This is a genomic window from Mesorhizobium sp. M0317, from assembly GCF_040321555.1.
Taxonomy (GTDB): Bacteria; Pseudomonadota; Alphaproteobacteria; order Rhizobiales; family Rhizobiaceae; genus Mesorhizobium.
This window is the reverse complement of sequence record NZ_JAMYRV010000039.1, coordinates 1-56720: the sequence shown is the minus strand read 5'-3', so window position 1 is coordinate 56720 and position 56720 is coordinate 1. Positions and strand designations below refer to the sequence as shown.

Genomic DNA, 56720 nt, shown 5'->3' with positions numbered 1-56720 from the left:
GGACCGCGCGCCTACCTACGGCTATGGGGCTGGACGTTCGACTCCGACCCGCCATCGAGCTGGTACACGTCGATCGTCAATATGGGCATTTTCGGCTTTCTCTACATCGCCATGTGCCTGGCGCTCGGCCTGTTCCTGGCCATCCTGCTCGACCAGAAGATCCGCGGCGAAGGCGTGTTGCGGCCGATCTATCTCTACCCGATGGCGCTGTCCTTCATCGTTACCGGCGTCGCCTGGAAATGGTTTCTCGATCCCGGCCTCGGCCTTGAGCAGACCCTGCATCAATGGGGCTGGACGAGCTTCCATTTTGACTGGATCAAGAACAAGGATTTCGTCATCTACACGGTGGTCATCGCCGGCGTCTGGCAAGCCTCCGGCTTCATCATGGCGATGTTCCTGGCCGGCCTGCGCGGCATCGACGGTGAGATCATGAAAGCGGCGCAGATCGATGGCGCCACTACTTTCCAGCTCTACCGCCGCATCGTCATTCCGCTGCTGCGGCCGATCTTCCTGTCGGCCTTCATCGTGCTCGCCCACCTCGCCATCAAGTCGTACGATCTGGTGGTGGCGCTGACCAGCGGCGGCCCCGGTGGCTCGGCCTGGCTGCCGTCCAACTTCATGTATGAGTACACGTTCAAGCGCAACGAAATGGCTGTCGGCTCGGCGAGTGCCGTGATCATGCTGATGACCATCGTCGCCATCATCGTGCCCTATCTCTATTCGGAACTGCGGGAGAAGCCGCAATGAGCGCCGTTGCCACCCCTGCCCGCCAGGCCTCTAGCGGCATGAGCACCAAGACCCTCAACCGCATCGTCATCTACGGACTGCTGGCGCTGTTTGCGTTGTTCTACCTGATGCCGCTGTTCGTCATGCTGGTGACCTCGTTCAAGACCATGGAGGAGATCCAGAACGGCAACATGCTGGCGCTGCCCCAGGCGCCGACCTTCGACCCATGGATAAAGGCGTGGAGCGAAGTTTGCTCGGGCCTGACCTGCGTCGGCATGAAGGGCTATTTCTGGAACTCGATCAAGATGGTGGTTCCGGCAGTCATCATCTCGACCCTGCTCGGCGCGCTCAACGGCTATGTGCTGACCAAATGGCGCTTTCGCGGGGCGACGCTGGTGTTCGGGCTGATGCTGTTTGCCTGTTTCATCCCGTTCCAGTCGGTACTGCTGCCGATGGCAACGATCCTCGGCAGCTTGGGCCGGTTCGGCGTCAAGCTGCAGAACGCGACCGGTTTCACCTTCGGCTTTGGCAATCCGACCGTGAACCTGGTGTTCGTTCACGTCGTCTACGGCATCGGTTTCACCACCCTCTTCTTCCGCAATTACTACGAAGCGTTTCCGAACGAGCTGGTGAAGGCGGCGCAGATCGACGGGGCAAGCTTCTTCCAGATCTTCCGGCGCATCATGCTGCCCAACTCGCTGCCGATCATCGTGGTGACGGTGATCTACCAGTTCACCAACATCTGGAACGACTTCCTGTTCGCCTCCGCCTATGCCGGCTCCGGCGACGTGATGCCGATGACGGTGGCGCTCAACAACGTCGTCAACACCTCGACAGGCGTCGTCGAATACAACGTCAACATGGCTGCGGCGATGATCGCAGCCCTGCCCACCCTTCTCGTCTATGTGGTCGCCGGCCGCTACTTCGTGCGTGGCCTGATGGCGGGCGCGGTCAAAGGATAATCTGATGGCTTTTCTGGAAATTGATGGGCTGAAGAAGCGCTTCGGGAATGTCGAGATCCTGAAGGGCATCGATGTCGAGCTCGAAAAGGGCGGCTTCCTGGTGCTGGTCGGCCCGTCCGGCTGCGGCAAGTCCACCTTGCTCAACACGATTGCCGGCCTAGAGCAGATCACCGAGGGCGAAATCCGCGTCGACGGCCGCGCCATCAACGATCTGCACCCATCCAAGCGCGACATCGCCATGGTGTTCCAGAGCTATGCGCTCTATCCGAACATGACGGTGGCCGGAAACATCTCCTTCGGCATGGAGATGCGCGGCGTGCCGGCCGACGAACGCCAAAAGGCGATCGACAAGGTGGCCAAGGTCCTGCAGATCGGCCACCTCCTGCAGCGCAAGCCGAGCCAGCTTTCCGGCGGCCAGCGCCAGCGCGTCGCCATGGGCCGGGCGCTGGTGCGCGACCCTAAGCTGTTCCTGTTCGACGAGCCTTTGTCCAACCTCGACGCCAAATTGCGCGTTGACATGCGCATCGAGATCAAGCGCCTGCATGCCACCACCGGCACAACCATCGTCTACGTCACCCACGACCAGATCGAGGCGATGACGCTGGCTACCAAGATCGCCGTCATGCGCGACGGCGAGGTGCAGCAGTTCGGCACCCCGGCCGAGATCTACAACAACCCGACCAATTTGTTCGTCGCCGACTTCATGGGTTCGCCGGCGATGAACCTGATCCCGGCGACCATTGCCACGTCGGGCAATGCGCTGTCCGTCGTGTTGGAGCGCGAGGCGCGCGAGCCCATTACGCTGCCGATGGCCAATGCGCCGGCGGGCCTGTCGGCGTTCCAGGGCAAGCCGATCATCTTCGGCGTGCGCCCGGAAGCGCTGACCGATCCGGAAGGTGCGGAACGCAACGCCTCCAACATTGCCACTGCCGACCTGCACATCGAAGTGGTCGAGCCGGCAGGGTCCGACACTTTCGCGGTGACCAACCTCGGCGGCAAGGGCGTGGTGGCGCGGTTGCGGGCCGACGCCAACATCCAGCCGGGCACCAGCACGCCGCTCGCCTTCAACCTGACCAAGGCCGTGTTCTTCGATCCGGCGACCGAACACCGCATCCGCTGATCGAGATGGTCAGCCCCGATATCGTCATCATCGGCTCCGGCATCGGCGGCGCTACGATCGCTTCCGGCCTGGCCGGCAGCGGCGCCTCGGTCCTGATGCTGGAGCGCGGCGAGCCCTTGCCGGCAACGCCGCATGCCCGCGACACGCGCTCGATCTTCGTCGATGGCCACTACCGTCCGAAGGAGATGTGGCGCGAGGCCGGCGGCGGCGCCTTCAACCCCGGCAATTACTACTATGTCGGCGGCAATTCGAAATTCTACGGCGCGGTGCTGATCCGCTACCGCAAAGAGGATTTCGCCGCCATGGAGCACTTCGGTGGCGTCTCGCCGGCATGGCCGTTTTCCTACGATGAATTCGAGCCCTGGTATTCGAAAGCCGAGCAGCTGTTTCGCGTCCGCGGCTCACTCGGCGAGGACCCGACCGAACCGTTCCACTCGATCCCCTATGCTTTCAAGCCGGTGCCCGACGAAGCGCCGATTGCGCGCGCCCGCGCCGAGCTGAAGGGACTGGGCCTGCACCCCGCCTCGCTGCCGCTCGGCGTCGACATCGACACCTGGCTGAAAGAGGGCAAGACCGGCTGGGACGCATTCCCCAACACCGCCCAGGGCAAGGTTGATGCGCAGACCGGACCGCTGACGGCTGCACTTAAGGACAGCAATATCCGACTCGAAACCGGCTGCCATGTCGAATATCTCGAAGCGTCGTCCGACGGCAAAAGCATCGCTGCCGTTCACTACCGTCAGAATGGCGAGCTGAAGAAAGTCGCGCCGAAGCTGGTCATCCTGTCCGCCGGCGCGGTCAATTCCGCCGTCATCCTGCTGCGCTCGCCTTCACCAGATGGCAAAGGCCTCGCCAACCGCTCCGACCAGGTCGGCCGCAATTTCATGAACCATAATTCGAGCGCCATGCTGGCGATCGATCCGCGCCGCAGGAACGACAGCGTCTACCAGAAGACGCTGATGCTGAATGACTACTATCTCTCCGACGGCAAAGGCGGCAAGCCGCTCGGCAACGTCCAGCTGCTCGGCAAGATCGACGGCAACATGTTGAAGGCCAACGTCAAACGCGTGCCGAAATTCGCGCTCGATTACATGGCCGGTCACGCCGTTGACTGGTATCTGATGTGCGAGGATCTACCCGATCCGGAAAGCCGCATCATGGTCGACGGCAAGGACATCGTCATGCAATGGCGGCGCTCCAACATGCAGTCGCTGGACGGGCTGACCAGGGTGATGCGTGAGAACTTCCGCGCCTGCGGTTATCCCATCGTGCTGTCGCGTCCCTTCGACAAGCGCACGCCCTCTCACCAGTGCGGCACGGTGAAAATGGGCGACCATCCGGCGACGTCGCCGCTCGACCCTTTCTGCCGCGCCTTCGACCACCCGAACCTGTTCGTTGTCGACGCCAGTTTTTTGCCGAACTCGGCCGCCGTGAATCCGGCGCTGTCGATTGCGGCACAGGCGCTGCGCGTGGCCGAGCATATTCGCCGAACGGACCTCGCGGCATGACCCGCCCCGCAGCAATCGTCACCGGCGGTGCGCGCGGCATTGGGCTCGCCTGCGCCGAGGCGCTGGCCGGGGACGGCTTCGACATTTTGATCGCCGACCTTGCCGAACAAGCGCCGGACGAACTGGCCGCCAACATCACCGCACGGGGTGCGGAGTTCGCCTATGTCCGTTGTGATATCGCCAACCTCGAGGATCACACGGCCCTCGTCGACGCCGCCATACGTGCCTTCAGCCGCATCGACTGCCTCGTCAACAATGCCGGCATCGGCGCCGTGGTGCGCGGCGATCTGCTGGAGCTGAAGCCCGAGAATTTCGACCGTGCGCTGGACGTCAATCTGCGCGGCACCGTATTCCTTAGTCAGGCCGTCGCCAAGGCGATGCTGGCGGCTCCCAGCAATCATCCGCGCTCGATCATCACCATCACCTCGGTCAGCGCCGATATGGCCTCGCCGGAACGCGCCGACTACTGCATCTCGAAAGCCGGCCTTTCGATGTGGGTGAAGAACCTGGCGCTACGGCTTGCGCCGGAAAACATCGGCGTGTTCGAACTGCGGCCCGGCATCATTCGCACCGACATGACCGCGAGCGTATCAGCCAAATACGACGCGCTTATCGACAGCGGCCTGGTGCCGGCAAAACGCTGGGGCGAAGCATCGGACATCGGCGCCGTGGTGGCGACGCTTGCCGCCGGCAAGCTCGGCTTTTCCACAGGCTCGATTATCAATGTCGACGGCGCGCTCTCCGTGCCTCGACTGTAGGTGGATAGAGTTATGACCGACTACATCATCGTAGGTGCCGGCCCGGCCGGCTGCGTTCTGGCCAACCGGCTGAGCGAGGATCCAGCGAATTCCGTGCTGCTGCTCGAGGCCGGCGGCAAGGACTGGCACCCCTACATCCACATGCCGGCGGGCTTTGCCAAGATGACCAAGGGCATCGCTTCCTGGGGCTGGTCGACTGTGCCGCAGAGGCACATGCAAGACCGCGTCTTCTGGTATACGCAGGCGAAGGTGGTCGGCGGCGGCTCGTCCATCAATGCCCAGATATACACGCGCGGCAACGCTCGCGACTACGACGCATGGGAGAAGGAAGAGGGCCTCGCGGGCTGGGGCTATCGCGACGTGCTGCCCTATTTCAAGCGCGCCGAGAACAACCAGCGCTTCGCCAACGATTTTCACGGCGACCAGGGGCCGCTCGGCGTGTCGAACCCGATTTCGCCGCTGCCGATTTGCGAGGCCTATTTCCGCGCCGGCCAAGAGATGGGCATCCCCTTCAACCCGGATTTCAACGGCGCTAGCCAGGAAGGCGTCGGCTACTACCAGCTGACCCAGAAGGACGCCCGGCGCTCATCCGCTTCGGTCGCCTATTTGAAGCCCATCCGCGCCCGCAAGAACCTGACAGTCCGAACCGATGTGCTGGTCACCCGCATCGTCGTCGAGAAAGGCCGCGCCATCGGCGTCGAGACCGTCGACAAACCCGGCGGCGAGAAGACCATCATGCGCGCCGAGCGCGAAGTGATCGTCTCGTCGGGCGCCATCGGTTCGCCGAAGCTGTTGATGCAGTCGGGCATCGGCCCGGCTGATCACCTGAAATCGGTCGGCGTGACGCCGGTGCATGATCTGCCCGGTGTCGGCTCCAACATGCAGGACCATCTCGATTTGTTCGTCATCGCCGAATGCACCGGCGACCACACCTATGACAACTACGCCAAGCTGCACCGCACCGCGTGGGCCGGCTTGCAGTATCTGCTGCTGAAGAAAGGGCCGGTCGCCTCCAGCCTGTTCGAGACCGGCGGCTTCTGGTACGCCGATCCGACCGCCGCCTCGCCCGACATCCAGTTCCATCTGGGACTCGGCTCCGGCATCGAGGCCGGCGTCGAGAGGTTGAAGAACCCCGGCGTGACCTTGAACTCGGCCTTCCTGCGCCCGCGCTCGCGCGGCACGGTGCGGCTGAGCAGCGCCGACCCGGCCGACCACCCGCTGATCGATCCCAACTATTGGTCGGACCCTTATGACCGCGCCATGTCGATCAAGGGCCTCAGGCTTGCGCGCGAGATCATGCGGCAGAAGGCGCTTGCACCTTACGTGTTGCGCGAGGTGCTGCCCGGACCATCGCTCGCCAGCGATAACGAGCTGATCGACTATGCCTGCCGCACCGCCAAGACCGACCATCATCCGGTGGGTACCTGCCGCATGGGCCATGACGATATGGCGGTGGTCACACCGGACCTGCGCCTGCGCGGCATCGAGGGCCTGCGTGTCTGCGACGCCTCGGTCATGCCGCGCGTGCCCTCCTCCAACACCAACGCGCCGACCATCATGGTCGGCGAAAAAGGCGCCGACATCATCCTCGGCCGCGAGCCGCTGCCGCCGGCGGTGTTCTCCGGCAATCGGGCCGCATAGCCACTTAGGAGAACGAACCAATGATCAGACACTGCGTCTTCGTACGCCTCCGCAGCGATGTGCCCGCCACGGAGCGCACGGCAATCCACGCCGATCTCGAAGCACTGCGCTCCGTTGTCGACGGCATGGACGCGGTCCACTTCAGCGCCAATGTCAGCCCGGAGCCGTTCGCGCGCGGCTTCAGCCATGCCTTCACCATCGACTTCCGCGATGCCGCCGCCCGCGACGCCTATCTCGTGCATGAAGCGCATCAGCGCGCCGGCGCCCGATTGATCGCAGCGCTCGAAGGCGGCACCGACGGGCTGATGGTGTTCGATCTCGACATTACGAAAAAGTGACCGCGCTTCTTTCGAAAGCCGGCTGACGCCTGTTCTCTTTTGCGCCCCAAGGAACATATCGTTCCCCGGGGGCGTTTAGGAGGAACGTCGTGGCTCTCACCGCGCAGCAGAAGAAAACCGTCCTTGCCTCCTTCCTCGGCTGGACGCTCGACGCTTTTGATTTCTTCCTTCTGACGTTCCTGCTCACCGATATCGCAACCGAATTCAACACTGACGTCCCGCAGTCTCCAAAGCGTTGTTCCTGACGCTGGCGACACGCTTCATCGGCGCCTTCTTCTTCGGCAGGCTGGGCGACAAATATGGCCGCAAGCCCATTCTGATGCTCAACACGGTGAGTTGGATCACCATCGTCGCCAATATCGGCGCCATCGTCGGCGGGTTGGCGTTCGGCGCACTGTCGGAGAAGATCGGCCGCGTCAGCGCGATAACGCTCGCCTGCCTGATTGCCTTGCCCTCGATTCCGCTCTGGGCCTTCAGCTCGACACGTTCATGCTGGCGATCGGCGCCTTCGTCATGCAGGTCGCGGTGCAGGGCGCCTGGGGCGTCATCCCGGTGCATCTTAACGAGCTGTCGCCCGGCGCCGTGCGGGCAACCTTGCCCGGCTTCATCTACCAGGCCGGCAATCTCGCGGCGTCCTATGGCGGTCCCTACCAGGCCGGCATCGCCGAGACGTCTGGAGGCAGCTATGGCTACGCGCTGGCGCTGTTTGCCGGCGTGGTCGCCGTCTGCATCATCGTCGTCATCCGCTTCAGTCCGGAACGGCGCGGACAGGTGATGACGGTGCTCGGCTGAATTATCAGGCTCTCAGCCCAGTCTGAGGGCCACGACACCGGCGACGATGCTGAGCGCGGCGGCGCCGCGCCAGCCTGTCATCTTCTCGCCGAGCGCGAAAACCGAGATCATCATGGCAAACAGGATCGACGTCTCGCGCAACGACGCCACCGAGGCGATCGGCGCCTTGGTCATCGCCCACATGACGATCCAGTAGGCCGCGCCGCTGAGCACGCCGGTGAACAGGCCTGCCTTCCAGTCGCGCGCCAGCACGGATAGCGCCTTGGGTCCGCGAAAGATGAGGCACAGCACCAGCGCGCCAAAGGCATCGCAGATGAACAACCAGGCGGCATAGCTCTGCGCCGTCGCCGCCAGCCGCGCGCCGCTGCCATCCGACAGCGTATAGCTGGCAATGAAGATAGAGGTGCCGAGCGCAAAGCCGACTGCGCGCAGATTGATCCGCTCCAGATGCGCGCCGCCGCGAAACGACATCACCAGTGTGCCGGCCGACAACAAGAGGATGCCGAGGATGGCGAATGGGCCGGGGATCTCCTGCACCACGACAACGCCGCCGAGGGCCGCAAGCAGGGGTGCCGTGCCGCGCGCCAGCGGGTAGGTCTGGGCAAAGTCGCCTGCCTTGTAGGCGCCGATGAGGAAGGTCCGGTAGCCCATGTGAAAGAGCACCGAGGCGATGATGAAGGGCCATACCGCAGCCTTCGGAAACTCGACGAAGGGCAGCACGAACAGCGCGGCAAAACCCATGCCCAGCGTCATCAGCGTGATCGACAGGAAGCGGTCGAGATGCACCTTGACCAGCGCGTTCCAGATCGCGTGCATGGCGGCGGCGGCAAGCACCGCGAAAAAGACGAAAAGCGTCATTGAGGGCTCACCGATCTCCCGAGCTCAAAGGCGTTTCGAGATCGATATCGATCCGGACCGGAAAATGGTCTGAAGCGATCTCGCCTATATCGGCACTGACCGAGCGCACACGGTCCGCGAACATACCGCCGACGAAGCAATGGTCGAGCCGGCGTTTTGCCACTTTCCCGTCGATCGTTTTCACATGGGTGTGGTAATCGGCAGCCGGCTCGCTAGCGACGGCAGCGGCATCAACAAAGCCGTCGAGATAGGCCGCCCCGCGATGATAGGGCGTGCTGCCGACGATGCGGCTGTATTCGGCGCTGCCAGGCTCCATGTTGAAATCGCCCATCCAGATCGCCGCCGTCGGGTTCTCCGGCTAGGCCTCGCCGCGGGTCCAGTTGCGCGAAGGCTCATCGTCCGCGCCGCTCCACGGGCCGCCCTCGGACGGCGCGCGGCGATGCTCGGCCAAGAGATAGTCGATCTGCTCCAGACGCTCCTCCGCCGCGATATGGGCGAGATGCAGCGACAGGACCCTTACCGGTCCGGCCGGCGTGCGGATCATGCATTCGAGCGCGGCGTTGCGCGTGTTGAGCGGCCGCAGCGTGCGGCGCATGGGCAGCGCGTGCAGCCGCGACCAGGCGATCGGCAGCTTCGACAGCAGCATGGTGCCGAACTGGCGGCGGCGGTTGACGACCCGGCCGTCGCGCTGCTCACTGGCGTCCATGTCGAAGGCCGGGCCATAGACCCAGTAATAGCTAGGCAGCAGCTTGGACAGGACCTCCGGCTGGTCGTCCTCATTGGTGCGCTGCCAATGCCGCTCGACCTCCTGCAGCGCGATGATATCGGCGCCGTCGACCAGCTTGGTGCCGCGCGAAAGATCGTAACGGCCATCGCCGCCGAACCCGTACTGGATGTTGTAGCTGACCAGCTTCATTGCTTATCCGGCTCAATTTCGCTTTGGCAGTAGCGGTTCGGCAGATTGGTTGCAATGTACCGGCACGACGGCGGAACTGGGCCAGCGTCTATGATGTGGTCAGCGGCTGGAACCGGCCCGCCGGCGATGCCGCCAGTTCGGCCCAGTCGATCTCTTCCTCCAGCCGGTGGTAGGCTTCGTCGCCGATCGTGCCGTTGCTGCGCAACTCCTCGAGCGTGTCGCGCTGGCGGTTGATGGCATAGAGGCGCAGCCGGTCGTATTCGGTCGCGGCCTGAGCGTCCTCCGGGTTTTCCGCAATCAGGCGCTGCGCTTCATACTGTTCGCGCACGACGGCGGCGGCCGCAGATGTCTTGCGGCTCAGCACGTCCAGTGCTGCCTGCATGATGGCGACGCGCGCCTGCGCCACCTCATTGTCGACGGTTCTATCGGGGTCGAAGTTGATCCAGCGCAGCAGCGGCTTCAGCGTCATGCCTTGCAGCACCAGCGTGCCCAGCACCACCGCGAAGGCGGCAAGCACGATCGGGTCGCGGCCGGGAAAATCGGCCGGCAGCGCAATGGCCACCACCAGCGTCACCAACCCACGCATGCCGCACCAGCCCACAATGACGGCGCCGCCGAATGTCGGCAATTCCCGCCTTGCCTCTTGGCTGCCGAAGCGGGCAAGCCACCGGATGATCGCGACGTAACTCGCCACCCAGACAAGGCGCGCGACGATAACGACGACCAGCACCGTTGCGGCGAAAAGGAATGCTTCGCCTTGCCCGTCGCCGGCCAGCCTGCCAACGATCGTGCGTGCCTGCAGGCCCATCAGCACGAAAGCCAGCACGTTGAGCACGAACACGGCCGACTCCCAGACCGAATAGGTGCTGACGCGGCGTCTCGCCGACGACTGGCGCGGCGCCCTGCGCGCAATGGTCATGGCATAGACGACGATGGTGATGATGGCGGAAAGGCCGAGCCTGTCGGCGATGATCCACACGGCGAAGGTTCCGGCAAACTGCACCACCGTGCTGCTCGCCGCATCCTCGATGCGGCCGAGCGCCAGCAGCGAGACGCGGCCAAACAGATAGCCCGCGATCACACTGCCGATCGTTGCCAGCAGGATCACCGGAACGGCGTTGCTGAGCATGATCGTGCCAAGCGCCGCCGAAACCGCCAGCCGGTAGATCAGCAGCGCCGTGGCATCGTTGAGCAGGCTCTCGCCCTGCAGGATGGCGGTGATGCGGTGCGGTACCTTGAACTGGCTGAGCACGGCGGATGCGGCCACCGCATCCGGTGGCGCGACGATGGCGCCAAGCGCGATTGCCGCCGCGATCGGCAGGCCGGCCATCTTCCAGCCGACCAAGGCAACCACCACGGTGGTGAAGACCACGGCGCCCAGCGCGAGCAACGCGAGCGACAGCCGGTAGCGCTTGAGGTCGCGCAGCGACGTGTCATAGGCGGCGTCGAGAAGCACCGGCGCGATGAACAGGGCAAGCGCCAGCTCCGGATCGATCTCGATCGTCGGCGCACCGGGTACGAAGGCAATCGCGACGCCGGCCAGAGCCAGCAGGGACGGATAGGGAATTTCCAGCCGCCGCGACAGCGCCGTCAGCGCGACGGCAGCCAGAAGCAGGATGAGGGTAAGTTCGAATAGCGCCATGGCCCATCGTAGCGGCGAAGCGGCATCATGGGCAGTGGCTGGATGGCAAGATGCTGTTGATTATCCAGCACTCGGGGTCCGGCAATGATACGGCCGTTCATCGCGCCAGCTCGAATCGACCGCCTCGGTCGCGCCAAAATGCTGCTTGCTAGTGCAGCACCAGCATATCGCTTGATGAGAACGATATGTCGGCCTTCTCGCCGACCGCGGGCGGTGGCGTTGCCGGGCTGTTGAAGGTGTCGAGCGACACCGTGTTGCCGCCGATGCCGACGCGAACGCGAATGACCGAGCCGAGGAAGTGCACTTCGGAGATTTCGCCCGACAGGCTTGAATCGCGCCCGGGTTGGCGTCCGAGCGAAATCGCCTCCGGTCGCAGCGCCAGCGACAGCGTGTCACCGGACTTCGAGCCGTTGAGCTTGCCCATTAGCGAGACTTCCTGCGTGTTGACGCGCACCTTGCCGGACGCGGCATCGGTGACAGTGCCTTCGAGCACGTTCAGCGTGCCGACGAAATTGGCGACGAACTTGGTCGCCGGCCGGTTGTAGATCTCGAACGGCGTGCCGACCTGCTCGGCCTTGCCGCCATACATCACCGCGATGCGGTCGGAGATCGACAGCGCCTCTTCCTGGTCATGTGTGACGAAGATGGTGGTGATGCCGAGCTTCTTCTGGATCGAGCGGATTTCCTCGCGCAACGACACACGTACCTTGGCGTCGAGCGCCGACAGCGGCTCGTCGAGCAGAAGCAGCTTCGGCTTCGGCGCGATGGCACGCGCCAGCGCGATACGCTGCTGCTGGCCGCCCGAGAGCTGATAGGGATAGCGGTCCGCCATCTGCGGCAACTTGATGATGTCGAGCATCTCGGCGACCCGGGAATCGATCTCTGCCCTTGCCATGCCGGCGACCTTCAAGCCGAAGCCGATATTTTGCGCCACGGTCAGGTTCGGGAACAGCGCGTAAGCCTGGAACACCATACCGACATTGCGCTGGTTGGGCTTCAGCCTCGTGATGTCCTTGCCTGCGACGACGATCTTGCCCGCCGACGGCTCTTCGAAACCGGCGACCATGCGCAGCACGGTGGTCTTGCCGCAACCCGATGGCCCAAGGAAGGAAACGAACTCGCCCGGCTCGACATCAAGATTGAAATCTTCGACCACGGTGGTGGCGCCGAAGGATTTTCGCACATGCTGGATGGAGAGGAATGGTTCGGCCATGGCTTTTTCTTTCGATCAGTACTTTGTCGATCAGTTCGGGCGGTTCGCCGATCTCGGCGCGAAACGGGACAGGATCTGGATCAGCGACATACAGCCCCAGGTGATGGCGAAGGCGATGATGGCAAGCGCCGCCGGCTCATAGGCGCGGTTGGCGCCAACGTTTTGCAGATAGGGGCCGAAGGCGGGCCGGTTGAGCAAGCTGGCCATGGTGAATTCGCCAATGACGATGGCGAAGGTAAGGAAGGCGCCCGACAGCACGGCGATCAGCACATTGGGCAGGATCACACGACCAATGATCGTGCCCCAACCGGCGCCAAGGATCTGCGCCGCTTCGGTCAGCGTCCTGACGTCGATGGTGCGCAGTCCGGTATCGACCGCGCGATACATGTAGGGCAGCGCCAGCATTGCATAGCCGATGACCAGCAAGGCATTTGTGCCCATGTCGGTCGCCAGGAACGGCAGCGGCGAATTCGAACCGTACATCCTGATATAGCCGAAGACGATGACGATGGCGGGAATGACCAGCGGCAGCAGCGTGATGAACTCTACGATCGGCCGCAGTTGCGGCAGGCGCAGTCGAATCCAGTAGGCGGCGGGCACCACGATCAACACGCCCAGAATGATGGTGAAGATGGCGGCAAGCACTGAGTAGCCAAAGGTCGCCTGAAAACGAGGGTCGCCAAGCACGATCTGATAGGCGTCGAAGGAATAAGCGCCGCGCCGCATGCGCAAGGAAAATTCCACCGTCGCGATCAGCGGAATGAAGAAATAGGCCGCGCCCAGCCCGAAGACGACCCAGGCCCAGAATTTTCCGGACTTCATTTCAGCCACCTCTCCGAGCGCGTCCGGAACCAAATGTAGAAGACATTGGCCAGCCCGGTGATGACGATCATGCCGAAGGCGATCGCATAGCCGAGATGGGCATTGTGCAGCACGTCACCGCGTATCTGCGCATAGAGCAGGATCGGTACGATGTTGAGTGAAGAGCCGGTCAGCGCATAGGCGGTGGCGATGGCGCCGAAGGCATTGGCGAAGAGCAGGATGACCGTGCCGAGGAAACTCGGCCAGATCACCGGGATGACCACCATGCGCCAGTATTGCGTCTGGGTGGCGCCAAGCGTCGCCGCAGCCTCGCCCCACTCCTTCTTCAAGCCGTCGATCGCCGGCGTGATGATGACCACCATTAGGGGAATCTGGAAATAGACATAGGTCAGCGTCAGGCCCCAGAACGATAGGATGTTGAAGCCGTGCGCATAAATGTTGAGGCCGAACACGGTGTTGAGCAGCACCGTGGCGAGACCGAGGCGTCCGAGCGTGGCGATGAAGGCGAAGGCCAGCGGTACGCCGGCGAAATTGGAAGCCACGCCGGAGAATGTCAGCGTCGCCGAACGTATCCACTCCGGCAGGCCGCCGCGCACGATGGCGATGGCGATGCCGAGACCTGCGAAGGCGCCGATCAGCGACGAGGAAAGGCTGACCTTGAGCGAGATCCAGTAGGCGGCGACAATCGATGGCTGCGCCAGTGCTGCTATGTTTTCGAACGTGAATTCGCCGGCATCGTTCTGGAATGCACCCAGCATCAGATAGAGCGTGGGTAGGATCAGGAACATGATGGCGAAGATGAAGAATGGCGCAACGCCGAGCCATTGCGTCGGCAGTCGCATTGCACGCGCCTCACTGGGGGGCGCGGTCTTCCCGGCAACTGCGTGATCGGAAAGCGAGATATCTGTCATGCGCCGGCTACCGTCTCCGAGGAACACCGGGCGGCCGCGAGGCCGCCCGGTTGGTTTCAAGCCTTACTTGACGTTGGCGCCGACGACGGCATCCCAGTTCTTGGTGACGGCTTCCTTTGCCTTGCCCTGCTCGTCCAGCGTCGGGAACACCGCGGCAGCGTAAGCCTCGGCCGGCGGCAGCTTGGCCATCACGTCGGCCGGGAGCTTGCCGTTCTTGGCAAGATCGTTGAAGCGGATCGGGTGGCAATAGCCCTTCAGCCAGCCGATCTGGCCTTCGTCGGAGTAGAGATACTCAAGCCAGAGCTTGGCAGCGTTCGGATGCGGTGCGAAAGCACTGATCGCCTGCACATAGACGCCGGCAACGACACCGGTCTTGGGCACGACGACGTCGACGGGCGGATTGCCCTTCAGCGTGTCGCGACCGGCAAGTGCATTGTAATCCCAGGTCACCAGGATCGGCGTCTGGCCTTGTGCCAGGGTCGCCGGTTTGCCGATGACCGGCACGAAATTGCCGGCGGCGTTAAGCTTCTTGAAGAAGTCGAGACCAGCAGTGCCAGCAGCTTCGCCGGCAGCCGCACCACCGGAAATGCCGGCCGCGTAGACGGCCTGGATGGCCTGGTTCGAGGCGCGCGGGTCGCCGGCAAGCGCCACGGTGTTGGCGAATTCCGGCTTCAGCAGGTCAGCCCAGTCAGCAGGCGCTTCCTTGACGAGGTCCTTGTTCACCAGGAAGGATAGCACGCCATAGTAGTCGCCGGTCCAGTAACCATCGGCATCCTTGGCGCTGTCGGGGATCGAGTCCCAGGTCGACACTTTGTAGGGCTGGATCAGGCCGTCAGCCTTGGCGGTCGGGCCGAAGGACAGGCCAACGTCGATGACGTCGGGCGCCTGCGGGCCCTTGTTGTCCTTGTTGGCCTTGATCGCCTCGACCTCGTCGCCGGAGCCGGCATCGGGGTTGAGTTCGTTGATGGTGATCTCAGGATACTTTGCCTTGAAGCCGTCGATGACGGCGCCGTAGCCGCACCAGTCATGCGGCAGCGCGATGGTCGTGAGCTGGCCTTCCTTCTTCGCAGCGGCAACCAGTTCATCCATGGACTGGGCCGACGAGATAGCAGAGGTCGCCATGAGGGCGACGGCCGAAAGGGAAAGCACTTTCCCTGTGAACTTGAACATGTGTTCTCTCCGTTGAACTGGCGTCCTGGACGCCTGCGATGCGGTATCGGTTTCATATGACAGCCAGATGAAAGCTTTTTGAAACTGGCCCCCGGCGGTACGAAAAGTTAACTCTTTTTAACCGGCTGTAGCAATTAGCCTCGACTTAATTTCCCGGCTAATGGTTTATAGCCTTGTCTCTTGCCCCTTTGCCCTTTCCTTTCCCCTCGTTTCCAGATCAATTCCGGCACAGGAAACCGCCTCAGACCGTACCGGCGATAGAGTTTTCGAGCAGCGTCAGCGCTGCTTTCTTGGTCAGCTTGACCGGGTTGCCGCCGGCTGTCGGATCGACCACCGCCATGTCGGCGATCAGCCCCTTGCGCTTCTTGTCCATGTCGAGCCCCTTGATCAGGCCGGGCAGTGCATGCGGCACCTTCAATTCCTTGCGCAGCTTGACGATCGCTTTGGCAAAACCGTTGAACCCGCCCTTGATTCCGCAATAGGCGGCAAGCCGGGCGATGCGTTCTTCGATCGAGTCCCGGTTAAAGGCCAGCACGTAGGGCATGAACACCGCATTCGTCATGCCGTGATGGGTGTCGTAGAGCGCGCCGATCGGATGCGACAGCGAGTGGATGGCGCCAAGACCCTTCTGGAAGGCGGCAGCACCCATCGCGGCCGCACTCATCATGTGGGCGCGCGCGACAAGGTCCTTGCCGTTGGCGTAGGCCTTGGGCAGGTTCTCGAACACCAGGCGCACACCTTCGACGGCAATGCCGTCGGCCATCGGGTGATAGCCCGGCGCGCAATAGGCTTCGAGGCAATGTGCCAGCGCATCCATGCCGGTGCCGGCGGTGATGAAGCCGGGCATGCCGACCGACAGTTCCGGATCGGCAATAACGATTGCCGGCAAAAGCTTCGGATGGAAGATGACCTTCTTGGTGTGCGTCGCCTCATTGGTGATGACGCCGGCACGCCCGACTTCCGAGCCTGTGCCGGCAGTGGTCGGCACGGCGATGATCGGCGCGATGGCATCCGAATTGGCGCGCGTCCACCAGTCGCCGACATCCTCAAAGTCCCAGATCGGCCGCGTCTGGCCAGCCTGGAACGCGATCAGCTTGCCGAGATCGAGCGCTGAACCGCCGCCGAAGGCGATGACGCCGTCATGCTTGCCCTTCTTGAACACGGCGATGCCGGCGGTGAGGTTGGAATCGACCGGGTTCGGCTTCACCTCGGAGAACACGCCATAGGATACCTTGGCGTCGTCGAGGATTTTCAGCGTCGAAGCGACGACCGGCAGTTTCGCCAACCCCGGATCGGTGACGAATAGCGGCCGCTTAATGCCGGTGGCAGCGAGCACCTCAGGCAGTTCCTTGATGCGCCCGGCGCCGAAGCGGACGGTGGTCGGGTAGTTCCATTTGGAGATCAGCTTGGACATGTCTTGTCTTTCAAAAAATCAGATGGCTTCGCGCAGATGGAAAGATTTCGGCCGGGTCAGATTGTCGTAGCCGAGCGCCGAAAGGGCGACGCCTTTGCCGGTGTCCTTGACGCCGGTCCAGACCAGCGCCGGATCGAGGTAGTCGCAGCGGTTCATGAACACGGTGCCGGTCTCGACGCGGTCGCCGATCGCCACCGCATGCTCGATATCGCCGGTCCAGATCGAAGCGGTCAGCCCGTAGGGGCTGTCGTTCATCAGCGCGATCGCCTCCTCGTCGTTGCGCACTTTCATGATGCCAACGATCGGGCCAAAACTTTCCTCGCGCATGACGCTCATCTGGTGGTCGACGCCGGTCAGCACTTCCGGCGCCAGATAGGGCGAGCCGGCCTTGTCGTTAGCCACCTTCATATTGATGTGTGCGATTGCACCCTTGCGCAGCGCCTCGGCCTTCTGCTCGCGGATCAGGTCGGCAAAGCGCGCCTGCGCCATCGGCCCCATTGTCGTCGCCTGTTCCAGCGGATTGCCGACCACATAATTCTTCGTCTCGGCGATGAAACCTTCGACGAACTGGTCGTAGACCTTCTCATGCACATAGACGCGCTCGATGCCGCAGCAGCACTGGCCGGAATTGTAGAAGGCGCCGTCGACCAGATTGGACACCGCATGGTCGAGCTTGGCGTCGGGCAGCACAAAGGCCGGATCCTTGCCGCCGAGTTCGAGCCCGAGCGTCATGAAGGTGCCGGCCGCCGCCTTCTCGATGGCGCGGCCGCCGCCGACCGAACCGGTGAAATTGACATGGTCGATCTTGCCCGAGCCGAGCAGCTTCTCAGTCTGGGCATGGTTCAGCACGACATTCTGGAACACGCCCTTGGGCAGCCCAACCTTGTCGAACGCCTGCTGGAACCGTTCGCCGACCAGCAGCGTCTGCGCCGCATGTTTGAGGATAACAGTATTGCCGGCCATCAGTGCCGGCACGATGGTGTTGACGGCGGTCAGATAGGGATAGTTCCACGGCGCGATCACCATGACGACGCCGAGCGGATCCTTCTTCACATAGCGTCGGAAGCCGTCCTTCGGGTTGGATGCCGGCACGGATTTCAGCGCGGCTTCAGCGATCTCGACCATGTAATTGGTGCGTTCCCTGACGCCGCCGAACTCGCCGCCATAGCGCACCGGTCGCCCCATCTGCCAGGCGATCTCCGGCACGATCTCGTCGGTCATCGCGACCAGCGCTTCGAGCATCGCCAGCATAAATTTGCCGCGCTCGACGATCGGCTTCAGCGCCCACTTCTCCTGCGCCGCTTTGGCGCGCTCGACCGCGGCATTGATCGCCTGGTCGGTCGCGATCGGTCGCTCGGCATAGATCGAACCATCGATGGGCGATTTGAGTTTTACGGTTTCCAAAGGATGCTCCAGTTTAGCAGGCTAGCGTACGCAGATGGCCGTTGCGGCCATAGCGAAGGATGGGCTCGTCACGCGTCACCAGAACCATGTCCAACGCTCTCGCACTTGCCATCAGTATCCGATCCATGGGATCACCATGAGGCGGACCGGGCAGGTTGGATGACGCAATCAGAATGGCTGGTGAGATAGCGCTGAGCTTTGCCGACATTCGGTCGATGAAACGCTCCACGAAGTCGAGTGGCGTCAATGGCAGATTGAGCCGGCCCTTGGCTACGCCGATTCCGATCTCCCATGCCGACATCGGCGAAAGATACAGACGGCCGTCATAGGCCGCTTCCGAAATCTCCCGGCTTGCGTGCGGATCGATCAGACTATCGTTGGCGACAAAGATCATCGCACATGTATCCAGAAGCAGGTTTGGCCCTTCGCTCATTTACTCACCGCAAGTTTGCCGTCACGCGCGTCAGCCTCACCGCCCAGATAGCCCCGGTCCCATGGCTCGTCATCGAAAGGTTTGGTGATATCAAATCCGGCCTCGATTGTTATCAGGCCCTTCATGAAACCAAAACCGGGGTGGCGATCCGCGCGCGCCTCCTTTGGCGCGGCAGGCACGCTACCACTGGGCGGCGCCGAAATCGGCACTTTGCGAACGCGGCGAAATACCAGTTTCCCACTCCCTATATTGACGGATTCGGTCTCGAACCCAGCCTCAAGCCACTCCCTTGTCATGGGATTGTTGCTCGGATTGTTGCTCCACCATGCAGGGTATTGCTTCGATGCGGGCAGCGGCAGATTGAGCACTCTCTCGATTTCGGCGAATGACATCGGGACGCGATCGACATTTTGGGCAATGAGAAAATCCTTGAGCGGCGCATATTTGGACATCGCAAACTCCTCAATGTAGCACTGCAGTTTACAGGTACCATATGGTACTAACTTCACCACATTGTCAACATTAAAGCTGTATAAAGTTTTAGTACCGCTCGAACCCTCTGTGCAGTTCCCAATCCGTAATGCGGCGGTCGTATTCGAACTGCTCCCACTTTGCGGTGTGGACATAATGTTCGAGCACATCGTCGCCGAGCGCCTGCTTCAGCATCTTCGACTTGGCCAGCGTCTCGGTGGCGTCACGCAGCGTTTTCGGGATCTCCGGCAGGCGCGAGGCCTGGTAGGCATCGCCGACGAACGGCTTCTGCAGTTCGAGCTTCTCGTCGATGCCGGCAAGGCCGGCGGCGATCAGCGCCGCGAAAGCGAGATAGGGGTTCAGGTCGGCGCCGCCGATGCGGCATTCCATGCGGATGCCCTTGGTGCCCTCACCGCACAGGCGGAAGCCGGCGGTGCGGTTGTCCTCGCTCCACATGATCTTGGTCGGTGCGAAGGTGCCGGCCTGGAAGCGCTTGTAGGAGTTGATGTAGGGCGCCAGGAACCAGGTAAACTCCCTGGCATATTTCAGTTGCCCAGCCGCCCATTGCTGGCCAAGCGTGGACAAAGTCCAGTCCGCCTTCTTGTCGAAGAACAATGGCGTCTTGCCGTCGGCGCTCCACAGCGAATTGTGGATGTGGCTGGAATTACCGGCGAGCCCGTAATTGTATTTCGACATGAAGGAAATCGACTTGCCTTCGGACTCGGCAATCTCCTTGGCGCCGTTCTTCAGGATGACGTGGCGGTCGGCCATGTCGAGCGCTTCGGCATAGCGCACATTGATCTCTTCCTGGCCCGGGCCCCATTCGCCCTTGGAATTCTCGATCGGAATGCCGGCCGCTTCCATCTCGTTGCGAAGCCGGCGCATGACGCCTTCTTCCTTGGTGGTGATGCCGATCTGGTAGTCGCCAATATAGGGCGAAGCGGTATCGAGGCCCTGCCAGTGCTTCTTGCGGGCGGAATCATAGGTCTCGTTGAACAGATAGAATTCGAGCTCCGAGGCGAAGTAGCCGATATAGCCGCGTTCGGTGAGCCGCTTGACCTGCTTTTTCAGCATCGCGCGCGGCGAATGCGGCAGGTCGTCATGGGTGTGGTGGTCGAGCACGTCGCAGATCACCAGCGCCGTCTTTTCCAGCCACGGAATGCGCCGCAGCGTCGCCAGGTCCGGCTTCATGACGAAGTCGCCATAGCCTTTCGACCAGCTTGCCGCCTTGTAGCCCGGCACCGGCTCCATATCGATGTCGGCGGCGAGCAGATAGTTGCAGCCATGCGTCTCGTCATGAGCAGAATCCACAAAGTACTGCGCCAGGAAACGCTTTCCAGCCAGCCGCCCCTGCATGTCGACGATGCAGGCCAGCACCGTGTCGATCTCGCCATTGGAGACCGCTTTCTTCAACTGATCGAACGAGAAATTTCCGGCCATTCCTTTGGCACTCCAGTGCTTGGTCGTTGAGGACGAAACCATAGCCGGCTGCACGCCGGCCATGGCCATGATGGTGACGTCAGTGGCCGGTTTCGCCGACAGCCTGTTCGGCAGCCTTGATCGCTGCCTGACGCGCCGCGATGATATCGCCCAGCGGCGGACCCTGGAAGCGATTACGCTCGAAGGCGAACCAGACAATCGCCGTCAGGATGAAGAAGCCGACGGTGATGTACAGCGCCCAGTCGTTCGGCGGCTGGATGCCGATGATGAAGATCAGGATCATCGACACTATGGAAAGGACCCCGAACAGCATGAAGATGCCACGGCCCAGGTTCCACGGTCCCATCTTGTCCCACTTCGGCGTGCCCCAGGCCAGCATGCCGAGCACGATCGGCACGGTGAAGGACAGGAACAGGAAGATGACGGTGCAGGACACGACGATGGTGTAGGCCGAAGTACCGGCGACCGAAACCAGCGTCGAACCCCAGACGAACAGCACCGACAGGACCGACGCCGTCCAGATCGCCGCCACCGGCGTGCGATAGGTCGGGCTGACCTTGGCCAGTGCCGACGAGCCCGGCAGGCCGCCGTCACGCGAGAAGGCAAAGATCATGCGCGAAGCCGAGGTGACGGTTGCGAGGCCGCACAACAGCTGGGCGATGAACACGACGAGGTAGACGAACTCCTTGAGGCCGGGACTGACGCGCTGGTCGAAGGCCCAGAAGAACACGTTCCAACCCTGCTTGGCGGCGTCGTCCATGTTGGGGATCATCAGCACGAAGGCGGCCAGGAACAAATAGCCGAAGACCGCCGACCAGATAACCGACATCACCATCGCACGCGGCACCGATGAGGCCGCCTTGATGGTTTCCTCGGAAGTGTGTGCCGAAGCATCGTAGCCGGTGATGGTGTAGATCGGCAGCAGAAGGCCGAGAGCGAACACCCAGGCGTTCGAGACGGACGGCCAGACGCTGGCGCCGGCCTCACCCGAGTAGTTGTGGAAGGTGAAGAGCCGGCTGAAATCCCAGGTCTCGGCGGAGAACAGGCAGACGACAGCAATCAGGATCGAGCCGAAGAAGATCAGGTAACCCGAAAAGTCGGTCAACTTCGCAGTCAGCTTGATGCCGAGATGGTTGATCAGCGCCTGGGCGCCAGTGATGATGACCAGGAAGATCATCTGATTGGTCAGCGTACCCTCGATGCCGAGCGTCGGCCCGAAGGCGCCGATGAAGAACGTCCAGGTGCCGACATTGATGGCGCCGAGCACGGTGATCAGGCCGAGCAGGTTGAGCCAGGCCGTCACCCAGCCAGTGCCGCGATTGCCGAGGATCGAACCCCAGTGATAGAGGCCGCCGGCCGTCGGATAGGCCGAGCTGATCTGCGACATGGCGACCGCGAAGGTCAGCGAGACGAAGCAGCCGACCAGCCAGCCGATGCCGATGCCGATGCCACCGGCGCCCGACGTTGCCTGCGCCAGCGAATTGATGCCGCCCGACAGGATGCAGATGATGGAGAAGGAAACGGCGAAGTTGGAGAAGCGGCTTAGCCGCCGCTCAAGTTCCTGGGCGTAGCCCATGGAATGGAGGTGCTTTACGTCTTCCGCCTTGTCTGTGTCTGAATAACCCGGTGCTGCCATTGTAGTCCCCTTTGCGTTCTTAGCTGGCCGGCCCTGCCCCGGTCGGCTTGCGCCGGCCGGAGCATCTAGTCTTTGCTGTTAGCCTGCCGTCTGGCCGACGGCTGCTTCCGCGGCCGCGATCTCGGAAGCGCGGCGAGCAATGTCGGCGCCGATCGGCGGGCCCTTGAAGCGGCGCGATTCGATGCCGAACCACAGCACCACGAGCAGAACGATCAGGCCGATGGCATAGTTGATCAGGATGTCGAAGGGCGGCTGGATGCCGGCATACATCAGCACCAGAACGCCAAGCACCGTGATGACGGCGAACGGCTTGGACCAGATGCCGAGGCGGAACGGGCCGAATTCGGTCCAGCTCTTGCCCTCGGCAAGCAGGCCGGCGGCCACGGGCATGGCGTAGGACACGTAGAGGAACAATGCACAGCCGGCCGCCAGTGCGGCAAAAGCCGGCGAGTACAATGTCGCTGCGACCGCGAGCACCGCTCCGAGCCAGATCGCCGCCACCGGCGTGCGCCATGTCGGGCTGACGGTTTTCCACACCGACGAACCGGGCAGGCCGCCGTCACGCGCGAAGGCAAAGATCATGCGCGAGGTCGACGTCAGTCCGGCGAGAGCGCAGATGAAGTTCGCCAGCACGATTGCGATGGCAATGATGCTCTTCAGCAGGAATGGTGCCGGCAGGTTGTTGAAGAGATTGAACCAGGCATTGGCGCCATCCTTGGCCGTCGCTGCCAGATCGGGGCTGGCCAGTACGAACGAAACGGCCATGACGAAGCCGAACACCAGCGACCACAGGACCGAATGGATCATGCCGCGCGGCACCGCCACGCGGGCATTGTGGGTCTCTTCGGACGTGTGGGCCGAAGCGTCGAAGCCGGTGATGGTGTAGAGTGGGTAGAGCAGGCCGATCAGGAAGGCGACGAGTGCCGTCCGTGCGGTCGGAACGTAGCCTGCGCCTGGATCACCGGTGTTGTTGACGAAGGTGGTGAGCCGCGAGAAATCCCAGCTTGCGCCCCAGATCAGGAACATCGCGGTCAACACGACGGCGACGACCAGAATGAGGTAGCCCGAGAAATCCGTCAGCATGGTGGTGAGCCTGATACCGAAATGGTTGATCAGCGCCTGTGCGACCGTGATGATCACAACGCCGATCACCTGCTCCTGATAGCCCCACGCGGAGACGTCGTTGCCGAACACGCCGGACCAGACAAGGTCCTTGAACAGCGCGTAGACGCCGACATTGACCGAGGCGACGACGAAGACCAGGCCGAGCAAGTTGATCCAGGCCGTGGCCCAGCCCCAGCCGCGCCCGCCGAGAATTGACGACCAGTGGTAGAGACCGCCGGCCGTTGGGTAGGCCGAGCCGATCTGGCCAAGGGACGCGGCAACGACAAGTGCAAAGACGCCGCCGATGACCCAGCCGACAGTCGCCTCGAAGCCGCTGCCGGTCGCCATGGCCAGCGGGAAGGACGTGATGCCGCCCGCCAGAATACAAATGATCGAAAAGGAAATTGCGAAATTCGAGAAGCCGCTCATGCGGCGAGCCAACTCCTGGGCATAGCCCATGCTATGGAGGGTTTTTACATCCTCCGATCTTTCAGCGTCTGATTTGTCCGGTCCTGCCATTTTCGTCCCCTGTTTTTCTAGCTGGCCGATTGAACTGACTTTCCCATTGCGTGTCGCCGGGAACCCTTGGCCTCCTCGGGTTCCAGGTCAGAAAAAATGCCCGTGAGCAGATCCGCCCATTTCCGCTGCCCGGTCTCGCCGGAGATCTCGTCGTTGCGGATTTCGATCATTGCGCAGGCAAGGCCGCGCGAGCGTGCATGGCGCTCCAAAGTGAAATATACGCGGTCGGCCGGCGAATAGGGCTCGTTGATGCCGACAGTGACGCCGGAGAGCCGCTGCAGCGCCGCTATCAGCGGCGACGCCAGCCGGCGGTCGTCATCATGGATGATGCCGATATGCCAGGGCCGCTTCTTGCCCTTGTAGACGGGGGTGAAGGAATGCACCGACACCAGACGGGTCTCCTGCCCACGCGCCTGCCGGTCGTCGATGATCGATGCGATCGTGTCGTGGAACGGCCGCCACGACAAAGCGATGCGCTCGGCGCGCTCACTGTCCGACAGGCCGGCATTGCCCGGAATGGCCGTCGTCTCGCTGACGGGCGGCACCAGGTCCGGTGCGTCGAGCGGACGGTTGCAGTCGATGACCAGGCGCGAGATGCGGGTTTCGACCAGCGTCGCATCGAGCGCTGCCGCCATGCGGCGGGCCACCGGCAGCGCGCCGGGGTCCCAGGCGATGTGGCGGGAGAGGTCCTCGGCCGGCAGGCCAAGCGTGCCGAATTCGGATGGCAGGAAGTTGGAAGCGTGGTCGCAGGTCAGCACGAAAGGGCTGGACCCGCCGGGGTTCGTTACCCCTACGGTATCAGACGATGCAAGGCTGGCGGGCCGTGCTCTCTCCATAGTCTGCCGTCCCCTGGGGAGCGCTGTATCTTATGTTACGTATTTTGCCTCATTGCGTCCCTGTGGATGATTTCATACAGTTTGTCCGGCTTTGTCAAACGCGATTTCGGGGAAGCGGTCCGGACGGGCTCAGGGGTGGGGAAAACGATGATTTCCAGCATTGCCGAACTGATTTCGGACCGCATCGGCACGATGCCGGCCGGCGAGCGCCGCGCCGCGCAGACACTGATTGCGAACTATCCGCTGATCGGGCTGAAGACGGTCGCCGAGTTCTCGGCCGCCGCCGGCGTATCGTCGCCGACCATCCTGCGCTTTGTCTCCAGGCTGGGGTTCCAGAACTATCCCGAATTCCAGTCGGCGCTGCAGGACGAACTGGCGGCGCAATTGCAGTCGCCGGCATCGCGCACGCTCAACCCGGCCTCCCCAAGCGGTGCAGTATCGCCAATGCTGGAGGCGACGCTGGACAATATGCGCGAGACCTTCAGGCATCTCTCCGACAGACAGCTTGCCGACATCGCCGCAAGGCTTGCCGACCGGCGCGGCAAGACATTCCTGATCGGCGGCCGCTTCACCGATCCGTTGGCACGCTACATGGCCGCCCATCTCGCCATCATCCAGCCCGATGTCTATCACCTTGCCGGCCAGGAGAGCATCTGGCGCGACCGGCTGATCGACATGGGCAAGCGCGACGTGCTGGTGATCTTCGACATCAGGCGCTATCAGGACAGTCTGGTCCGCTTTGCCCAGACCGCGCATCAGCGCGGCGTTCAGATCGTGCTGTTCACCGACCAGTGGCTATCGCCGATCGCCCGCTTCGCCCGCCATGTCATTGCCGGACGCACCGCCGTGCCTTCGGCGTGGGACTCTTCCGCCGCTCTGTTCGTTGTCGCCGAGACGCTGATCGGCGCCGTCACGAGGCAGCTCGAGGCCGACAGCGCCAGGCGCATCCGCGACCTCGAAAGCCTGCGCTGACACGTTCAATCCCCGCCGCAGGTGCGCAAAATTACGCAGATTTAATGTGCATGGAAGCGGCAGAATTGCCATAAAGCCATGATATTGCGGCGGCTTGGCACATACCGGGTGCGTCGCTGCGCGTTTTTTTGCTTGGCGAAACCGGTAGACGTTTTGCCAACCGGAGTGTCGATGGTCGCCTGGAAACAGATCGTTTTTGCGCTTGTGATCCTGGTCGCGGCTGTCCTCGCCTGGGCGCGATTCTTCCCGGGCGCGCCGGAGGTTCTGGCACGCTGGGGCATCGACTGGACCTATGCTTCGGCGCCCGCCACAACCGGCGCGGTCGACACGACGAAACAGGCAGGCGGTCGCAACGCTGCCGGCCGGCCGGCAAATGTCGTTGCCTTGCCGGCGGGCACGGCCACCATCAACGATCGCCTGCAGGCGATCGGCACCGGCCGCGCCAACGCGTCGGTGACGGTCAACCCGTACAGCTCCGGCCGGCTGGTTGAATTCCTCGTCCAGTCCGGTACCCGCGTCGACAAGGGGCAGATCATCGCTGTTCTCGATTCCGAGACCGAGGTGATCTCGCAGGATCGTGCCAAGCTCGCCTTGCAGGATGCCCAGGACAAGCTCGAGCGGGTGAAATCATTGAGGGCCTCCAACGCCGCGACCCCGGTCGCCGTCGCCGATGCCCAAGTGGTGCTGGCCGGCGCCAAACTGGCGCTGCAGGATGCCGAACTCGCCTTGCAGCGTCGTTCGATCGTCGCCCCTATCGCCGGCACGGTCGGCATCCTGCCGATATCGGCCGGCAATTACGTCACCAGCCAGTCGGCGATCGCCACGCTTGACGACCGCTCCTCCATCCTGGTCGATTTCCTGGTGCCCGAGCGCTTCGCCGCCGCCGTCAAGGTCGGCGCGCAACTGTCGGCGACGCCGATCGCCAATCCGAGCAAGGCCTATACCGGCACCGTGTCGGCCATCGACAACCACATCGACGAAAAGAGCCGCACCCTGCTGGTCAAGGCTGCAATCGCCAATCCGGCGGATTCGCTGCGCGCCGGCATGTCGTTCGGCATCACCATGCGCTTCCCCGGCGACACCTATCCGGCCGTCAGCCCGCTGGCGATCCTGTGGGGTTCCGACGGCGCCTATGTCTGGCAGGTCGAGGACGGCAAGGCCAGGCGCGTTCCCGTGCGCATCATCCAGCGCAACACCGAGACGGTGCTGATCGACGCCGAGATCGAGGATGGCGACATGGTTGTGACCGAGGGCACCCAGAGCGTCAGCGAAGGCGGCGCGGTCCGCATCGCCGGCCAGGATCAGCGCGCCGCGGACGCGGCCGAAGGCTCATGACCGCGCCTGTCAGCACCGCCAGCGAAACCGGCTTCACCGCTCTTTTCATCCGCAGGCCGGTCATGGCCTTCGTGCTGAACACGCTGATCGCAGTGGCCGGTCTTGCCGCTTTCTACGGCGTCGAAATCCGCGAACTGCCCGATGTCGACCGCGCCGTGGTCACCGTGTCGACGGCTTTCGAGGGTGCCGCCGCCGAAACCGTCGACCGTGAACTGACCGACACCATCGAGGGTGCGGTCGCGCGCGTATCCGGCGTCAAGTCGATCTCGTCGACCTCGTCCTTCGGCCAGAGCCGCGTCACCATCGAGTTCAACGACGGCGTCGATTTGAACGTCGCCGCTTCCGACGTGCGCGACGCGGTCGGCCGTGTCGCCAACATGATACCGGAGACCGCCGATCCGCCGCGCATCGTCAAGGCCGATGCCAATTCCGATGCCGTGATGCGACTGGCCGTCACCTCCGACACCATGTCGGTGCAGGACATGACGGTGATTGTCCAGGACCAGATCGAGGACGAACTGGCTGCCGTGCCTGGCGTCGCCGACGTTCAGGTCTATGGCGACCGCGACAAGATCTTCCGCATCGATGTCGACCAGAACAAGCTCGCCAGCCTCGGCTTCACTGTCGCCGATCTGAGGGCAGCGCTTGCCTCGGTCGCTTTCGATTCACCAGCCGGTTCGATCACCACCACCAACCAGGATCTCATCGTCCGCACCACGGCCGATGTGACGACGCCGGAAGAATTCGAAAACATCATCATCGGCGGCACGACGCGCATCCGCGACGTCGCCACCGTCACGCTCGGTCCCGACATCGGCCAGACCTCGTTGCGCTCCGACGGCAAGACCGGCATTGGCCTTGGCATCATCCGTCAGGCGGAATCGAACACGCTGGATATTTCCACCGGAGTGAAAGCAGCCGTCGCCAAGCTGCAGGAAAACCTGCCCAAGGGCATGTCGATCAAGATCACCAGCGACGACGCAGTCTTCGTCAACGGCGCCGTGCACGAGGTCGAGATCGCGCTCGGCCTGTCGATCTCCATGGTGCTGATCGTCATCTACATCTTCCTGCTCGACTGGCGCGCGACGCTGATCCCTGGTCTGTCAATGCCGGTCGCCATGATCGGCACCATCGCCGCCATCTATCTCGCAGGCTTCTCCATCAACATTCTGACGCTTCTGGCGCTGGTGCTGGCGACCGGCCTTGTCGTCGACGACGCCATCGTCGTTTTGGAAAACATCGTGCGACGGCGCAACGAAGGCATGGGGCCTCGTGCCGCCGCCGTGCTCGGCGCCCAAGAAGTGTTCTTCGCAGTCATCGCCACGACGCTGACGCTCGTTGCCGTTTTCGTGCCGATCTCCTTCCTGCCGGGACAGACCGGCGGCCTGTTTCGCGAATTCGGCTTCGTCCTCGCCATGTCGGTGCTGCTCTCCTGCGTGGTGGCGCTGACGCTGTGCCCGATGCTGGCCTCGCGCATGTTGACCGGCGCATCGCTCCACCATGAAGGCGGTCACGGCATTGGCGCGCGCGTCGGTGGCGGGCTGAACGCGGCCTACAAGCGCGCCTTGCATGCCTGCCTCGGCGCGCCGTGGATCGTGCTGCTGGTTGCGGTGCTGTTTGCGGGCGTCGCCTTCAGCCTGTTCGGCACCATCCGCCAGGAACTGACGCCGAGCGAGGACCGCGCCGTCGTGCTGTTGCGCATCAACGCGCCGCAAGGCGTCAGCCTCGATTACACCACGCAGCAGATGCAGAAGATCGAGCGGCTGATCCAGCCGCTGCGCGATTCCGGCGAGATCGTCTCGACCTTCGAAAACGCCGGCCAGAACGGCGCCTACAATTCCGGCTTCATGGTGATGACGCTGGCGCCGTGGGACGAGCGCACGCGCAGCCAGCAGGAGATCATGGCGCAGATAAGCCAGCTGACCCGGCAGGTGCCATCCGTGCGCATCTTCCCGGTGCAGGCCAATAGCCTCGGCATTCGCGGCGCCGGCAACGGCCTGCAATTCGCGCTGGTCGGCAACGACCGCAAGGCGCTCGGCGACGCGGCGGTGAAGATCATCGCCCGGATGCAGGCCGATCCGCGCTTCCAGACGCCGCGGCTTTCCATCGACCCGACGCAGCCGCAGCTGGCGGTGGCCATAGACCGCGAGCGCGCCTCCGATCTCGGCATCGACATATCAGGGCTCGCCAACACCTTGCAGGCGATGCTCGACGGCAACGATGTCGTCGATGTCTACATCGCCGACCGCAGCTATGGCGTGAAGCTGGTCTCGACCACCAACCCGATCAATGATCCGACCGATCTGGAAAACATCTTCCTGAAGACCGCCGACGGCCGCTTCGTGCCAATGTCGACCATCGCCACGCTGACCGAGCGCGCCGTGCCGCCGTCGCTGACCCGCGAACAGCAGCAGCCTTCGGTGGCGATCACCTCGAACCTGAACGGCAATTTCGCACTGGGTGACGCGCTCGGCGTTGCCGAGCAGATCGCCGCCCCGCTGCTGCCGCCGGGCAGCCGCGTCCTGCCGCTGGCCGAAGCCGCGACGCTCGGCGAGACCAACAGCGCCATGATCACCATTTTCGGCTTCGCGCTGGTCATCATCCTCCTGGTGCTTGCCGCCCAGTTCGAAAGCTTCGTCAGCGCCGTCATCATCATGGCGACGGTCCCGCTCGGCCTTGCCTGCGCAATCTTTGCGCTGCTTTTGTCAGGCACCAGCCTCAATGCCTACAGCCAGATCGGCCTCGTGCTTCTGGTCGGCGTCATGGCCAAGAACGGCATCCTCATCGTCGAATTCGCCAACCAGCTGCGCGACCGCGGCCTCGGCGTGCGCGAGGCGATCGAGCAGGCCTCGATCATCCGCCTGCGGCCGGTGATGATGACGATGATCTGCACCATCCTCGGCGGGGTCCCGCTGGTGCTGGCCGCCGGCGCCGGTGCCGAAGCGCGCATCGCGCTCGGCTGGGTCATCGTCGGCGGGCTGGGTCTCGCCACCGTCTCGACGCTTTTCCTGACCCCGGTCGCCTACCTCCTGCTCGGCCGCTTCGTCACGCCGAAGACGCATGAGGAAGCGAGGCTGAAGCGGGAGCTTGAGGAAGCGGCGTACGCCAATGTCGAGCCGGCGGAGTAGCTCCGCTTACCCTCCCCCTTGTGGGGAGGGTCGGACCGCAGGTCCGGGGTGGGGGTGCAGCGCCAACTAACGTCGGTCCAGCGCTCCCGCGAATAACAGAGGTAGGAGCCAAGACCCCCACCCCGACGAAAGAGCAAAATTGCTCTTCGTCGACCCTCCCCACAAGGGGGAGGGTAGAAAGTCACGGCCTGATAAACACCTTCCCGTTCGGCTTGGCCAGCTCCGCCGGGACCTTCGCCATCGCCTCATCCAGCGGTAGCACCGCCGTCACGTCGGTCGACCAGCGCCCATCCGAAAAGCGCTTCTGTGCTTCCATGATCGCCGGGCCGCGCTTGTCGCGGAAGTGGCGCATCCATTCGACCAGCCAGAAGCCTTCAATGTGCTTGTGTTGGAAGATCATCTGGCCGGGCTCTCGGATGACAGTGGGGTCCGGATCGAGCCGCCCATAGATGATCCAGCGCGAGCGCTTCGGCATGGCGTCGAAGATCGCCGAGGCCAGCGGCCCGGTCACCGCATCGAGTAAGATGCGCGGCTGCTCGGCCTTGACCACATCGCGTAGTGCTGCCTTGAAATCCGGCGCCTTCTCGTTGAGCACATGGGCCGCCCCGATCTCCTTCAACAGCGGAATCTGCTCGTCGCGGCGCACGATGACGATCGGCCGGAACCCAGCCTCCTTGGCGAGACCCGCGATCAGCTTGCAAAGCTGGCTGGCGCCGGCGGTCATAATGAAGGCTTTTTCGCCCGTCTCCTTGACGATGTCGAACATGGCGAGCGCCGTGAGCGGGTTGACGATCATCGCCGCGCCATCCTCGTCGCGGACCGTGTCGAGCAGCGGAATGCAGCCGGCAGCTTCGGCAACTGCATAGTCCGCCCACGCGCCCCAATTGGTGACGCCGGTGGTGAAGGCGATGCGCTTGCCGATCAGGCTTTTCGCATAGGGCTCGTCGCCGCTGGCAACGACCGTGCCGACACCCTCGAAGCCGGCCGGCTGGCCCTTGGCGCGCGGCTGACCGTACTGGCCCTTGATGAACATGACGTCGGACGGGTTGATCGAGGCGAGCCTGACCTTGATCAGAACCTGGCTCGGTCCGGGCGTCGGCACGCCGATGCTGCCAAGCTTGAGATACGGCTCCATCGCCTCCAGCGCACTGCCGGAGGGCGTCCTGGTGTAGCCGTCGCCGGTCAGCAGCAGTGCTTTCATGTCTGAGGGGATCGCCATGGCGGGGCTCCTTACAGTTTGAGGATGAGCTTGCCGGATGCGCCACGGCCAAGCACGCGCGTCACCACGGCGGCGGCATCGGCCAGCGGATAAGTGCCTTCGATGACCGGCCGAACCTTGCCGGGGAGATGCCAGCCGACCAGTTCCTTCAGATTGTCGGCATGGACGAGCTGGTCGAGCGGCGCGAAATCGCGGGCGATAATGGCCTTCATCCGCTCAGACCTTTTCCTGCGTGTATTTCCTGAGCTCCGTACGCGCCACCTGCCGGCGGTGCACGGCGTCCGGCCCGTCGGCGAGGCGCAGGGTTCGCAGATGCGTCCATGAGCGTGCCAGCGGCGTGTCCTGGCTGATGCCTTGCGCCCCGAAGATCTGCACGGCCTCGTCGGTGACCTTGAGCGCGACGCGCGGTGCGATGACCTTGATCTGGCTGATCCAGGGCGCGGCTGCGCGCGCATCGCCCTGGTCGATCATCCACGCCGCCTTGAGGCAGAGCAGCCGCGCCATCTCGATCTCCATGCGGCATTCGGCGATGATGTCGAAATTGGCGCCAAGCTTGGCCAAGGGCTGGCCGAAGGCCTCGCGGCGCACCGAGCGCTGGCACAGCAGCTCCAGCGCCATTTCGGCCTGGCCGATGGCGCGCATGCAATGGTGGATGCGGCCGGGGCCAAGCCGCCCCTGGGCGATCTCGAACCCCCTGCCCTCGCCGAGGATCAGGTTTCCGGCCGGCACCCGCACATTGTCGAAGCGAAGATGCATGTGGCCATGCGGCGCGTCGTCGTTGCCATAGACCTGCATCGGCCGCAGCTTGGTCACGCCCTTGGTGCCGGACGGCACCAGGATCATTGAGTGGCGGCGGTGCTGCGGATCGGCTTCGCCGCCGGTGCGAACCATGACAATGTAGATGGCGCAGCGCGGGTCCCCGGCCCCCGACGCCCACCATTTCTCGCCGTTGAGTAGATAGTCGTCGCCTTGCCTTTCGCAGCGCATGGCGATGTTGGTGGCGTCGGAGGAAGCGACGTCCGGCTCGGTCATCAGATAGGCCGAGCGCATTTTCCCCTCGAGCAGCGGCGCCAGCCATGCCTGCTTGTGATCCTCCGAGCCATAGCGCTCCAGCACCTCCATATTGCCGGTGTCGGGCGCCGAGCAGTTGAAGGTCTCGGCGCCGAGATGCGCCTTGCCCATCTCCTCGGCGAGATAGGCATATTCAACGGTCGAGAGCCCGTAGCCGCGCTCGGACCCGGTCAGCCAGAAATTCCACAGACCGCGCTCCTTGGCCGTCTTCTTCAACCCTTCGAGGATCTCGGTCTGCCGCGCGGTGTAGACCCAGCGGTCGCCGCCCTTGCCGACCTCGCTCAAAAACTCATGATCGAGCGGCATGATCTCATCGCGCACCATGGTGGCGACGCGGGCGTGGATCGGCTTCAGCCGCTCGGTCATGCCGAGATTCATGTCCGCCATCGGTCTCCAACCCTTTCACGCATCTGGGGCACTTTACCCGTGGCAAGGATGACCGTACTTCGGGTAGCCTTGTCAACGCGAGCCCTTTCGCCCCAGACCGTGAGCAGAGAGGCGCGGAGGAATTGCGATGAGCTATCTGGAAGAACTGTTCTCAGTCGCCGGCAAGACAGCGCTGGTGACGGGAGCCGCGACCGGCATCGGCCGCATGGTGGCGACCGCTTTGGTCCAAGCCGGCGCTACCGTGATGATCGCCTCGCGCAAGGGCGAGGATTGCATCAAGGTCGCCGCTGAGTTGAAGGGGCTCGGCGGCTCCGGCAGTGCCGAAGGCTTCGCCGGTGACGTCTCGAGCGAAGCAGGCATTGCCGCGCTGGTCAGCGAGGTCAAGGCGCGCACCGAGAAGCTGCACATCCTCGTCAACAATGCCGGCATATCCTGGGGCGCCTCGCTGGAGGATTTTCCCTATAGCGGCTGGGCCAAGGTGTTCGCCGTCAACGTCACCGCCGTCTTTCATCTGACGCGCGAATTGCTGCCGCTGCTGGAAGCCGCGGCCAGCGATGCCGATCCGGCCCGCGTCATCAATCTGGGCTCGGTGATGGGCACGCAGCCGCTGGCCGACGACGCCTATTCCTATACCGCGTCCAAGGGCGCCGTTCACCACCTGACGCGCACGCTGGCGATCGAACTCGCGGCGCGGCGCATCACCGTCAACGCCTTCGCGCCCGGTCCCTTCCAGAGCCGGATGACCGCCTTTGCCACGGGCACCGACGAAAAGGCCAGACATGTCGGCAGCCATGTCCCCATCGGCCGTATCGGCGTGGCGGATGACATCGGCGGCGCAACGCTCTATTTGTGCAGCCGTGCCGGTTCCTATGTCACCGGCGCCATCCTGCCGATCGACGGCGGGCAGTCGGTGCAGCATGGGCTGACACTGTTCAAGGAATGAGCCGCGGTCGGCGGCGAGGGGAGGACACCGCAGTGGAACCGATCAGTCTCGATGTGCTTCTGGCCAGCGTCGGCAAGGAAGTCGGCGTCTCGCCATGGCGCGAGGTCACACAGACCATGATCGACCAGTTCGCCGACGCCACCGACGACCACCAGTTCATCCATTGCGACCCCGAGCGGGCCAAAAACGAGACGCCGTTCGGCGGCACCATCGCGCATGGCTTCCTGTCGTTGTCGCTGCTCTCGGCGATGACCTTCGAGACCATGCCGCCGCTGGAAAAGGGCAAGATGGGCGTCAACCACGGTTTCGATTCGCTGCGCTTCCTGGCGCCGGTGAAGACCGGCGCGCGCATCCGCACCCGCTTCGTGCTGGCCGACGTCAAGGTCAGGCCGTCGGGCTGGGTGCAGACGGCGCATGACGTGACCATCGAGATCGAAGGCTCGAAGAAGCCGGCGCTGACGGCGCGCTGGCTGACGCTGACGCTGATCGAGCGTGAGCCGGAGACCGCATGAGCGGCGACGCCAACGCGCTGGACCAGACGGCACTAGCGCCCTATCTCGAGGCGCACATCCCGGGTTTTGCCGGGCTTCATTCCATCGAAAAATTCAAATCCGGCCAGTCGAACCCGACCTATCTGCTGACCGCGGCCAGCGGCCGCTATGTCCTGCGCGCCAAGCCGCCGGGCCAGTTGCTGAAATCGGCGCATCAGGTCGACCGCGAATTCACGGTCATGAAGGCGCTGGCCGGCACCGCCGTGCCGGTGCCGGCGATGCTGCATCTGTCGGCGGAGGCGACGCCGATCGGCCGCATGTTCTACGTCATGGATTTTCTCGACGGCCGCATCTTCTGGGATCCGGCAGTGCCGGAGGCCGCTGGCAACGATGAGCGCGCCGCCCTCTACGATGCCATGAACGCCACCCTGGCCGCCCTGCACGACGTCGATGTCGAGGCGGTCGGGCTCGGCGATTTCGGCAAACCCGGCAATTACTTCGAACGCCAGCTGGCACGCTGGACCAGCCAGTACCGCGCCTCGGAGACCGGCACGGTCGCCGACATGGACCTGCTGATCGCGTGGCTGGAGACGCATATGCCGGCCGATGACGGCCGGATATCCCTCGTGCATGGCGACTACCGGCTGGACAACATGATCTTCGCGCCCAGCGAGCCGAAAGTGCTGGCGGTTCTCGACTGGGAACTGTCGACACTCGGCCATCCCTTCGCCGACATCGCCTATCAATGCATGCAATGGCGGCTGCCGCACGCCTCAGGCTTTCGCGGCCTTGGCGGCGTCGACCGCGCTGCCCTCGGCCTGCCCTTGGAGGAAGCCTATGTCGCGGCGTATTGCCGGCGGCGCGGGCTTGTCGGCATCGACAATTGGAGTTTCTTCCTCGCCTTCTCCTTCTTCCGTTTGGCAGCGATCTGCCAAGGCGTCTACAAGCGGGCGCTGGACGGCAACGCCTCCAATCCCGAGAAGGCCAAGACCTATGGCGAGGCGGTGAAACTGCTGTCGCATGTCGCCAGCAAGCTGATCGACAAGCAGGCATAAAGGGGAGGCATGATGGGCCGTTTCGATGGAGCGACCGTGCTGATCACCGGCGCCGCCGGCGGCCTCGGTCGCAGCGCGGCCAAGGGCTTTGCCGCCGAAGGCGCCCGCCTCGTGCTGTCCGACATCGATGACAAGGCGCTGGCCGAGCTCGCCGGCTCTTTGCAGACTGAAACCGCCGTCCGTGCCGGCGACATAGCCGATGAAAAACTGTCCGAGGATCTGGTGAAACTGGCGGCGGAGAAATTCAGCCGGCTGGATATCGCCATCAACAATGCCGGTATTGTCCAGAGTTCCGTGCGCCTGCCGCAAGTGGCCTCCGACGAGGCGCGCCGCGTGCTGGAAATCGACCTGCTCGGCGTCTTCTACGCCATGAAGCACCAGATTCCGCAGATGGAGCGGCAGTTCAAGGCCACGGGCAAGGGCGGCGTCATCGTCAACATCGCCTCGGTTGCCGGCCTGGTCGGCGCGCCGAAACTGTCGGTCTATGCCGCCGCCAAGCATGGCGTGGTCGGACTGACCAAATCGGCGGCCGCCGAATACGCCACCAAGGGCATCCGCATCAATGCCGTGTGCCCGGCGCACACGCGGACCGCCATGGTCGACGGTTTCGTGCGCATGTCCGGCGCGCCGGAAGCCGCAGCGCTGGCCGAACTGACGCGCGGCGTGCCGATGAAGCGGGTGGCGGAAGTGGACGAAGTCGTGACCGCCATCCTGTTTGCCGCCGACCCCTCGAATTCCTTCATGACTGGCCACACACTGGCCGTGGATGGCGGCGTCGGTGCAATTTGATAGCCCCGATTTGGCAACCCCAGATTTGATAACCCCCGATTTGGTAACCATTGCCGGTGGGGAACCTACGGCGCCCTTGTTCGTTTCCGTACAGCGTATATAATTTAGCCAACACCCACCACATGAAGGCAGACTCAAGTGCCGCTGAGCGTCCAGAAACGCCGCGAGAAACAAAAGGCCGAACTGCGTTCCGAACTGCTCGACGCAGCCCACAAGCTCGTCAAGGAAGAGGGCTATGAAGGCCTGACCATCCGCAAGTTGGCCAAGCGGGTCGGCTATGCTCCGATGTCGGTCTATTCCTACTTCGCCGACAAGCAAGACATCCTGTTTGCGCTGGCCGAGGATGCCTTCGAAACACTTGCCCGCCGCATCGAGGAGCATCCTTCCGACGATCCGATCGAGGCCTTGCGTGCGGTGATGACCGAATATGCCGCCTTCGGGCTCGGCAACCCCAACGAATACCGCACCGTGTTCATGACCGAAAAGACCAAGCTGCCGGAAGGCAGAAGCTATGAGGACATGGAAGAGGCCAACCCGGCGATGAAAGCGCTGATATCCAGGGTCGAGGCCTGCGTTGCTGCAGGCAAGCTGCAGGGCGATCCGCGCGCCATCGCCACCATGCTTTGGGCAGTCGGCCACGGCACCATCTCGCTTTTGATCACGTTCCCGTTCTACCCCTTCGGCGACCCGCAGGCTTTCGTGACGCGGATGTGCGATTTCACACTCGCCACGCTCAGCACCCAGAATGTGCCGCCGCTGACCGAGACCCCGGCCGACTGCTGAGCATCCCCGCCCCTCCAATTCAGCGTCCGGCCTGACAGCTTCGGCTGTGTCAGTGCGCCGCAATTTTCGGCATTCAAAAAAATTTGTCGTACGCGTACGTTTTCCGACTTGAAAACCCATCTCGGTGGACGTATGTGTACGTTGTATCGTACATGTACGAAAAAAGTTTAACCGATGGAGACTGACATGAACAAGACCCTTCTCGCCCTCGCCACCGTGCTGGCTCTCTCCGGCTCGGCTTTCGCCGCCAACAACACACACTCGACCAAGCAGGCCCCCGCCGCCACCTGCGTCGACACCACGACCAATGCCAAGCTCGATTGCGCCGTGACCGGCTCGGTCGAAAAGTCCGACGTCAAGGCCAAGAGCCCGCGTCTCGGCATCGAGATCAACCCATGGATCGTGCCGAGCACGTTCTAAGTTGATCGGGCTCGACCACAGCACAACGACTAATTTAAGGGCGGCAGGATAATCCCGGCCGCCCGTTTTTTCCTCAGCGCAAGTCGGCTTTTCCTGAGTTCAAACCTGGCGTAGCCGAACGGGTTATTTCTTGCGCGGTTTGCGACCCGGCACCGTCTTGGCCTTGCCGGGTCTTGCCGGCGCGCCTGGGATGGCGGTCGAGGTGATCGACACCGGATCGCTGGCCGGAAACGTGTCCTCGAGGCCTTCCTCGAGTTCCTCTTCGGCAGTCACCTCGTGATGCTGCTCATGTTCGAGTGAGCGCACGGCGGACGTCTTACCAGCTGACTTCGGCGGCGCTTTCGACGGCATCGTATGTTCTCCCTGATGGGGGAAGCAGAACGGCTTGACCCGTCAAACGTTCCTACGCCGCCGCGTCGCTGGCTGCTTCCGACAGGAAAGTAAAGACATAGTCCGAGAAGGAACGCCAGCACTCGACCCGGAAAGCGTCGGCTGCCGTGCGCAACAGCAGGATTTCGCACTTGCCGAGAATGGTGCGCGACGCCGCGCCCACCGGAAAAGCCTCGAGCGACAAATCCTGCGGGCAGCCTGCATTGATCGCGGCGGCAGCCGCCGGGCCGGTGACGGCGAAGGCGACGTTGCGGTGCGAGATGCCGACCGCCGAATGCAATGCGGCAACCCCAGCACGATCGGCCAGCGGATCCTTGCCAGCCTCATCGATGACCAGCCACTCGTCAGGGCCAAGCCATAGCGCCGTGCGCCCTGTCTTCGACGCCGAAGTTTTCGGCTGCTTCGGCAAGGTCAGGCCGAGCGCCTTCGACAGCGCCGCGACGGAAGCCTCCGGCGCGCGCAGCGACATGCGCTCCGCCGGCGGCAGCACCTCAACCTTGACATCCGTTGCGGAAACGACGCGTCCAGCCAGGGCCGGGCGGCGCTCGATGGACGGCGCTGCAGCTGGGGCCGTCTTCTTTGCAGCAGCCTTAGCCATTGAGGCGCCCTCCCGTCTCGTCGAAGAACACCATGCCGGTAACCTCCACTTCGATCACCCCGTTCGGCATCGGCACATAGAGCGTGTCGCCCATCCGGTCGCGGCCGCCGGCAACCAGCGCCAGCGCGATCGAGCGACCGCAATTTTCCGACCAGTAGCTGGATGTGACGTGACCGATCATCTTCATCGGGATCGCCTGCTTCGGATCAGCGACGATCTGCGCGCCTTCCTCAAGCACCACTTTCGGGTCCTTGGTCTTCAAGCCGACCAGCTGCTTGCGGCCCTTGGCGACCAGATCGGGCCGCGTCAGGCCGCGGATGCCGACGAAGTCGGTCTTCTTCTTGCCGACCGCCCAGTCGAGCCCGGCATCGTTCGGCGTCACCGTGCCGTCCGTGTCCTGGCCGACGATGATGTAGCCCTTTTCGGCGCGCAGCACGTGCATCGCCTCGGTGCCGTAAGCGGCGGCGCCATGCTTTTGGCCTTCGGCCCACAGCGCTTCCCAGACGGCCTGGCCGTGATCGGCCGGCACGTTGACTTCAAAACCGCGCTCGCCGGTGAACGACATGCGAAACAGCCTGGTCGGCACGCCGCAGATCTTGCCTTCGCGCACCGACATATGCGGCAGCGTCTCGTCGGACATGTCGATGCCTTCGACCAAAGGCGCGATGATATCGCGAGATTTCGGCCCTTGCACGGCGATGACCGCCCACTGTTCGGTGATCGAGGTCAGCCAGACGTTCAGATGCGGGAACTCGGTCTGGAGATAATCCTCCATATGGTTCATGACGCGCGGCGCGCCACCCGTCGTCGTCGTCACATGAAAACGGTCCGGCGCCAGCCTGCCGACGACGCCGTCATCATAGATGAAACCATCCTCGCGCAGCATGATGCCATAGCGGCAGCGGCCGGGTTCCAGCTTCTCCCACGGATTGGTGTAGAGCAGTTCCATGAACCTGGCCGCATCCGGTCCTACCACTTCGATCTTGCCCAGCGTCGAGGCGTCGAACAGACCGGCATTGCTGCGCACCGCGACGCATTCGCGGTCGACCGCCTTGTGCATGTCCTCGCCGGGTTTGGGGAAATACCAGGCGCGCTTCCACTGGCCGACATCCTCGAACACGGCGCCTTGCGCTTCGGCCCAGGGATGCATCGCGGTCTTCCGTGTCGGGTCGAACAGCGGACCGCGCGAATGGCTGACGATCGCGCCGAAAGTGACAGGCGTATAGGGCGCGCGGAACGTGGTCAGCCCGACCTCGGGGATCGGCTTGCCAAGCGTCTCGGCGGCAATCGCCAGGCCGTGCATGTTGGACGTCTTGCCCTGGTCGGTCGCCATGCCGTTGGTGGTGAAGCGCTTGACGTGCTCGATCGAGCGCATGCCTTCATGCACCGCCTGGCGGATGTCCTTGGCGGTGACGTCGTTCTGGAAATCGACGAAGGCCTTGACCGTCTTGTCCGGCCCGGCGCCGGGCGCCGCGCCCAGCATGCCGCGCGACCAGCTTTCCGACGCGTCGACCTTCGGCTTAACGCCCTTGGCCACTTTGCCGCCCGCATCCTTCGCCGCCTTGGCGCCGGCCGCATAGGCCTCATCGATCGACGCCGAGAGCCCATCCGTGCCGTTGCAGGCGCCGACCGAAACGCAGTCCTGCGCATAGATGCCCGGCACGAAGCGCTTGGTCTCGTCATTGAAGGCGACCTTGCCGCGCGACTGCGAGAACAAATGCACCGACGGCGTCCAGCCGGCCGACATCAGGATGGCGTCGACCGGAATGGTGCGCTCGCCGCCGCCATTTTTCGGCTGCACCGTCATCGAGGTCACGCGCAACTTGCCGCCGGCGCGGATCACCGCGCGGCCGAAATTGACCTCGATCCCGAGCGCCCTCGCCTCGTCGATCACAGGTCCGGTCGGATGGTCGCGCAGGTCGACGATCGCCGCCACGTTGACGCCGGCCTTCTTCAGGTCGATCGCAGCGGAGTACGCCGAGTCATTGGCGGTGTAGAGGCCGACATTTTTGCCGACCGCGACACCGTACTGGTTGAGATAGATGCGCGCCGCCGAGGCCAGCATGATGCCGGGCCGGTCATTGTCGGCAAACACCATGTGGCGTTCGATGGCGCCGGTCGCCAGCACCACGCGCTTGGCGCGTACCTGCCACAGCCTTTCGCGCGGCAGATCGCGGCCGGGGTTCTGCAGATGGTCGCTGACGCGCTCGACCAGGCCGACGAAATTCTGCGCGTAGTAGCCGAACGCCGTCGTGCGCGACAAAACGCGGACCTTGTCCATGGCGGTGAGCTTGGCCACCGCGCCTTGCGCCCAGGCATAACCGTCCTGGCCGTCGATCTTCGCCCCGCTCTCGAAGCGCAGGCTGCCGCCGAAGCTGGCCTGTTCATCGGCGAGGATGACACGCGCGCCGGTTTCGGCAGCGGCGAGCGCTGCCGCAATGCCGGCCGCACCGCCGCCCAGCACCAGTACGTCGCAATGCGCATAGCGCGACGAATAATGGTCGGGATCTGGCTTGTCAGGCGAAAGGCCGAGGCCGGCCGCGGCGCGGATCTTCGGCTCGTAGAGGCTCTTCCAGGCTGCCTTCGGCCACATGAAGGTCTTGTAGTAGAAGCCGGCCGAAAATAGCGGCGATGCAATGTCGTTGACCGCGCCGACGTCAAAGGCGAGCGACGGCCAGCGGTTTTGCGAGTTGGCAACAAGCCCGTCATAGAGCTCCTGCACCGTGGCGCGGATGTTGGGCGCCTTGCGTGCCGCGTCGCGCTTGACCTCGACTAGCGCGTTGGGCTCTTCCGCTCCGGCCGACAGGAAGCCGCGCGGACGGTGATACTTGAACGAACGTCCCACCAGATGCACGCCATTGGCAAGCAGCGCCGAGGCCAGCGTGTCGCCTTCGATGCCGGTGTAAGACTGGCCGTCGAAAGAGAACCGCGCGGTCTTGGCCTGGCTGAGACGGCCGGCGCTTTGAATGCGGAACGCGCCGCTCATTTGGATGCCACTTCGTTGGAGTTTTTGGGCAGCTTGGACGGCTTCGGCTCGCCGGCTTTGTAAGTCATGACGAACTTGTCGGTGACGGTGTCGCGCACCGCATTGAAGAAGCGTGCGCAGCCATGGATGTGGCGCCAGCGCTCATAGATGATGCCCTTGGGGTTCGAGCGGATGAAGAAGAACTTTTCAAAATCGTCGTCGCTCTCGCCCGCCATGTTGGCCGAGCGCGCAATATGCGCCTCGCCGGCGTTACGGAACTCGAGCTCCGGGCGCTCTTCCTCGCAATAGGGGCAGCGGATGAGAAGCATTATCGTTCGTTCCTACAATTCGCCGTGGCCGACATGCGCGCCGGCCGGTTGGTTGCAAAGCCTCTGGCCCATCGCCGCAAAAGGCGCGACGAGCCGAATGCGCTCCTCCACGCTTGCGGCGGGGCGAAACAGCTCGCGATACGCCATGTTGCCGATCGTGAGCTGAAACGGATCGGTCGTCACGATGACGCTGCGCGGCTCGAATGTGTCGTCCTCGACGAGATCGGAGGGCCTGTTCTCCATGAAGATGACCACCTTCTGGCCACCACTCCACACGCATGCCAAAATGCCGGCGTCGATCGAAAACGGCCAATTGGCTTCGTTGCCGGCGCGGCTGATCGGCTGCGTCCGCACCTCGTCCGGTGACGGAAAATGGAACAGGTCCTGCTCCCCCGCCAGCACCAGCGGCACCGCTACAGCCAACTCCACCATCATCAGTGCGCCACCGCCGCCGCCGCTGCCTCGTCGATGAGCCGGCCGGTACGGAAGCGCTCGATGGTGAAGGGCGCGTTGATAGGATGCGGATCGTCCTTGGCAATCGTGTGGGCAAAGACATGGCCTGAGCCGGGCGTTGCCTTGAAGCCGCCCGTGCCCCAGCCGCAATTGACGTAGAGGCCTGATACCGGCGTCTTGGCCAGGATCGGCGAACGGTCGGGCGTCACGTCGACGATGCCGCCCCACGAGCGCAGCATCTTCATGCGGGTGAAGATCGGGAACATCTCGCAGATGGCGTCCAGCGTATGCTGCAAAATGTGCAGGCCGCCGGTCTGCGAATAGGAGACATACTGGTCGGTGCCGGCGCCGATCACCAGCTCGCCCTTGTCGGACTGCGAGATGTAGGCGTGCACCGTGTTCGACATCACCACGCAAGGTACCACCGGCTTGACCGGCTCCGACACCAGCGCCTGCAGCGGATAGCTTTCCAGCGGCATGCGCACGCCCGCCATGTTCATGATCACCGAGGAGTGGCCTGCAGCCACCACGCCGACCTTCTTGGCGCCGATGAAGCCGCGCGTCGTGTCGACGCCCATGACCGCGCCATTGGCCGCCCGCTTGACGCCGGTGACCTCGCAATTCTGGATGATGTGCACGCCGCGCGCCGAAGCGCCGCGCGCATAGCCCCAGGCCACCGCATCGTGACGCGCCGTGCCGCCTCGCCGCTGCAAGGCGGCGCCGACGACGGGATAGCGCGCCTGCCTGGAAATGTTGAGCGGCGGGCAGAATTCCTTCGCCTGCTCAGGCGTCAGCCATTCATTGTCGATGCCATTGAGACGGTTGGCATGGACATGGCGCTTCAGCACCTGGATGTCGTGCACATTGTGCGCCAGCATCATGACGCCGCGCGCCGAATACATGACGTTGTAGTTGAGTTCCTGGGAGAGCCCATCCCACAGCTTCAGCGCATGGTCGTAAATGCCGGCGCTCTCGTCGTAAAGGTAGTTGGAGCGGATGATGGTGGTGTTGCGCCCGGTGTTGCCGCCGCCTAGCCAGCCCTTTTCCAGCACCGCGACATTGGTGATGCCGTGAACGGTGGCGAGATAGTAGGCGGTGGCCAGGCCATGACCGCCGGCGCCGACGATGATGACGTCATATTCCTTCTTCGGCTCCGGCGAGGACCATTGTTCCTCCCAGCCCTTGTGGCCGCGCATGGCCTCGCGGGCGATGGCGAATACCGAATATTTTTTCAACGTTCCAGCCTCGCAAATGGCGATGGGGTATTTTACGCAGCCCCGGCGCGCGAGGTGTATCACTAGCGAAACGGCGCTTCCACCCTTGCGCTGTTTGCGACGGCGCTTGCCGTTTTGCGCCGCGGTGGAAAAGACCTGCCCGGGCTGGCAGGCATGGCTGCGTTCGGACACACTGGCGATCGCGAGACTCTGGAGGACGAATATGGGCAACGCCTGGTGGAATCTAACCTTGCGTTTCCTGCTGGAACTTGCCGCCTTGCTTGGCCTCGGCTTTGCCGGCTGGAGCCTCTCCGGCGGATGGTGGCGCTGGGTCCTCGCCTTGGCCTTGCCGTTCATTGCAGCTGCGCTGTGGGGAACCTTCGCGGTGCGCGGCGATCCGAGCCGGTCCGGACGCGCGCCGGTTCCTGTACCAGGCGCAGTCAGGCTGGTGCTTGAACTGGCCATCCTGTTTGGCGGTGCAGCCGGATTCTATGCCGCCGGTCACACGACTACGGGCGTTGTCATCACGCTGCTCATCGCCATCAGCTACGCATTTTCGCTCGATCGCCTCGGCTGGCTGCTGAAGCAATAGTCCGGCGCGCGGCGCTTGTGCCGCTGCGAAGCCATTCAGCAAGTCGAGCACGTATCGGGTGGCTAGCACCGTCTCGAACTGCGATCAACATCCCGGTTGCCGGCACAGCCGGCGCGATGAAAGGATGTAAGAAAATGTTCGCACTCGCCAATAAAGCCGCCATCGTCACCGGCGCCAGTTCCGGCATCGGCCGCGCCACCGCAAAACTCTTCGCCGAAGAAGGCGCCAGGGTCGTCATCGCCGCCCGCCGCCAGGCCGAACTCGATGCGCTGGTCGTCGAAATCGAGGACGCCGACGGCACGGCAGTCGCGCTTGCCGGCGATGTCCGCGACGAAGCCTATGCAAAAGCCCTCGTCGATCTCGCCGTCGAAAAATTCGGCGGGCTCGATATCGCCTTCAACAATGTCGGCTCCGTCGGAACGATGGGTCCGATTTCGGAACTGTCGCTGGACGGATGGCGCGAGACGCTCGACGCCAATCTGACCAGCGCCTTTCTCGGCGCGAAATACCAGGTGCCGGCGATGGTCGAACGCGGCGGCGGATCGCTGATCTTCACCTCGACCTTCGTCGGTCACACAGTCGGCATGCCTGGCATGACCAGCTATGCCGCGAGCAAGGCCGGACTGATCGGCCTGACGCAGGTACTGGCCGCCGAATACGGCCCCAGGGGCGTGCGGGTCAACGCGCTGATGCCGGGTGGCACCGACACCCCGTCGGCAACATTCAAGACGCCGGAATCACGCGCTTTCGTGGAAAACCTGCATGCCTTGAAACGTGTCGCTGTGCCTGAAGAGATCGCCCGCGCTGCGCTCTTCCTGGCATCGGATGCGTCGAGCTTCACCACAGGATCGGCGCTGTTTGCCGATGGCGGCGTCTCGATCACCCGGACGTGAAGCATTTCGCGGGTCATCGCCCGCGCCGATCAGCCATAGAACCCGAAACCGGACTTGCTTTTTCCACGCGATTTGGCGATTCGGTTTCGGGTGAGGAGGACGGACATGCTGCTGATCAGGACCTATGTCGCCCAGAGCGCAATCGAAGGCGTCGGCGTGTTCGCCGCCGAGCCGATCAGGAAGGGCGCCTCGATCTGGCGGCTCGATCCGGATTTCGACCGGTTGATCCCGATGGACAAATACGAGGCGGCGCCGCCGCACCTCAAGGAATTGCTCGACCGCTATGCCTATCCGAGCCCCGACCGTCCCGGCTTCATGGTCTATGAAGTCGATAATGGCCGCTTCATGAACCACGCCGAGCGGCCGAACACGGATTTTTCGCAATATGGCGGCGCCACCGCCACTCGAGATATATCAGCCGGCGAGGAAATTACCTGCGATTACGGCGAATTCTTCGAGGATTTCGCACGGCTCCATCTGGCCAGCGCCTAGTTGGCGCCCTATCTCGGGGCTGCCGTGGCAAATTGGCGGTTGTCCTTCATTTCCAGTGTGGACAGCGCGGCCTGATTCTGCTATCAGCCGCCACAATTCGTGGTGTAAAGCGCCGCGGAGGCATGTGGCTATGGCCACTTGCCTGTTGATATCAAACCCGAAAGACAGGATTGCCCGTGCAGGTACTCGTCCGCGACAATAACGTTGATCAGGCGCTTCGCGCTCTCAAGAAGAAGATGCAGCGCGAAGGCATTTTCCGCGAAATGAAGATGCGCGGCCATTACGAGAAGCCTTCCGAGAAGCGCGCCCGTGAAAAGGCCGAAGCCGTTCGCCGCGCCCGCAAGCTGGCCCGCAAGCGCGCCCAGCGCGAAGGCCTGCTGCCGATGACGCCGCGCCCGGTTGCTGCCGGCGCCGCCGGTGGTCCTGGTGGTGCTCCGCGTCCGCCGCGGTTCTGACGCCAATTTTTCGTCCTTTCGAAGGATACTCTGAGGTGGCGCGATGCGGAATCGCCGCCACCTTTTTGTTTGGAGCGCCGCCATTCTGTTGGAGGGCGTTCCCTTGAATGCGCAACGGCGTTCTAGATTTTGTTACGACAATCTGTGACCCGGCCCGGAGGGGGACCTGGACGGCGCGGCTGAAGTGAGGACAGGACAGACATGAACGCAATCGGCGTAGAGCGCAGAACCACAATGCGCGGTTTGGCCCTGGCGGCAGCCCTGATGTCCGGCCTGGTGCTTGCCAGTTGCCAGAGCGTTCCGACCGGCGAATTCAACAGCATCGACAAGGCGCAAGGCTCGAGCGAGAACATCTCCTCGCTGTCGGCGGTGATCCAGCGCAATCCGCAGGATCCGGAAGGCTACAATGTGCGCGGCTCGGCCTATGGCCGTGGCGGCCAGTATCAGGCGGCGCTGAAGGATTTCGACACCGCCATCCAGCTCAACCCGAATTTCTACCAAGCCTATTCGAACCGGGCGCTGATCCAGCGCTTCCTCGGCAACCAGGCGGCCGCCCTTGCCGACTACAACCGCTCGATCCAGATCAATGCAAATTATGACGCCGCCTATATCGGCCGCGGCAACCTTTATCGCAAGGCAGGCCAGACCCAGCAGGCCTTCAACGATTTCCAGAAGGCGATCCAGCTCGACACCACGGATGCCCGCGCCTACCACAATCGCGGCCTGATCTATCAAAGCCAGGGCCAGCACAAGTTTGCCATCGAGGATTTCTCGACCGCCATCTCGCTGGCGCCGGACGCCGCCGAACCCTACAACGGCCGCGGCCTCTCCTATCTCGCCATGAATGACGAGGACAACGCCTTCTCCGACTTCAACATGGCCATCAAGCTCGACGGCAAGAACGCCGAAGCCTGGTCCAACCAGGCGCTGATCTACGAGCGCCGCGGCGACAAGGTCAAGGCCTCGAAGGCCTACCGCGAAGCCGTCCATCTCGACCCGACCTACCAGCCGGCCAAGGACGGCCTGTCGCGCACATCGGGCGCCACCGCCGGCTGAGATGCAGCCGGCGCGCCGCCATCCGCGGCCTTTTATAACAACGTTCCATTCCTGATGCAGTGCCCCGCTTGAGCGGTTTTTCCCCGGGAAAGCGCAGAGCGCTTCCGCTAGGGATGCGTATCCAGAAAACCCCACTATCACCCAATCTTAACCACCGGGGGCAAAGCGTTAACCCCTGCCTTGATCGCGCCAAGTTTTCAGCGGAACGCTCCGGGCCATTCAACCGTTGTTGAAGGCATTTTTCGAAAGGACTGACCCATGATCAAGAAAATCATCTGTGCCGCGGCACTTGCCACGACGCTGCTTGCCGTTCCCGCCAGCGCCGGCAAGCTTCAGCTCGGCACGCTCGATTGCACCATCGACGGCGGCGTCGGTTACGTCATCACGTCGAACAAGGGCGTCGACTGCACGTTCCGTCCTTATCACCATGGGCCGTCCGAGAAATACACGGGGATGATCTCCAAGCTCGGCGTCGATCTCGGCCAGACGCATCAGGGCCAGCTGGTGTGGGCGGTTCTGGCCGCCACCCGCGGCCATGACGAGGGCGACCTTGCCGGCCATTATTACGGCGTCAACGCCGAGGCGAGCGTGGTGACCGGCGGCGGCGCCAATCTGCTGGTCGGCGGGCTGGACGGCGCCTTTGTGCTGGAGCCGCTCAGCGTCCAGGCGCAGACCGGCGTCAATGTAGCGGTCGCCGTGACCTCCCTGGAGCTGATCCACTCGTTCAAATAAGCATCGGCAAATAAGGATCGACTGATCCCTCTACGCGCGGCGCGGAACAGGTTACTGTTTCGCGCCGCATGCTTTTTGGGGGATCCGCCGTGCTGAAACCAGCCATCGCCGCCGCTATCACCATCATCTGTACCGCCCAGGCCCAAGCGCAAGGCCAGGGTATCGAACTCGGTGTGCTCGATTGCGCCATCGGCGGCGGCACCGGCTTCATCTTCGGCTCCAGCAAGGATCTGAGCTGCACCTTCACGCCGGCCGACAAGAGCTTTTCGCCGGAAGCCTATTTCGGCGCCGTCAACAAATACGGGCTCGACATCGGCACCACCAAGCAGACCGTCATGCAATGGCTGGTGCTGACGCCGCTGAGGAACATCTATGCGCCCGGCGCGTTGGCCGGCGACTATATCGGCGCCAGCGCCGAAGTGACCGCGGCGGTCGGCGCCGGCGCCAATCTCCTGGTCGGCGGCTCCTCGCAGGCCTTCACTCTGCAGCCGCTCAGCCTGCAGACGCAGACCGGTATCAACATTGCCATCGGCGTCAGCCAGTTTCAGCTGCGCAGCATTGAGAACTGACCGGCGCATCAAGCGGAGAGGTTTCCGGCCAATCTCGACCGTCTGCACTTCGATAAAAAGCCACTTGAGCTCAACTGCGCTTGAGGTTTTACAACTCGCCTGACTGAAACAGCGCGCATGGCCCCGCCGGAAAGCCCCCACTGGCTTCTGGCGCCATGCGCCGGCATCGAGATATGCAAAGGCAGGGTAAAAGAATGACTGAAATCACCAGCAACAAGGTCGACTGGCGGGCATTGTGGGCAAGCGGCGACCTCGCGCGCTTCTGCTTCATCAGCCTCGGCATCCTGCTGCACGCCACCAACGAGACGATGGTGGCGACGGTCATGCCGGCCATGGTCGGGGACCTCGCCGGTGTGCAGTTCGTCGGCTGGTCGCTGGCCGTCTACGAGCTCGGCGCCATTGTCGCCGGCGCAGCGGCCGGGCGGCTGGTCAGCTATGTCGCTCTACGCTCCAACGTCACGGTCGCCGCCCTGCTCTATGCCGTGGGCGCACTGATCTGCGCCACCGCGCCGTCCATGCCGGTGTTTCTTGGCGGCCGTCTGGTCGAGGGTCTCGGCGGCGGTGCGCTGGTGTCGCTGGCCTTCGTCTCGGTCGAGCGGCTGTTTAACCGCAGCATCTGGCCACAGCTGTTCGGCATCATGTCGGCGATCTGGGGCGTCGCCGCGTTCAGCGGCCCGATGCTCGGCGCGATCATGGTCGAGCTCCTGTCCTGGCGCTGGGCCTTCGGCGTCTTCGTGCTGGGTGGCATTGCCATGGCATCGGCAAGCTTCATCGTCCTGAACACGCCGGAAGCGACGAAGCCGCAAGCCGCCGCCGGCACCTCGCCGCCCTTCCCCTATGCAGCACTTGGCTGCCTCGCCATCGCCGTCGTGCTGATCGCCACCGCAGGCGTCGACGTCGCCTTGCTTCGATCGTCGCTGCTGCTGGTCCTCGGCCTCGCCGGCCTGGCGCTGTTCGTTTTCGTCGACGCCATGAAGCCGCAATCGCGACTGTTCCCGTCGGGCCTGTTCTCATGGCGCTCGCCGGTCGGCAGCGGCATGAGCATGGTTGCCGCCTTCTCGGTGGCGACAGTCTCTTTTTCCATCTACGGGCCGCTTCTGCTTACCACGCTGCACGGCATCCCGATCCTGACCACAGGCTACATCATCGCCGCCGAATCGATCGCCTGGTCAATCCTGTCGATCGCCGTCGCCAATGCGCCGCTGCAGCGCGAACGGCAGATCCTCGTCATCGGCGCGCTGATGATTGCAGCCGGCCTCGCCGGTTTCGCCTATGCCATCCCCGCCGGCTCGATCCCGGTGATCCTGCTCTGCGCTTTGTTGCAAGGCGGTGGCTTCGGCGTGTCATGGCCCTTCCTGACCCGCATCATCGTCGCCTCGGCCCGCGACGGCGAGCAGACGATCGCCTCGGCCGCCGTGCCGACCATGCAGCGCATCGGCTACGCCGTGGGCGCCGCCATGGCCGGCATCATCGCCAATGCCAGCGGCTTTTCGGACGGACTGAACCGCGAGGCAGCAGCGCACGTCGCCGGCTGGCTGTACCTGGCCTTCGTGCCACTCGGCATTGTCGGTTGCCTGGCGGCGTTGAAGATGGCTTTGGAGGCACGCCGGCCGCAACTGGCGCCAGGCTGAGGGCACGGCCGATCGAGAATTTGGCGACAGCATTCCGCCGGCGCTGTCGGCGTCAAATGCCCTCGGCCACAAGGCTGCTTGCAAGACCATGGCCTGCCCGATTGCGGAACCAGCGGCCGCTCAGGCTTGCAAACGCTCGGCGATGAGCGCGGCGAGCCGCGCCGCCACCTCGTCCTTGCCCATCTCAGGCCATTCCTCGACACCGTCCTTCGAGACGATGCGCACCTTGTTGCGGTCGCCGCCCATGACGCCGGTGGGGCCGACGCCGCTTTCATGCGAGACATCGTTGGCGACAATGAAATCGGCGCCCTTCTTCTTCAGCTTGGCCTCGGCATTCGCAATCAGGTCCTGCGTCTCGGCGGCGAAGCCGACAACCAGCCCCGGCCGTTGCCCGTGATGACCGACGCCGGCGAGAATGTCGGGGTTTTCGACCATTTGCAGCGCCGGTGGGCCCTGGCCCGCCACCTTCTTGATCTTCTCGCCGGCCGTGCCAGCGGTGCGCCAGTCGGCGACGGCAGCTACGAAGACCGCGGCGTCCGCCGGCAACAACTGTTCGACGGCCGCTTTCATCTCGGCCGCGGTCTCCACATGCGTCGTCACAACGCCGGCCGGATCGGCAATGCCGACCGGACCGGAGACCAGGCGTACATCCGCGCCCAGTCTTGCCAGCGCTGCCGCAATCGCATGGCCCTGCTTGCCCGAAGAGCGGTTGGCGATGTAGCGCACCGGGTCGATCGGCTCATGCGTCGGCCCCGAGGTGACGATGATCCTGCGGCCGGCCAGCGGCTTCGGCCTGCTGTCGAGCAGTGCCTCGATCACTGCCACGATCTCCAGCGGCTCGGCCATGCGGCCCTCGCCCGCCTCGTTGCTTTCCGCCATCTCGCCCTTGGCCGGGCCGACGAAGGCGATGCCATCCTTGGCGAGCGTCGCCCGGTTGCGGCTCGTCGCGGCATGCGACCACATTTTCGGGTTCATCGCCGGCGCCATCAGCACCTTCTTGTCGGTGGCGAGCAGCACCGTCGAGGCCAGATCGTTGGCATGGCCGTTGGCGAGCTTGGCCATCAGATCGGCAGTGGCCGGCGCCACTACCAGAAGGTCGGCCTCGCGCGACAGGCGGATATGGCCGACATCGTGCTCGTCATTGCGGTCGAACAATTCGCTGAAGACATGGTCGGCCGAAAGCGCGCCGACCGAAAGCGTGGTGACGAACTCCTGCGCCGCCGATGTCATCACGACGCGCACCGCCGCACCGCGCTCGCGCAGCCGGCGGATCAGGTCCAGCGCCTTGTAGGCGGCGATGCCGCCGCCGATGATCAGCAGGATGCGCTTGCCGTCGAGGGTTTTGTGCGTTTTTGTGGATTGACCTCGCTCGGGCAGATCGATGTCAAAACCTCCATGAGGCTCAACCAAGCGGCGGATTGTTGCATAGAGGGTTTCGCTCTCGGGCATGCCGGCTTCCGCCGACAGCACGCTTTTGGCAAGCGCATCACGCGCCTCTTCCTCCATCGACACCCCGCGCGCCGCAGCGCGCTCACGCAATTTCTGCTTCACGTCGTCAGCTAGATTGCGGACAGTAATGGTGCCCATGACTTGCTCCGCGACATCAATAGCGCGACTGCAACGCTAGCACCACAGTTGCTAGCGTTGCAAGCGATCAGAGCAGCTTCCACGCGATGTAAACCAGCGCCAGCGCGATCACCCATAACGCCAGCCGGCCCGAGCGGGTGTAACGGGCTTCGGCCTTGCCGATGGCGCGCGATGTCGCCTCGTCGAAGCGGAGGCCGTGCTCCGCCATAAAATCGATCTCGCGCGACAGCCGCTCGGTGCGAGCGGCAAGGTCCGGCGCTTGGCGGGCGAGCGCCAGCAGCGCCTTGGCGCCGTCGCGCGCGTCCATCAGCAGGCCGCTCGGCCCGAGATTGCCGGCGATCCACTGGCCGACCACCGGCTCGGCCGTCTTCCACATATTGAAGGCCGGGTCCAGCGTGCGTGCGACGCCTTCGACCACCACCATGGTCTTCTGCAACAGGATCAGTTCCGACCGCGTGGCCATATCGAACAGTTCGGTCACCTCGAACAGCAGCGTCAGAAGCTTCGCCATCGAGATGGTTTCAGCCGGCTGGCCATGGATCGGCTCGCCGATGGCGCGAATGGCCTGCGCGAAAGCCGCGACATTGTGCTGGCGCGGCACGTAGCCGGCCTCGAAATGCACCTCGGCAACCCGCAGATAGTCGCGCGTGATGAAGCCGTAGAGGATTTCGGCGAGGAACCGGCGCTCCTTCTTGCCGAGCCGTCCGGCAATGCCGAGATCCACGGCGACGATATTGCCATTGGCCTCGACGAACAGATTGCCTGGATGCATGTCGGCATGGAAGAAGCCGTCCCGCAGCGTGTGACGCAGGAACGACTGGATCAGGTTGGTGGCGATCGCCTTCAGATCGTGCCCCGCCGCCGCGAGGCCAGCGATGTCGTTCATCTTGACGCCGTCGACCCATTCCATGGTCAGCACATCGCGCCCGGTGCGCTCCCAGTCGACCGACGGCACGCGGAAGCCCGGATCGTCCTTGGTGTTTTCGCCCAGTTCCGAAAGTGCGGCCGCCTCGAGGCGAAGATCCATCTCGATCTTGGTGGTTTGCGCCAGCGTCTCGGTCACCTCGACGGGCCGCAGCCGGCGCGACGACGGGACGTATTTCTCCTGCAGCCGGGCGGCGAGGAAATAGCTTTCAAGATCCTGAAAGAAGCGGCGGCGCACGCCAGGCCGGATCACCTTCACCGCCACCTTGGTATCGACACCGTCATGCACGGCTTGCGCGGGATGAACCTGGGCGATGGAGGCCGCCGCGACCGGCCCGCCGAACTGCGTATAGAGTTCGCCGATCTTGCGCCCGAGCGAGCCCTCGATCGCCGCCACCGCTTCCGCCTGCGAAAAAGTGTGCATCTTGTCCTGCAGCATGCCGAGGTCGAGCGCCATGTCGTTGCCGACGACATCGGGCCGCGTCGCCAGGAACTGGCCGAGCTTGACGTAGGAGGGTCCGAGCCGGACCACCGCCTTGGCCAGCCGGTCGCTGCGCTCATAAGCGAGCGCGCGGCGGCGGGTAAACAGCCGCGCCATGCGCCAGCCGAATTTCGGCAGGCCGCTGAGTTCGTCCCCCGGCAGTGCTGCGATCACGCCCTCGCGGACCAATACCCAGCCGGCCCGCGCGAGCCGAAAGGCGGCGCCGACGCTGCTCATCGTCTACCCTGCTGCTGCAAACTGTCCGGCCTCAAAGCTTCCAGCCCGAATGAAGCGCTGCGATGCCGCCGGAATAGTTGCGGAACGACACGCGCTCGAAGCCCGCGCGGGTGATCATGGCAGCAAAGTTCTGCTGATTGGGAAATTTGCGGATCGATTCGACCAGGTAGGAATAAGGTTCGCCCTCGCCCGTCACCATCTTGCCGATCTGCGGAATGGCGTTGAACGACCAGGCTTCGTAGACCTTGTCGAGCAGCGGCATCTCGACCTCGGAAAACTCCAGGCACAGGAACCGTCCGCCGGGCTTCAGCACGCGAAATGCTTCCGTCAGCGCGACATCGATGCGCGGCACGTTGCGGATGCCGAATGCGATGGTGTAGGCGTCGAAGGTGCTATCGGTGAAAGGCAGTTCCTCGGCATTGGCCTCGACGAAATCGGTATTCCCGGACAGGCCCTTCTTTGCTGCCCGGTCGCGGCCGACGCTGAGCATCGAGCCGTTGATGTCGAGCACCGTGGCATGCGTGTTGCCATGGCTGGCGTCGACGATGCGGAAGGCGATGTCGCCGGTGCCGCCGGCCACGTCGAGCACTTTCCAGCCCGGACGTTTCGGCGGATTGAGCCATGTCACCATGGCATCCTTCCACAGCCGGTGCAGCCCGGCCGACATCAGGTCGTTCATCAGGTCGTAGCGGTTCGCCACCTTGTGGAAAACCTCATTGACCAGAGGCTGCTTGTCGCCTGGCCCTACCTTCTTGAAACCATAGGAGGTTTCCATGCCGCCCGCGGCCGTGGTTCTCTCAACTGACATTATTTTGATCCGTCATAAAACCGGCGGGACCATAGCCGATCGATGGTGCGGGCGCTATTGTTTAAGGCGCGGTGTTCGGCCGCGCTTCCAGGTGGGCTTTACGGCCTGGACTGATGAGACGGGATAACTGCATGCCTTTGAAAGCGGAACTGCACTGCCACATCGAGGGGGCAGCGGCGCCCGAACTCGTCGTCCGCCAGGCGCAGAAATACGGCAAGGACACCTCGCTTTATATCCAGAACGGCTCGTTCGTCTGGCACGACTTCACCTCTTTCCTCGCGGCTTACGACTTTTCCGCCGACCTGTTCCGCTCCGAGGAGGATTATGCCCGCCTCGCCGACCATTATCTGACCAGCCTTGCCCGCGACGGCGCCATCTATTCCGAAGTCTTCACCTCGCCCGACCATGCCGTCAGGGCCGGCCTGTCGCCCAAGGCTTACACCGATGCGCTCGGCGAAGGCATGCTGCGCGCCAAAGCCAAGACCGGCATAGAGGGCCGCATGATCGTCACCGGCGTACGCCATGCCGGCGTCGAATCGATCGAGCAGGCGGCGCGTTTTGCGGCGCGCTGCGGAAATCCGCTGGTCACCGGCTTCGGCGTCGCCGGCGATGAACGCATGGGCGAGATGGAGGATTATGTCAGGGCTTTCGAGATCGCCCGTGAAGCGGGTCTTGGCATCACCATCCATGCCGGCGAGTTGACCGGTTGGGAGACGGTGCAGGCCGCACTCGACCACATCCGCCCCTCGCGCATCGGCCATGGCGTGCGCGCCATCGAAAATCCCGACCTGGTGCGCCGCATCGCCGATGAGGGCATCGTGCTCGAATGCTGCCCCGGCTCCAACATCGCGCTCAAAGTCTACGACAGTTTCGCCGATCACCCTTTGCCTGCCCTGCAGGCGGCCGGCTGCAAGGTGACGCTGAACTCCGACGACCCACCCTATTTCTGGACCTCGCTGAAGCGCGAATACGACATCGCCGCCGAGCATTTCTCCATGAATGAAAAAGCTTTGACCGCCGTCACGAGGACGGCGATCGAAGCGGCTTTCGTCGACAGGAAGACGAAAAGCGCGCTGCTTGCCCGGCTCGATGCGAAGAGGTGACTGGTGACTGGTGACTGGTGACTGGTGATTGGTTTGCCGGCGCTTCGGCCTGTCAACGGCAATGATCGATCCATCGGGACTCGCAAACCTGCTCACTATTCACTATTCACTATTCACCATTCACTGGAGCAACCCATGCAGGGCGTCACCGTCGTCGACCACCCGCTTGTCCAGCACAAGCTGACCATCATGCGCAAGAAGGAGACGTCGACCGCCGGCTTCCGGCGGCTGCTGCGCGAGATCTCGCTGCTGCTCGGCTACGAGGTCACCCGCAACCTCGAACTGACGACGACGACCATCGAAACCCCGATGGAAACCATGGAAGCGCCGACGCTGGAAGGCAAGAAGCTGGTCTTCGCCTCGGTGCTGCGCGCCGGCAATGGCCTGCTCGAAGGCCTGCTCGACCTGGTCCCGGCGGCCCGCGTTGCCCATGTCGGCCTCTACCGCGATCACGAAACGCTGGAGGCGGTGGAATATTTCTTCAAGGCGCCGAGCGATCTCGCCGACCGGCTGGTGATCGTCGTCGATCCGATGCTGGCGACCGCGAACTCGGCCATCGCGGCCATCGACAAGCTGAAGGAGCGCGGCGCCACCAACATCCGTTTCCTTTGCCTGCTGGCGGCGCCAGAAGGCATCGAGCGCTTCACCAAGGCGCATCCGGATGTTCCCGTCTTCACCGCTTCCATCGACCGCCAGCTCAACGAGAAGGGCTACATCATGCCTGGCCTCGGCGACGCCGGCGACCGCATGTACGGAACCAAATGACGGAGGCTGGCAGCGCCAGCTGACATCCAGTCGTTTACCGCCCGTTTACGCAAAGCCGCGGTTTCGGGTTGGCGTTAAAGCGGCACACACCATACGTGGGCAAGAATGGGCCTTCACGAAGGTCCATTCATGCTGCGCAAGATTGTCATTCTGGGCGTGTTCGCCGGAACGTCGGCATCGATCCCGATCGTCTATCAGTCGAACCCGCAGATTCTCGACAACCTGTTGAAGTCGACCGTCGCCGGCAAGCCGTCCGCGCAGCCTCAGCCCGAACTGAACCTGGCCTCGGTTCCCGACAAGCCGGCCGCACCGCTGCCCACCGGTCGCAAGGTCCTGGTGGCGGCTGACGAGCGCGGCCATTTCACCTCCGCCTTCAAGCTCAACGGCCGCCAGGTCGACGGCATGATCGACACCGGCGCCACTTTGGTCGCCATCAACACCTCGACGGCGCGCCGCATCGGCATCTCGCTCAACCCGTCGGATTTCAGCCATCAGGTCAACACCGCCAATGGCGCGATCAGGGCCGCTGTGGTCAACATCGAGCGCCTGCAGATCGGCAAGATCAGCGTCGACAACATCCAGGCCGTGGTCCTCGACGACAAGGCGCTGCGCACCAACCTGATCGGCATGAGCTTTTTGCAGCGGCTGTCAAAATACCAGGTCGAAAACGGCACACTGTTGCTGGTGCAGTAGCGCCTTCCGCTACCCGCGCGGCAGCACGCGCCGGATGACAGTCTTGTCGGCGGCTGGTTTCGACGCACCGATCGTATAGGCCGAAAGCACGGCGGCTGCGGCCGCTTCGGCCTCCACTTGCGTGCGGGCGTGGACGAGCGCCAGCGGCTCGCCGGTCCGCACCTCGGCGCCGAGCGGCAGCAGCCTGGTGATGCCGACCGCATGGTCGATCCTGTCGTCCGGCCGCGTACGCCCGCCACCGAGCCCGACCACGGCAAGGCCGATATCGCGGGTGGCAATGCCGGTGGCAAAGCCGTTGCCTGCCGCCTTGACCGCAAACTCCACCGCCGCTTTCGGCAGATATTTTTCCGGCTCCTCGACGAAATCGGCGGGACCACCAAGGGCTGCGACCATACGTGCGAAGGCGGCCGCGGGCCGGCCCCCCCCCCCCCGGGGCGCCCCCCCCGGGGGGCCCGGCCGAAATGTCGCCCCCCCCCCCACGCCCTGGAGCCGAGACGGCCCCCCCCCCCCACAGCACGAAACCCCG

General features: G+C 63.6%; 54 protein-coding genes and 2 pseudogenes (1 of these 56 running past the window's edge). 28 read left to right on the top strand and 28 right to left on the bottom strand.

From position 1 onward, the window contains the following. From NKI88_RS23715 to NKI88_RS23680, 8 genes and pseudogenes are all read left to right on the top strand, one after another. Positions 1 to 747, top strand: partial view of a carbohydrate ABC transporter permease gene (locus NKI88_RS23715; RefSeq protein WP_352657611.1) — the 3' portion only. It extends 204 nt beyond the left edge of the window; 747 of the gene's 951 nt are visible here — the last part of the coding sequence; the start codon falls outside the window, past its left edge; the stop codon is at positions 745 to 747. Next, on the top strand, positions 744 to 1688 hold the full coding sequence (locus NKI88_RS23710; protein WP_023704034.1) for a carbohydrate ABC transporter permease: 945 nt from the start codon (positions 744 to 746) through the stop codon (positions 1686 to 1688). The genes NKI88_RS23715 and NKI88_RS23710 overlap by 4 nt, the downstream gene beginning before the upstream one ends. Positions 1689 to 1692: 4 nt before the next feature. Continuing rightward, a complete protein-coding gene (locus tag NKI88_RS23705; RefSeq protein ID WP_023671180.1) occupies positions 1693 to 2808 on the top strand; it encodes an ABC transporter ATP-binding protein in 1116 nt (371 codons plus the stop codon). Positions 2809 to 2813: 5 nt separating this feature from the next. After that, positions 2814 to 4316: a GMC oxidoreductase gene (locus NKI88_RS23700; protein ID WP_023747123.1), complete on the top strand. Its 1503-nt coding sequence runs from the start codon at positions 2814 to 2816 to the stop codon at positions 4314 to 4316. Further along, positions 4313 to 5074: a 3-ketoacyl-ACP reductase gene (locus tag NKI88_RS23695; RefSeq protein ID WP_023671178.1), complete on the top strand. Its 762-nt coding sequence runs from the start codon at positions 4313 to 4315 to the stop codon at positions 5072 to 5074. The genes NKI88_RS23700 and NKI88_RS23695 overlap by 4 nt, the downstream gene beginning before the upstream one ends. 12 nt (positions 5075 to 5086) lie before the next feature. Beyond that, positions 5087 to 6715, top strand: a complete 1629-nt coding sequence (locus NKI88_RS23690) for a GMC family oxidoreductase (RefSeq protein ID WP_352657608.1) — start codon at positions 5087 to 5089, stop codon at positions 6713 to 6715. A 20-nt stretch (positions 6716 to 6735) separates the two neighbouring features. After that, positions 6736 to 7053, top strand: a complete 318-nt coding sequence (locus NKI88_RS23685; protein WP_352657606.1) for a Dabb family protein — start codon at positions 6736 to 6738, stop codon at positions 7051 to 7053. Positions 7054 to 7142: 89 nt separating this feature from the next. Further along, positions 7143 to 7845 (top strand): annotated as a pseudogene (locus tag NKI88_RS23680) (MFS transporter). A gap of 12 nt (positions 7846 to 7857) precedes the next feature. Here NKI88_RS23680 and NKI88_RS23675 read toward each other — a convergent pair. From NKI88_RS23675 to NKI88_RS23605, 15 genes and pseudogenes are all read right to left on the bottom strand, one after another. Then, complete coding sequence (locus NKI88_RS23675) at positions 7858 to 8703, bottom strand: EamA family transporter (protein WP_352657604.1); 846 nt, start codon at positions 8701 to 8703, stop codon at positions 7858 to 7860. A gap of 7 nt (positions 8704 to 8710) precedes the next feature. Next, positions 8711 to 9619 (bottom strand): annotated as a pseudogene (locus NKI88_RS23670) (endonuclease/exonuclease/phosphatase family protein). An 88-nt stretch (positions 9620 to 9707) separates the two neighbouring features. Continuing rightward, a complete protein-coding gene (locus tag NKI88_RS23665; protein ID WP_023704038.1) occupies positions 9708 to 11261 on the bottom strand; it encodes a cation:proton antiporter in 1554 nt (517 codons plus the stop codon). 148 nt (positions 11262 to 11409) lie between these two features. Further along, complete coding sequence (locus NKI88_RS23660; protein WP_023725205.1) at positions 11410 to 12474, bottom strand: ABC transporter ATP-binding protein; 1065 nt, start codon at positions 12472 to 12474, stop codon at positions 11410 to 11412. 30 nt (positions 12475 to 12504) lie between these two features. Then, positions 12505 to 13296: an ABC transporter permease gene (locus tag NKI88_RS23655; protein ID WP_023671171.1), complete on the bottom strand. Its 792-nt coding sequence runs from the start codon at positions 13294 to 13296 to the stop codon at positions 12505 to 12507. Further along, entirely contained in the window at positions 13293 to 14207 is a 915-nt protein-coding gene (locus NKI88_RS23650) for an ABC transporter permease (protein ID WP_023671170.1), read from the bottom strand. The genes NKI88_RS23655 and NKI88_RS23650 overlap by 4 nt, the downstream gene beginning before the upstream one ends. 63 nt (positions 14208 to 14270) lie before the next feature. Further along, positions 14271 to 15377: an ABC transporter substrate-binding protein gene (locus NKI88_RS23645; RefSeq protein ID WP_023671169.1), complete on the bottom strand. Its 1107-nt coding sequence runs from the start codon at positions 15375 to 15377 to the stop codon at positions 14271 to 14273. Positions 15378 to 15618: 241 nt separating this feature from the next. Further along, positions 15619 to 16791: an iron-containing alcohol dehydrogenase gene (locus NKI88_RS23640; RefSeq protein ID WP_023755042.1), complete on the bottom strand. Its 1173-nt coding sequence runs from the start codon at positions 16789 to 16791 to the stop codon at positions 15619 to 15621. Between the two features lie 18 nt (positions 16792 to 16809). Continuing rightward, positions 16810 to 18195: an aldehyde dehydrogenase family protein gene (locus NKI88_RS23635; RefSeq protein WP_352657600.1), complete on the bottom strand. Its 1386-nt coding sequence runs from the start codon at positions 18193 to 18195 to the stop codon at positions 16810 to 16812. Positions 18196 to 18208: 13 nt separating this feature from the next. Further along, positions 18209 to 18628: a type II toxin-antitoxin system VapC family toxin gene (locus tag NKI88_RS23630; RefSeq protein ID WP_031197611.1), complete on the bottom strand. Its 420-nt coding sequence runs from the start codon at positions 18626 to 18628 to the stop codon at positions 18209 to 18211. Beyond that, positions 18625 to 19080 carry a DUF7662 domain-containing protein gene (locus NKI88_RS23625; RefSeq protein WP_023744176.1) on the bottom strand — a complete coding sequence of 152 codons (456 nt, stop codon included), beginning with the start codon at positions 19078 to 19080 and terminating at the stop codon, positions 18625 to 18627. The genes NKI88_RS23630 and NKI88_RS23625 overlap by 4 nt, the downstream gene beginning before the upstream one ends. A gap of 88 nt (positions 19081 to 19168) precedes the next feature. Then, positions 19169 to 20539, bottom strand: coding sequence for a glutamine synthetase family protein (locus NKI88_RS23620; RefSeq protein ID WP_023671164.1), 1371 nt, complete (start codon positions 20537 to 20539; stop codon positions 19169 to 19171). 79 nt (positions 20540 to 20618) lie between these two features. Beyond that, complete coding sequence (locus NKI88_RS23615; protein WP_023671163.1) at positions 20619 to 22175, bottom strand: amino acid permease; 1557 nt, start codon at positions 22173 to 22175, stop codon at positions 20619 to 20621. A gap of 78 nt (positions 22176 to 22253) precedes the next feature. Beyond that, positions 22254 to 23798 (bottom strand): amino acid permease, encoded by a 1545-nt coding sequence (locus NKI88_RS23610; protein WP_023691842.1) that lies wholly within the window; start codon positions 23796 to 23798, stop codon positions 22254 to 22256. 17 nt (positions 23799 to 23815) lie between these two features. Then, on the bottom strand, positions 23816 to 24634 hold the full coding sequence (locus NKI88_RS23605; protein ID WP_352650514.1) for an N-formylglutamate amidohydrolase: 819 nt from the start codon (positions 24632 to 24634) through the stop codon (positions 23816 to 23818). A 147-nt stretch (positions 24635 to 24781) separates the two neighbouring features. Between NKI88_RS23605 and NKI88_RS23600 the strand changes: the two genes are divergently transcribed. From NKI88_RS23600 to NKI88_RS23590, 3 genes are all read left to right on the top strand, one after another. Next, a complete protein-coding gene (locus tag NKI88_RS23600) occupies positions 24782 to 25606 on the top strand; it encodes a MurR/RpiR family transcriptional regulator (protein WP_023725208.1) in 825 nt (274 codons plus the stop codon). Between the two features lie 171 nt (positions 25607 to 25777). Then, positions 25778 to 26941: an efflux RND transporter periplasmic adaptor subunit gene (locus NKI88_RS23595; protein WP_352650512.1), complete on the top strand. Its 1164-nt coding sequence runs from the start codon at positions 25778 to 25780 to the stop codon at positions 26939 to 26941. Further along, a complete protein-coding gene (locus NKI88_RS23590) occupies positions 26938 to 30069 on the top strand; it encodes an efflux RND transporter permease subunit (protein ID WP_352650510.1) in 3132 nt (1043 codons plus the stop codon). The genes NKI88_RS23595 and NKI88_RS23590 overlap by 4 nt, the downstream gene beginning before the upstream one ends. Positions 30070 to 30250: 181 nt before the next feature. On the opposite strand, the gene NKI88_RS23585 is transcribed toward NKI88_RS23590, so the two are convergent. From NKI88_RS23585 to NKI88_RS23575, 3 genes are read right to left on the bottom strand one after another with little or no spacing between them, the layout of a single operon-like run. Continuing rightward, on the bottom strand, positions 30251 to 31288 hold the full coding sequence (locus tag NKI88_RS23585) for a zinc-binding dehydrogenase (protein ID WP_352650508.1): 1038 nt from the start codon (positions 31286 to 31288) through the stop codon (positions 30251 to 30253). A gap of 11 nt (positions 31289 to 31299) precedes the next feature. After that, a complete protein-coding gene (locus tag NKI88_RS23580) occupies positions 31300 to 31602 on the bottom strand; it encodes a zinc-binding dehydrogenase (RefSeq protein ID WP_352650729.1) in 303 nt (100 codons plus the stop codon). After that, entirely contained in the window at positions 31505 to 32746 is a 1242-nt protein-coding gene (locus NKI88_RS23575; protein WP_352650506.1) for an acyl-CoA dehydrogenase family protein, read from the bottom strand. Before NKI88_RS23575 ends, NKI88_RS23580 begins: the two co-directional genes overlap by 98 nt. Positions 32747 to 32873: 127 nt before the next feature. Here NKI88_RS23575 and NKI88_RS23570 point away from each other — a divergent pair, with 127 nt between their 5' ends. The 6 genes from NKI88_RS23570 (at position 32874) to NKI88_RS23545 (ending at position 37227) form a co-directional block, all read left to right on the top strand. Beyond that, positions 32874 to 33689: an SDR family oxidoreductase gene (locus NKI88_RS23570; protein WP_352650504.1), complete on the top strand. Its 816-nt coding sequence runs from the start codon at positions 32874 to 32876 to the stop codon at positions 33687 to 33689. Continuing rightward, positions 33686 to 34201 (top strand): MaoC family dehydratase, encoded by a 516-nt coding sequence (locus NKI88_RS23565; protein ID WP_280791431.1) that lies wholly within the window; start codon positions 33686 to 33688, stop codon positions 34199 to 34201. Before NKI88_RS23570 ends, NKI88_RS23565 begins: the two co-directional genes overlap by 4 nt. Next, the gene (locus NKI88_RS23560; protein WP_352657593.1) at positions 34198 to 35235 is read left to right on the top strand and encodes a phosphotransferase; all 1038 of its coding nucleotides are present in this window, start codon (positions 34198 to 34200) and stop codon (positions 35233 to 35235) included. The genes NKI88_RS23565 and NKI88_RS23560 overlap by 4 nt, the downstream gene beginning before the upstream one ends. 12 nt (positions 35236 to 35247) lie before the next feature. After that, positions 35248 to 36024, top strand: coding sequence for an SDR family NAD(P)-dependent oxidoreductase (locus tag NKI88_RS23555; RefSeq protein WP_023695622.1), 777 nt, complete (start codon positions 35248 to 35250; stop codon positions 36022 to 36024). Between the two features lie 138 nt (positions 36025 to 36162). After that, on the top strand, positions 36163 to 36807 hold the full coding sequence (locus NKI88_RS23550; protein WP_023825473.1) for a TetR/AcrR family transcriptional regulator: 645 nt from the start codon (positions 36163 to 36165) through the stop codon (positions 36805 to 36807). 186 nt (positions 36808 to 36993) lie between these two features. Continuing rightward, positions 36994 to 37227 carry a DUF680 domain-containing protein gene (locus tag NKI88_RS23545; RefSeq protein ID WP_023671148.1) on the top strand — a complete coding sequence of 78 codons (234 nt, stop codon included), beginning with the start codon at positions 36994 to 36996 and terminating at the stop codon, positions 37225 to 37227. A 123-nt stretch (positions 37228 to 37350) separates the two neighbouring features. On the opposite strand, the gene NKI88_RS23540 is transcribed toward NKI88_RS23545, so the two are convergent. From NKI88_RS23540 to NKI88_RS23515, 6 genes are read right to left on the bottom strand one after another with little or no spacing between them, the layout of a single operon-like run. Next, a complete protein-coding gene (locus tag NKI88_RS23540; RefSeq protein WP_023671147.1) occupies positions 37351 to 37578 on the bottom strand; it encodes a hypothetical protein in 228 nt (75 codons plus the stop codon). Between the two features lie 52 nt (positions 37579 to 37630). After that, positions 37631 to 38215, bottom strand: coding sequence for a sarcosine oxidase subunit gamma (locus tag NKI88_RS23535; RefSeq protein ID WP_023820628.1), 585 nt, complete (start codon positions 38213 to 38215; stop codon positions 37631 to 37633). Then, complete coding sequence (locus NKI88_RS23530; RefSeq protein WP_352657590.1) at positions 38208 to 41201, bottom strand: sarcosine oxidase subunit alpha; 2994 nt, start codon at positions 41199 to 41201, stop codon at positions 38208 to 38210. Before NKI88_RS23530 ends, NKI88_RS23535 begins: the two co-directional genes overlap by 8 nt. Then, positions 41198 to 41509, bottom strand: a complete 312-nt coding sequence (locus NKI88_RS23525; RefSeq protein WP_023725215.1) for a sarcosine oxidase subunit delta — start codon at positions 41507 to 41509, stop codon at positions 41198 to 41200. Before NKI88_RS23525 ends, NKI88_RS23530 begins: the two co-directional genes overlap by 4 nt. 12 nt (positions 41510 to 41521) lie before the next feature. Next, a complete protein-coding gene (locus tag NKI88_RS23520) occupies positions 41522 to 41944 on the bottom strand; it encodes a hypothetical protein (RefSeq protein WP_352657587.1) in 423 nt (140 codons plus the stop codon). Beyond that, on the bottom strand, positions 41944 to 43197 hold the full coding sequence (locus NKI88_RS23515) for a sarcosine oxidase subunit beta (protein ID WP_023686460.1): 1254 nt from the start codon (positions 43195 to 43197) through the stop codon (positions 41944 to 41946). The genes NKI88_RS23520 and NKI88_RS23515 overlap by 1 nt, the downstream gene beginning before the upstream one ends. Before the next feature lie 202 nt (positions 43198 to 43399). Here NKI88_RS23515 and NKI88_RS23510 point away from each other — a divergent pair, with 202 nt between their 5' ends. From NKI88_RS23510 to NKI88_RS23475, 8 genes are all read left to right on the top strand, one after another. Next, a complete protein-coding gene (locus NKI88_RS23510; RefSeq protein ID WP_023683195.1) occupies positions 43400 to 43768 on the top strand; it encodes a YrdB family protein in 369 nt (122 codons plus the stop codon). A 134-nt stretch (positions 43769 to 43902) separates the two neighbouring features. Beyond that, positions 43903 to 44661: an SDR family oxidoreductase gene (locus NKI88_RS23505; protein WP_023704048.1), complete on the top strand. Its 759-nt coding sequence runs from the start codon at positions 43903 to 43905 to the stop codon at positions 44659 to 44661. Positions 44662 to 44766: 105 nt separating this feature from the next. After that, positions 44767 to 45153, top strand: a complete 387-nt coding sequence (locus NKI88_RS23500; protein ID WP_023671139.1) for an SET domain-containing protein — start codon at positions 44767 to 44769, stop codon at positions 45151 to 45153. A 176-nt stretch (positions 45154 to 45329) separates the two neighbouring features. Next, positions 45330 to 45608, top strand: a complete 279-nt coding sequence (rpsU, locus tag NKI88_RS23495) for a 30S ribosomal protein S21 (protein WP_023671138.1) — start codon at positions 45330 to 45332, stop codon at positions 45606 to 45608. Positions 45609 to 45809: 201 nt separating this feature from the next. After that, positions 45810 to 46664: a tetratricopeptide repeat protein gene (locus NKI88_RS23490; protein WP_352657585.1), complete on the top strand. Its 855-nt coding sequence runs from the start codon at positions 45810 to 45812 to the stop codon at positions 46662 to 46664. Positions 46665 to 46922: 258 nt separating this feature from the next. Next, positions 46923 to 47396 (top strand): DUF992 domain-containing protein, encoded by a 474-nt coding sequence (locus NKI88_RS23485; protein ID WP_023671136.1) that lies wholly within the window; start codon positions 46923 to 46925, stop codon positions 47394 to 47396. Positions 47397 to 47485: 89 nt separating this feature from the next. Then, positions 47486 to 47965 (top strand): DUF992 domain-containing protein, encoded by a 480-nt coding sequence (locus tag NKI88_RS23480; protein ID WP_023671135.1) that lies wholly within the window; start codon positions 47486 to 47488, stop codon positions 47963 to 47965. 194 nt (positions 47966 to 48159) lie between these two features. Further along, on the top strand, positions 48160 to 49596 hold the full coding sequence (locus NKI88_RS23475; RefSeq protein WP_352657583.1) for an MFS transporter: 1437 nt from the start codon (positions 48160 to 48162) through the stop codon (positions 49594 to 49596). Between the two features lie 120 nt (positions 49597 to 49716). On the opposite strand, the gene coaBC is transcribed toward NKI88_RS23475, so the two are convergent. The 3 genes from coaBC to ubiE form a co-directional block, all read right to left on the bottom strand. Continuing rightward, on the bottom strand, positions 49717 to 51183 hold the full coding sequence (coaBC, locus tag NKI88_RS23470) for a bifunctional phosphopantothenoylcysteine decarboxylase/phosphopantothenate--cysteine ligase CoaBC (protein ID WP_352657581.1): 1467 nt from the start codon (positions 51181 to 51183) through the stop codon (positions 49717 to 49719). Between the two features lie 67 nt (positions 51184 to 51250). Continuing rightward, a complete protein-coding gene (ubiB, locus tag NKI88_RS23465) occupies positions 51251 to 52825 on the bottom strand; it encodes a 2-polyprenylphenol 6-hydroxylase (RefSeq protein WP_352657578.1) in 1575 nt (524 codons plus the stop codon). Between the two features lie 31 nt (positions 52826 to 52856). Continuing rightward, positions 52857 to 53633, bottom strand: a complete 777-nt coding sequence (ubiE, locus tag NKI88_RS23460; protein ID WP_352657576.1) for a bifunctional demethylmenaquinone methyltransferase/2-methoxy-6-polyprenyl-1,4-benzoquinol methylase UbiE — start codon at positions 53631 to 53633, stop codon at positions 52857 to 52859. Between the two features lie 131 nt (positions 53634 to 53764). Between ubiE and NKI88_RS23455 the strand changes: the two genes are divergently transcribed. The 3 genes from NKI88_RS23455 to NKI88_RS23445 all read left to right on the top strand — a co-directional run bounded on the left by NKI88_RS23455 (position 53765) and on the right by NKI88_RS23445 (position 56194). Then, the gene (locus NKI88_RS23455) at positions 53765 to 54736 is read left to right on the top strand and encodes an adenosine deaminase (protein WP_352657573.1); all 972 of its coding nucleotides are present in this window, start codon (positions 53765 to 53767) and stop codon (positions 54734 to 54736) included. Between the two features lie 135 nt (positions 54737 to 54871). Continuing rightward, positions 54872 to 55501, top strand: a complete 630-nt coding sequence (gene upp, locus NKI88_RS23450; protein ID WP_023671129.1) for a uracil phosphoribosyltransferase — start codon at positions 54872 to 54874, stop codon at positions 55499 to 55501. Positions 55502 to 55630: 129 nt separating this feature from the next. Continuing rightward, a complete protein-coding gene (locus tag NKI88_RS23445) occupies positions 55631 to 56194 on the top strand; it encodes a TIGR02281 family clan AA aspartic protease (RefSeq protein WP_352657571.1) in 564 nt (187 codons plus the stop codon). A gap of 9 nt (positions 56195 to 56203) precedes the next feature. Here NKI88_RS23445 and NKI88_RS23440 read toward each other — a convergent pair whose 3' ends face one another. After that, on the bottom strand, positions 56204 to 56587 hold the full coding sequence (locus tag NKI88_RS23440) for a hypothetical protein (RefSeq protein WP_502909487.1): 384 nt from the start codon (positions 56585 to 56587) through the stop codon (positions 56204 to 56206). Positions 56588 to 56720 lie beyond the last annotated feature (133 nt).

Excerpts from the sequence above, each read along its gene's own strand:
- NKI88_RS23710 (WP_023704034.1), top strand. The coding sequence starts at position 744 with ATGAGCGCCGTTGCCACCCCTGCCCGCCAGGCCTCTAGCGGCATGAGC.
- NKI88_RS23705 (WP_023671180.1), top strand. The coding sequence starts at position 1,693 with ATGGCTTTTCTGGAAATTGATGGGCTGAAGAAGCGCTTCGGGAATGTC.
- NKI88_RS23700 (WP_023747123.1), top strand. The coding sequence starts at position 2,814 with ATGGTCAGCCCCGATATCGTCATCATCGGCTCCGGCATCGGCGGCGCT.
- NKI88_RS23695 (WP_023671178.1), top strand. The coding sequence starts at position 4,313 with ATGACCCGCCCCGCAGCAATCGTCACCGGCGGTGCGCGCGGCATTGGG.
- NKI88_RS23690 (WP_352657608.1), top strand. The coding sequence starts at position 5,087 with ATGACCGACTACATCATCGTAGGTGCCGGCCCGGCCGGCTGCGTTCTG.
- NKI88_RS23685 (WP_352657606.1), top strand. The coding sequence starts at position 6,736 with ATGATCAGACACTGCGTCTTCGTACGCCTCCGCAGCGATGTGCCCGCC.
- NKI88_RS23675 (WP_352657604.1), bottom strand. The coding sequence starts at position 8,703 with ATGACGCTTTTCGTCTTTTTCGCGGTGCTTGCCGCCGCCGCCATGCAC.
- NKI88_RS23665 (WP_023704038.1), bottom strand. The coding sequence starts at position 11,261 with ATGGCGCTATTCGAACTTACCCTCATCCTGCTTCTGGCTGCCGTCGCG.
- NKI88_RS23660 (WP_023725205.1), bottom strand. The coding sequence starts at position 12,474 with ATGGCCGAACCATTCCTCTCCATCCAGCATGTGCGAAAATCCTTCGGC.
- NKI88_RS23655 (WP_023671171.1), bottom strand. The coding sequence starts at position 13,296 with ATGAAGTCCGGAAAATTCTGGGCCTGGGTCGTCTTCGGGCTGGGCGCG.
- NKI88_RS23650 (WP_023671170.1), bottom strand. The coding sequence starts at position 14,207 with ATGACAGATATCTCGCTTTCCGATCACGCAGTTGCCGGGAAGACCGCG.
- NKI88_RS23645 (WP_023671169.1), bottom strand. The coding sequence starts at position 15,377 with ATGTTCAAGTTCACAGGGAAAGTGCTTTCCCTTTCGGCCGTCGCCCTC.
- NKI88_RS23640 (WP_023755042.1), bottom strand. The coding sequence starts at position 16,791 with ATGTCCAAGCTGATCTCCAAATGGAACTACCCGACCACCGTCCGCTTC.
- NKI88_RS23630 (WP_031197611.1), bottom strand. The coding sequence starts at position 18,628 with ATGAGCGAAGGGCCAAACCTGCTTCTGGATACATGTGCGATGATCTTT.
- NKI88_RS23625 (WP_023744176.1), bottom strand. The coding sequence starts at position 19,080 with ATGTCCAAATATGCGCCGCTCAAGGATTTTCTCATTGCCCAAAATGTC.
- NKI88_RS23620 (WP_023671164.1), bottom strand. The coding sequence starts at position 20,539 with ATGGCCGGAAATTTCTCGTTCGATCAGTTGAAGAAAGCGGTCTCCAAT.
- NKI88_RS23615 (WP_023671163.1), bottom strand. The coding sequence starts at position 22,175 with ATGGCAGCACCGGGTTATTCAGACACAGACAAGGCGGAAGACGTAAAG.
- NKI88_RS23610 (WP_023691842.1), bottom strand. The coding sequence starts at position 23,798 with ATGGCAGGACCGGACAAATCAGACGCTGAAAGATCGGAGGATGTAAAA.
- NKI88_RS23605 (WP_352650514.1), bottom strand. The coding sequence starts at position 24,634 with ATGGAGAGAGCACGGCCCGCCAGCCTTGCATCGTCTGATACCGTAGGG.
- NKI88_RS23600 (WP_023725208.1), top strand. The coding sequence starts at position 24,782 with ATGATTTCCAGCATTGCCGAACTGATTTCGGACCGCATCGGCACGATG.
- NKI88_RS23595 (WP_352650512.1), top strand. The coding sequence starts at position 25,778 with ATGGTCGCCTGGAAACAGATCGTTTTTGCGCTTGTGATCCTGGTCGCG.
- NKI88_RS23590 (WP_352650510.1), top strand. The coding sequence starts at position 26,938 with ATGACCGCGCCTGTCAGCACCGCCAGCGAAACCGGCTTCACCGCTCTT.
- NKI88_RS23585 (WP_352650508.1), bottom strand. The coding sequence starts at position 31,288 with ATGGCGATCCCCTCAGACATGAAAGCACTGCTGCTGACCGGCGACGGC.
- NKI88_RS23575 (WP_352650506.1), bottom strand. The coding sequence starts at position 32,746 with ATGGCGGACATGAATCTCGGCATGACCGAGCGGCTGAAGCCGATCCAC.
- NKI88_RS23570 (WP_352650504.1), top strand. The coding sequence starts at position 32,874 with ATGAGCTATCTGGAAGAACTGTTCTCAGTCGCCGGCAAGACAGCGCTG.
- NKI88_RS23565 (WP_280791431.1), top strand. The coding sequence starts at position 33,686 with ATGAGCCGCGGTCGGCGGCGAGGGGAGGACACCGCAGTGGAACCGATC.
- NKI88_RS23560 (WP_352657593.1), top strand. The coding sequence starts at position 34,198 with ATGAGCGGCGACGCCAACGCGCTGGACCAGACGGCACTAGCGCCCTAT.
- NKI88_RS23555 (WP_023695622.1), top strand. The coding sequence starts at position 35,248 with ATGGGCCGTTTCGATGGAGCGACCGTGCTGATCACCGGCGCCGCCGGC.
- NKI88_RS23545 (WP_023671148.1), top strand. The coding sequence starts at position 36,994 with ATGAACAAGACCCTTCTCGCCCTCGCCACCGTGCTGGCTCTCTCCGGC.
- NKI88_RS23540 (WP_023671147.1), bottom strand. The coding sequence starts at position 37,578 with ATGCCGTCGAAAGCGCCGCCGAAGTCAGCTGGTAAGACGTCCGCCGTG.
- NKI88_RS23535 (WP_023820628.1), bottom strand. The coding sequence starts at position 38,215 with ATGGCTAAGGCTGCTGCAAAGAAGACGGCCCCAGCTGCAGCGCCGTCC.
- NKI88_RS23530 (WP_352657590.1), bottom strand. The coding sequence starts at position 41,201 with ATGAGCGGCGCGTTCCGCATTCAAAGCGCCGGCCGTCTCAGCCAGGCC.
- NKI88_RS23525 (WP_023725215.1), bottom strand. The coding sequence starts at position 41,509 with ATGCTTCTCATCCGCTGCCCCTATTGCGAGGAAGAGCGCCCGGAGCTC.
- NKI88_RS23520 (WP_352657587.1), bottom strand. The coding sequence starts at position 41,944 with ATGATGGTGGAGTTGGCTGTAGCGGTGCCGCTGGTGCTGGCGGGGGAG.
- NKI88_RS23510 (WP_023683195.1), top strand. The coding sequence starts at position 43,400 with ATGGGCAACGCCTGGTGGAATCTAACCTTGCGTTTCCTGCTGGAACTT.
- NKI88_RS23505 (WP_023704048.1), top strand. The coding sequence starts at position 43,903 with ATGTTCGCACTCGCCAATAAAGCCGCCATCGTCACCGGCGCCAGTTCC.
- NKI88_RS23500 (WP_023671139.1), top strand. The coding sequence starts at position 44,767 with ATGCTGCTGATCAGGACCTATGTCGCCCAGAGCGCAATCGAAGGCGTC.
- NKI88_RS23490 (WP_352657585.1), top strand. The coding sequence starts at position 45,810 with ATGAACGCAATCGGCGTAGAGCGCAGAACCACAATGCGCGGTTTGGCC.
- NKI88_RS23485 (WP_023671136.1), top strand. The coding sequence starts at position 46,923 with ATGATCAAGAAAATCATCTGTGCCGCGGCACTTGCCACGACGCTGCTT.
- NKI88_RS23475 (WP_352657583.1), top strand. The coding sequence starts at position 48,160 with ATGACTGAAATCACCAGCAACAAGGTCGACTGGCGGGCATTGTGGGCA.
- coaBC (WP_352657581.1), bottom strand. The coding sequence starts at position 51,183 with ATGGGCACCATTACTGTCCGCAATCTAGCTGACGACGTGAAGCAGAAA.
- ubiB (WP_352657578.1), bottom strand. The coding sequence starts at position 52,825 with ATGAGCAGCGTCGGCGCCGCCTTTCGGCTCGCGCGGGCCGGCTGGGTA.
- ubiE (WP_352657576.1), bottom strand. The coding sequence starts at position 53,633 with ATGTCAGTTGAGAGAACCACGGCCGCGGGCGGCATGGAAACCTCCTAT.
- NKI88_RS23455 (WP_352657573.1), top strand. The coding sequence starts at position 53,765 with ATGCCTTTGAAAGCGGAACTGCACTGCCACATCGAGGGGGCAGCGGCG.
- upp (WP_023671129.1), top strand. The coding sequence starts at position 54,872 with ATGCAGGGCGTCACCGTCGTCGACCACCCGCTTGTCCAGCACAAGCTG.
- NKI88_RS23445 (WP_352657571.1), top strand. The coding sequence starts at position 55,631 with ATGCTGCGCAAGATTGTCATTCTGGGCGTGTTCGCCGGAACGTCGGCA.
- NKI88_RS23440 (WP_502909487.1), bottom strand. The coding sequence starts at position 56,587 with ATGGTCGCAGCCCTTGGTGGTCCCGCCGATTTCGTCGAGGAGCCGGAA.